General features: G+C 62.0%; 64 protein-coding genes and 1 tRNA gene (2 of these 65 cut by a window edge). 33 read left to right on the plus strand and 32 right to left on the minus strand.

Annotated elements, in window-relative coordinates:
* The 4 genes from argH to C0V73_RS15465 all read left to right on the plus strand — a co-directional run.
* On the plus strand, positions 1-395 hold the 3' end of the coding sequence (gene argH / locus C0V73_RS15450) for an argininosuccinate lyase (protein ID WP_102020907.1). It extends 1,009 nt beyond the left edge of the window; 395 of the gene's 1,404 nt are visible here — the last part of the coding sequence; the start codon falls outside the window, past its left edge; it ends in the stop codon at positions 393-395.
* A gap of 109 nt (positions 396-504) precedes the next feature.
* Positions 505-693 carry a lipoprotein gene (locus C0V73_RS15455; protein ID WP_229575016.1) on the plus strand — a complete coding sequence of 63 codons (189 nt, stop codon included), beginning with the start codon at positions 505-507 and terminating at the stop codon, positions 691-693.
* A gap of 13 nt (positions 694-706) precedes the next feature.
* Complete coding sequence (lysA, locus tag C0V73_RS15460) at positions 707-1,975, plus strand: diaminopimelate decarboxylase (protein WP_102020909.1); 1,269 nt, start codon at positions 707-709, stop codon at positions 1,973-1,975.
* Between the two features lie 134 nt (positions 1,976-2,109).
* On the plus strand, positions 2,110-4,791 hold the full coding sequence (locus tag C0V73_RS15465) for a TIGR02302 family protein (RefSeq protein ID WP_102020910.1): 2,682 nt from the start codon (positions 2,110-2,112) through the stop codon (positions 4,789-4,791).
* 77 nt (positions 4,792-4,868) lie between these two features.
* On the opposite strand, the gene C0V73_RS15470 is transcribed toward C0V73_RS15465, so the two are convergent.
* The 3 genes from C0V73_RS15470 to C0V73_RS15480 all read right to left on the minus strand — a co-directional run bounded on the left by C0V73_RS15470 (position 4,869) and on the right by C0V73_RS15480 (position 6,655).
* Complete coding sequence (locus C0V73_RS15470; RefSeq protein WP_102020911.1) at positions 4,869-5,228, minus strand: response regulator; 360 nt, start codon at positions 5,226-5,228, stop codon at positions 4,869-4,871.
* A 150-nt stretch (positions 5,229-5,378) separates the two neighbouring features.
* Positions 5,379-5,921 carry a hypoxanthine phosphoribosyltransferase gene (gene hpt / locus C0V73_RS15475; RefSeq protein WP_102020912.1) on the minus strand — a complete coding sequence of 181 codons (543 nt, stop codon included), beginning with the start codon at positions 5,919-5,921 and terminating at the stop codon, positions 5,379-5,381.
* Between the two features lie 83 nt (positions 5,922-6,004).
* The gene (locus C0V73_RS15480) at positions 6,005-6,655 is read right to left on the minus strand and encodes a hypothetical protein (RefSeq protein WP_102020913.1); all 651 of its coding nucleotides are present in this window, start codon (positions 6,653-6,655) and stop codon (positions 6,005-6,007) included.
* A gap of 199 nt (positions 6,656-6,854) precedes the next feature.
* On the opposite strand from C0V73_RS15480, the gene ftsE reads away from it, so the two are divergent.
* From ftsE to C0V73_RS15500, 4 genes are all read left to right on the plus strand, one after another.
* Positions 6,855-7,514, plus strand: a complete 660-nt coding sequence (gene ftsE / locus C0V73_RS15485; RefSeq protein ID WP_102020914.1) for a cell division ATP-binding protein FtsE — start codon at positions 6,855-6,857, stop codon at positions 7,512-7,514.
* Positions 7,515-7,578: 64 nt separating this feature from the next.
* Positions 7,579-8,529, plus strand: coding sequence for an ABC transporter permease (locus C0V73_RS15490; RefSeq protein ID WP_102021245.1), 951 nt, complete (start codon positions 7,579-7,581; stop codon positions 8,527-8,529).
* A gap of 76 nt (positions 8,530-8,605) precedes the next feature.
* Positions 8,606-9,331, plus strand: a complete 726-nt coding sequence (locus C0V73_RS15495; protein WP_102021246.1) for a YdcF family protein — start codon at positions 8,606-8,608, stop codon at positions 9,329-9,331.
* An 80-nt stretch (positions 9,332-9,411) separates the two neighbouring features.
* On the plus strand, positions 9,412-10,197 hold the full coding sequence (locus C0V73_RS15500) for a 1-acyl-sn-glycerol-3-phosphate acyltransferase (protein WP_102020915.1): 786 nt from the start codon (positions 9,412-9,414) through the stop codon (positions 10,195-10,197).
* Between the two features lie 20 nt (positions 10,198-10,217).
* Here the strand turns inward: C0V73_RS15500 and C0V73_RS15505 are convergent, their stop codons facing one another.
* Positions 10,218-10,751, minus strand: a complete 534-nt coding sequence (locus C0V73_RS15505; protein WP_102020916.1) for a gamma-glutamylcyclotransferase — start codon at positions 10,749-10,751, stop codon at positions 10,218-10,220.
* Positions 10,752-10,798: 47 nt separating this feature from the next.
* Between C0V73_RS15505 and C0V73_RS15510 the strand changes: the two genes are divergently transcribed.
* On the plus strand, positions 10,799-11,809 hold the full coding sequence (locus C0V73_RS15510) for a DUF2125 domain-containing protein (RefSeq protein WP_102020917.1): 1,011 nt from the start codon (positions 10,799-10,801) through the stop codon (positions 11,807-11,809).
* Positions 11,810-11,824: 15 nt separating this feature from the next.
* Here C0V73_RS15510 and C0V73_RS15515 read toward each other — a convergent pair whose 3' ends face one another.
* From C0V73_RS15515 to C0V73_RS15525, 3 genes are all read right to left on the minus strand, one after another.
* Positions 11,825-12,748: a prephenate/arogenate dehydrogenase family protein gene (locus tag C0V73_RS15515; protein WP_102020918.1), complete on the minus strand. Its 924-nt coding sequence runs from the start codon at positions 12,746-12,748 to the stop codon at positions 11,825-11,827.
* Positions 12,748-13,851, minus strand: a complete 1,104-nt coding sequence (gene hisC / locus C0V73_RS15520; RefSeq protein WP_102021247.1) for a histidinol-phosphate transaminase — start codon at positions 13,849-13,851, stop codon at positions 12,748-12,750. The genes C0V73_RS15515 and hisC overlap by 1 nt, the downstream gene beginning before the upstream one ends.
* 134 nt (positions 13,852-13,985) lie before the next feature.
* The gene (locus C0V73_RS15525) at positions 13,986-14,738 is read right to left on the minus strand and encodes a class I SAM-dependent methyltransferase (RefSeq protein ID WP_102020919.1); all 753 of its coding nucleotides are present in this window, start codon (positions 14,736-14,738) and stop codon (positions 13,986-13,988) included.
* A 91-nt stretch (positions 14,739-14,829) separates the two neighbouring features.
* Here C0V73_RS15525 and gloB point away from each other — a divergent pair, with 91 nt between their 5' ends.
* The gene (gene gloB / locus C0V73_RS15530) at positions 14,830-15,600 is read left to right on the plus strand and encodes a hydroxyacylglutathione hydrolase (protein WP_102020920.1); all 771 of its coding nucleotides are present in this window, start codon (positions 14,830-14,832) and stop codon (positions 15,598-15,600) included.
* Positions 15,600-16,028, plus strand: a complete 429-nt coding sequence (locus C0V73_RS15535; protein WP_102020921.1) for a cupin domain-containing protein — start codon at positions 15,600-15,602, stop codon at positions 16,026-16,028. Before gloB ends, C0V73_RS15535 begins: the two co-directional genes overlap by 1 nt.
* Positions 16,029-16,031: 3 nt before the next feature.
* Here the strand turns inward: C0V73_RS15535 and C0V73_RS15540 are convergent, their stop codons facing one another.
* The 3 genes from C0V73_RS15540 to C0V73_RS15550 are packed head-to-tail and all read right to left on the minus strand — an operon-like array spanning position 16,032 to position 18,357.
* Complete coding sequence (locus C0V73_RS15540; protein ID WP_102020922.1) at positions 16,032-16,673, minus strand: lysoplasmalogenase; 642 nt, start codon at positions 16,671-16,673, stop codon at positions 16,032-16,034.
* Positions 16,674-16,683: 10 nt separating this feature from the next.
* Positions 16,684-17,562 (minus strand): EamA family transporter, encoded by an 879-nt coding sequence (locus tag C0V73_RS15545; protein WP_102020923.1) that lies wholly within the window; start codon positions 17,560-17,562, stop codon positions 16,684-16,686.
* A gap of 33 nt (positions 17,563-17,595) precedes the next feature.
* Positions 17,596-18,357, minus strand: coding sequence for a DUF3108 domain-containing protein (locus tag C0V73_RS15550; protein ID WP_102020924.1), 762 nt, complete (start codon positions 18,355-18,357; stop codon positions 17,596-17,598).
* A 239-nt stretch (positions 18,358-18,596) separates the two neighbouring features.
* Here C0V73_RS15550 and rpmB point away from each other — a divergent pair, with 239 nt between their 5' ends.
* A complete protein-coding gene (gene rpmB, locus C0V73_RS15555) occupies positions 18,597-18,887 on the plus strand; it encodes a 50S ribosomal protein L28 (protein WP_102020925.1) in 291 nt (96 codons plus the stop codon).
* Between the two features lie 153 nt (positions 18,888-19,040).
* The gene (locus tag C0V73_RS15560; protein ID WP_102020926.1) at positions 19,041-19,679 is read left to right on the plus strand and encodes a queuosine precursor transporter; all 639 of its coding nucleotides are present in this window, start codon (positions 19,041-19,043) and stop codon (positions 19,677-19,679) included.
* 28 nt (positions 19,680-19,707) lie between these two features.
* Here C0V73_RS15560 and C0V73_RS15565 read toward each other — a convergent pair whose 3' ends face one another.
* From C0V73_RS15565 to C0V73_RS15585, 5 genes are all read right to left on the minus strand, one after another.
* Positions 19,708-20,253 (minus strand): hypothetical protein, encoded by a 546-nt coding sequence (locus tag C0V73_RS15565; protein WP_102020927.1) that lies wholly within the window; start codon positions 20,251-20,253, stop codon positions 19,708-19,710.
* Between the two features lie 145 nt (positions 20,254-20,398).
* Positions 20,399-21,394: an esterase-like activity of phytase family protein gene (locus tag C0V73_RS15570; RefSeq protein WP_102020928.1), complete on the minus strand. Its 996-nt coding sequence runs from the start codon at positions 21,392-21,394 to the stop codon at positions 20,399-20,401.
* 13 nt (positions 21,395-21,407) lie between these two features.
* Positions 21,408-23,303, minus strand: coding sequence for a cobaltochelatase subunit CobT (gene cobT, locus C0V73_RS15575; RefSeq protein WP_102020929.1), 1,896 nt, complete (start codon positions 23,301-23,303; stop codon positions 21,408-21,410).
* Between the two features lie 12 nt (positions 23,304-23,315).
* Positions 23,316-24,308 carry a cobaltochelatase subunit CobS gene (gene cobS, locus C0V73_RS15580; RefSeq protein WP_102020930.1) on the minus strand — a complete coding sequence of 331 codons (993 nt, stop codon included), beginning with the start codon at positions 24,306-24,308 and terminating at the stop codon, positions 23,316-23,318.
* A 59-nt stretch (positions 24,309-24,367) separates the two neighbouring features.
* Positions 24,368-24,994: a J domain-containing protein gene (locus tag C0V73_RS15585; RefSeq protein ID WP_102020931.1), complete on the minus strand. Its 627-nt coding sequence runs from the start codon at positions 24,992-24,994 to the stop codon at positions 24,368-24,370.
* 102 nt (positions 24,995-25,096) lie between these two features.
* Between C0V73_RS15585 and C0V73_RS15590 the strand changes: the two genes are divergently transcribed.
* Complete coding sequence (locus C0V73_RS15590; RefSeq protein ID WP_102020932.1) at positions 25,097-25,378, plus strand: BolA family transcriptional regulator; 282 nt, start codon at positions 25,097-25,099, stop codon at positions 25,376-25,378.
* A 12-nt stretch (positions 25,379-25,390) separates the two neighbouring features.
* Here C0V73_RS15590 and C0V73_RS15595 read toward each other — a convergent pair whose 3' ends face one another.
* The 3 genes from C0V73_RS15595 to C0V73_RS15605 are packed head-to-tail and all read right to left on the minus strand — an operon-like array spanning position 25,391 to position 28,409.
* Positions 25,391-26,695: an HlyC/CorC family transporter gene (locus tag C0V73_RS15595; RefSeq protein WP_102021248.1), complete on the minus strand. Its 1,305-nt coding sequence runs from the start codon at positions 26,693-26,695 to the stop codon at positions 25,391-25,393.
* 2 nt (positions 26,696-26,697) lie between these two features.
* Positions 26,698-27,822: a 3-dehydroquinate synthase gene (aroB, locus tag C0V73_RS15600; RefSeq protein WP_102020933.1), complete on the minus strand. Its 1,125-nt coding sequence runs from the start codon at positions 27,820-27,822 to the stop codon at positions 26,698-26,700.
* Positions 27,819-28,409 (minus strand): shikimate kinase, encoded by a 591-nt coding sequence (locus tag C0V73_RS15605; protein WP_102020934.1) that lies wholly within the window; start codon positions 28,407-28,409, stop codon positions 27,819-27,821. The genes aroB and C0V73_RS15605 overlap by 4 nt, the downstream gene beginning before the upstream one ends.
* Positions 28,410-28,553: 144 nt before the next feature.
* Here C0V73_RS15605 and C0V73_RS23120 point away from each other — a divergent pair, with 144 nt between their 5' ends.
* The 5 genes from C0V73_RS23120 (at position 28,554) to C0V73_RS15625 (ending at position 32,372) form a co-directional block, all read left to right on the plus strand.
* Positions 28,554-28,706 carry a hypothetical protein gene (locus C0V73_RS23120; RefSeq protein ID WP_172450198.1) on the plus strand — a complete coding sequence of 51 codons (153 nt, stop codon included), beginning with the start codon at positions 28,554-28,556 and terminating at the stop codon, positions 28,704-28,706.
* A gap of 13 nt (positions 28,707-28,719) precedes the next feature.
* Complete coding sequence (gene xerD / locus C0V73_RS15610) at positions 28,720-29,661, plus strand: site-specific tyrosine recombinase XerD (protein WP_102020935.1); 942 nt, start codon at positions 28,720-28,722, stop codon at positions 29,659-29,661.
* A gap of 62 nt (positions 29,662-29,723) precedes the next feature.
* A complete protein-coding gene (locus tag C0V73_RS15615; RefSeq protein ID WP_054149889.1) occupies positions 29,724-30,677 on the plus strand; it encodes an acetyl-CoA carboxylase carboxyltransferase subunit alpha in 954 nt (317 codons plus the stop codon).
* Positions 30,678-30,859: 182 nt separating this feature from the next.
* Positions 30,860-32,107, plus strand: a complete 1,248-nt coding sequence (locus tag C0V73_RS15620) for a murein L,D-transpeptidase family protein (RefSeq protein ID WP_102020936.1) — start codon at positions 30,860-30,862, stop codon at positions 32,105-32,107.
* 4 nt (positions 32,108-32,111) lie between these two features.
* Positions 32,112-32,372 (plus strand): sulfurtransferase TusA family protein, encoded by a 261-nt coding sequence (locus C0V73_RS15625; protein ID WP_102020937.1) that lies wholly within the window; start codon positions 32,112-32,114, stop codon positions 32,370-32,372.
* Here the strand turns inward: C0V73_RS15625 and C0V73_RS15630 are convergent.
* Both C0V73_RS15630 and C0V73_RS15635 read right to left on the minus strand, forming a co-directional pair.
* The gene (locus C0V73_RS15630) at positions 32,369-33,517 is read right to left on the minus strand and encodes a GTP-binding protein (protein WP_102020938.1); all 1,149 of its coding nucleotides are present in this window, start codon (positions 33,515-33,517) and stop codon (positions 32,369-32,371) included. The two genes, C0V73_RS15625 and C0V73_RS15630, sit on opposite strands and share 4 nt — an antisense overlap.
* Positions 33,518-33,525: 8 nt before the next feature.
* A complete protein-coding gene (locus C0V73_RS15635) occupies positions 33,526-34,617 on the minus strand; it encodes a serine hydrolase (protein ID WP_102021249.1) in 1,092 nt (363 codons plus the stop codon).
* 189 nt (positions 34,618-34,806) lie between these two features.
* Between C0V73_RS15635 and C0V73_RS15640 the strand changes: the two genes are divergently transcribed.
* Both C0V73_RS15640 and C0V73_RS15645 read left to right on the plus strand, forming a co-directional pair.
* A complete protein-coding gene (locus C0V73_RS15640; RefSeq protein WP_102020939.1) occupies positions 34,807-35,970 on the plus strand; it encodes a M20 aminoacylase family protein in 1,164 nt (387 codons plus the stop codon).
* 66 nt (positions 35,971-36,036) lie between these two features.
* A tRNA-Arg gene (locus C0V73_RS15645) sits at positions 36,037-36,113 on the plus strand.
* A 70-nt stretch (positions 36,114-36,183) separates the two neighbouring features.
* Here the strand turns inward: C0V73_RS15645 and C0V73_RS15650 are convergent.
* Positions 36,184-37,395, minus strand: a complete 1,212-nt coding sequence (locus C0V73_RS15650) for an integrase (RefSeq protein WP_102020940.1) — start codon at positions 37,393-37,395, stop codon at positions 36,184-36,186.
* Between the two features lie 382 nt (positions 37,396-37,777).
* Between C0V73_RS15650 and C0V73_RS15660 the strand changes: the two genes are divergently transcribed.
* Positions 37,778-38,293, plus strand: a complete 516-nt coding sequence (locus C0V73_RS15660) for a hypothetical protein (RefSeq protein WP_102020942.1) — start codon at positions 37,778-37,780, stop codon at positions 38,291-38,293.
* Between the two features lie 244 nt (positions 38,294-38,537).
* On the opposite strand, the gene C0V73_RS23315 is transcribed toward C0V73_RS15660, so the two are convergent.
* The 6 genes from C0V73_RS23315 to C0V73_RS15680 form a co-directional block, all read right to left on the minus strand.
* Positions 38,538-38,720: a hypothetical protein gene (locus tag C0V73_RS23315; protein ID WP_245407994.1), complete on the minus strand. Its 183-nt coding sequence runs from the start codon at positions 38,718-38,720 to the stop codon at positions 38,538-38,540.
* Positions 38,687-39,301: a hypothetical protein gene (locus C0V73_RS23320; RefSeq protein ID WP_245407995.1), complete on the minus strand. Its 615-nt coding sequence runs from the start codon at positions 39,299-39,301 to the stop codon at positions 38,687-38,689. The genes C0V73_RS23315 and C0V73_RS23320 overlap by 34 nt, the downstream gene beginning before the upstream one ends.
* A gap of 72 nt (positions 39,302-39,373) precedes the next feature.
* Positions 39,374-39,625: an AAA family ATPase gene (locus tag C0V73_RS23325; protein WP_245407996.1), complete on the minus strand. Its 252-nt coding sequence runs from the start codon at positions 39,623-39,625 to the stop codon at positions 39,374-39,376.
* Entirely contained in the window at positions 39,625-40,122 is a 498-nt protein-coding gene (locus C0V73_RS15675; RefSeq protein WP_245407997.1) for a PD-(D/E)XK nuclease-like domain-containing protein, read from the minus strand. Before C0V73_RS15675 ends, C0V73_RS23325 begins: the two co-directional genes overlap by 1 nt.
* A 57-nt stretch (positions 40,123-40,179) precedes the next feature.
* A complete protein-coding gene (locus C0V73_RS23400) occupies positions 40,180-40,302 on the minus strand; it encodes a hypothetical protein (RefSeq protein WP_280951010.1) in 123 nt (40 codons plus the stop codon).
* Positions 40,303-40,385: 83 nt separating this feature from the next.
* Positions 40,386-42,392, minus strand: coding sequence for an acyltransferase family protein (locus C0V73_RS15680; RefSeq protein ID WP_102020944.1), 2,007 nt, complete (start codon positions 42,390-42,392; stop codon positions 40,386-40,388).
* 137 nt (positions 42,393-42,529) lie between these two features.
* Between C0V73_RS15680 and C0V73_RS15685 the strand changes: the two genes are divergently transcribed.
* The 6 genes from C0V73_RS15685 to C0V73_RS15710 all read left to right on the plus strand — a co-directional run bounded on the left by C0V73_RS15685 (position 42,530) and on the right by C0V73_RS15710 (position 45,111).
* Entirely contained in the window at positions 42,530-43,285 is a 756-nt protein-coding gene (locus tag C0V73_RS15685; RefSeq protein WP_102020945.1) for a glycosyl hydrolase 108 family protein, read from the plus strand.
* Positions 43,282-43,473: a hypothetical protein gene (locus tag C0V73_RS15690; protein WP_102020946.1), complete on the plus strand. Its 192-nt coding sequence runs from the start codon at positions 43,282-43,284 to the stop codon at positions 43,471-43,473. Before C0V73_RS15685 ends, C0V73_RS15690 begins: the two co-directional genes overlap by 4 nt.
* Positions 43,474-43,603: 130 nt before the next feature.
* The gene (locus C0V73_RS15695; RefSeq protein ID WP_143708349.1) at positions 43,604-43,792 is read left to right on the plus strand and encodes a hypothetical protein; all 189 of its coding nucleotides are present in this window, start codon (positions 43,604-43,606) and stop codon (positions 43,790-43,792) included.
* Positions 43,793-43,882: 90 nt separating this feature from the next.
* A complete protein-coding gene (locus tag C0V73_RS15700; protein ID WP_102020948.1) occupies positions 43,883-44,128 on the plus strand; it encodes a hypothetical protein in 246 nt (81 codons plus the stop codon).
* Positions 44,129-44,241: 113 nt separating this feature from the next.
* Complete coding sequence (locus C0V73_RS15705; RefSeq protein ID WP_102020949.1) at positions 44,242-44,640, plus strand: hypothetical protein; 399 nt, start codon at positions 44,242-44,244, stop codon at positions 44,638-44,640.
* 243 nt (positions 44,641-44,883) lie between these two features.
* On the plus strand, positions 44,884-45,111 hold the full coding sequence (locus C0V73_RS15710; protein WP_102020950.1) for a hypothetical protein: 228 nt from the start codon (positions 44,884-44,886) through the stop codon (positions 45,109-45,111).
* Positions 45,112-45,191: 80 nt separating this feature from the next.
* On the opposite strand, the gene C0V73_RS15715 is transcribed toward C0V73_RS15710, so the two are convergent.
* Positions 45,192-45,380 carry a hypothetical protein gene (locus C0V73_RS15715; RefSeq protein ID WP_102020951.1) on the minus strand — a complete coding sequence of 63 codons (189 nt, stop codon included), beginning with the start codon at positions 45,378-45,380 and terminating at the stop codon, positions 45,192-45,194.
* 117 nt (positions 45,381-45,497) lie between these two features.
* Positions 45,498-45,830, minus strand: coding sequence for a hypothetical protein (locus C0V73_RS15720; RefSeq protein WP_102020952.1), 333 nt, complete (start codon positions 45,828-45,830; stop codon positions 45,498-45,500).
* A 156-nt stretch (positions 45,831-45,986) separates the two neighbouring features.
* Between C0V73_RS15720 and C0V73_RS15725 the strand changes: the two genes are divergently transcribed.
* From C0V73_RS15725 to C0V73_RS15735, 3 genes are all read left to right on the plus strand, one after another.
* The gene (locus C0V73_RS15725; protein WP_102020953.1) at positions 45,987-46,250 is read left to right on the plus strand and encodes a hypothetical protein; all 264 of its coding nucleotides are present in this window, start codon (positions 45,987-45,989) and stop codon (positions 46,248-46,250) included.
* Positions 46,251-46,350: 100 nt separating this feature from the next.
* Positions 46,351-46,878 carry a sigma-70 family RNA polymerase sigma factor gene (locus C0V73_RS15730; RefSeq protein WP_102020954.1) on the plus strand — a complete coding sequence of 176 codons (528 nt, stop codon included), beginning with the start codon at positions 46,351-46,353 and terminating at the stop codon, positions 46,876-46,878.
* Positions 46,875-47,960 carry a DNA topoisomerase IB gene (locus C0V73_RS15735; protein ID WP_245407998.1) on the plus strand — a complete coding sequence of 362 codons (1,086 nt, stop codon included), beginning with the start codon at positions 46,875-46,877 and terminating at the stop codon, positions 47,958-47,960. The genes C0V73_RS15730 and C0V73_RS15735 overlap by 4 nt, the downstream gene beginning before the upstream one ends.
* Before the next feature lie 70 nt (positions 47,961-48,030).
* On the opposite strand, the gene C0V73_RS15740 is transcribed toward C0V73_RS15735, so the two are convergent.
* Positions 48,031-48,531, minus strand: a complete 501-nt coding sequence (locus tag C0V73_RS15740; protein ID WP_102020955.1) for a ferritin-like domain-containing protein — start codon at positions 48,529-48,531, stop codon at positions 48,031-48,033.
* Between the two features lie 163 nt (positions 48,532-48,694).
* Between C0V73_RS15740 and C0V73_RS15745 the strand changes: the two genes are divergently transcribed.
* Entirely contained in the window at positions 48,695-49,438 is a 744-nt protein-coding gene (locus C0V73_RS15745; protein ID WP_245407999.1) for a BON domain-containing protein, read from the plus strand.
* Positions 49,439-49,446: 8 nt separating this feature from the next.
* Here the strand turns inward: C0V73_RS15745 and C0V73_RS15750 are convergent, their stop codons facing one another.
* Positions 49,447-51,294: a heavy metal translocating P-type ATPase gene (locus C0V73_RS15750; RefSeq protein ID WP_102020956.1), complete on the minus strand. Its 1,848-nt coding sequence runs from the start codon at positions 51,292-51,294 to the stop codon at positions 49,447-49,449.
* 107 nt (positions 51,295-51,401) lie between these two features.
* Between C0V73_RS15750 and dxr the strand changes: the two genes are divergently transcribed.
* Positions 51,402-52,601 (plus strand): 1-deoxy-D-xylulose-5-phosphate reductoisomerase, encoded by a 1,200-nt coding sequence (gene dxr, locus C0V73_RS15755; protein WP_102020957.1) that lies wholly within the window; start codon positions 51,402-51,404, stop codon positions 52,599-52,601.
* On the opposite strand, the gene C0V73_RS15760 is transcribed toward dxr, so the two are convergent.
* Positions 52,589-53,521 carry the 3' portion of a serine hydrolase domain-containing protein gene (locus tag C0V73_RS15760; RefSeq protein ID WP_102021252.1) on the minus strand. 186 nt of this gene lie beyond the right edge of the window, so the window shows 933 of its 1,119 coding nt (coding positions 187-1,119); its start codon lies beyond the right edge, outside the window — the gene reads right to left on this strand; its stop codon occupies positions 52,589-52,591. The two genes, dxr and C0V73_RS15760, sit on opposite strands and share 13 nt — an antisense overlap.

Here is a 53,521-nt window from a genome sequence, read left to right on the forward strand (position 1 = left end):
AGGTCTTCGACGCCGCCGAAAGCCTGGAACTGGCAATTGCCGCGATGACCGGCATGGTCACCGACATGACCATCCGCACCGACAAGATGAAGGCAGCTGCCGGTTCGGGTTACTCGACCGCGACGGACCTGGCCGACTGGCTGGTCCGCGAAGCCGGCCTGCCCTTCCGCGACGCGCACCATGTGACCGGCAATGCGGTGGCCATGGCCGAGAAGAAGGGCTGCGATCTCGCCGAGCTTTCGCTGGAAGAGCTGCAGAGCATCAATTCAGCGATTACGGCCGACGTTTTCAATGTTTTGACCGTGGAAGCCTCGGTTGCCAGCCGCAAGAGCTTTGGCGGCACGGCACCGTCGGAAGTCAGGAAGCAGATCGCCTGGTGGCGTGCGCGCAACTGACAGGGCAATCGATCACGCGCACATGCGGGACACATCACGAGATCAGGGGTGCACAAGCGCCCCTTTTTTCTGTACAGGCTAGCACAACAATATCTTCATGGACCGGGTCATGGTGAATTCGCTGAAACGCACGACGCTGACGCTCTCTCTCGTACTGGCCGCCTCGCTGGCTCTGTCCGCTTGCGGCCGCAAGGGCGATCTCGACCCGCCGAGCACGCCGGTCGACCAGCAGAACAAGCGCGGCGTCGAGGCCGAAAAGACCCCCGACACCCCCTTCCTCCTCGATCCGCTTCTTTGACAGGGCTTAACCCGTGAACCACTTCGAGTATCGCGACGGCGTTCTCTACGCCGAGGGCGTGGCAATTCCTGAGATTGGGCGCAGCGTCGGCACACCCTTCTACTGCTATTCGACCGCAACGCTGGAGCGTCACTACAAGGTCTTCTCCAAGGCCTTCGACGGCGTCGATGCCCTCGTCTGCTATGCGATGAAAGCCAATTCCAACCAGGCCGTCCTGAAGACGCTGGGTCGTCTCGGCGCCGGCGTCGACGTGGTCTCGGAAGGCGAACTCCGCCGTGCACTCGCCGCCGGCATCCCCGCAGAGCGCATCATGTTCTCCGGCGTCGGCAAGACGCCGAGCGAGATGGATTTAGCACTTGAAGCCGGCATCTATTGCTTCAACGTCGAGAGCGAGCCGGAACTGGAAGTCCTGAACCAGCGCGCGATCAAGGCCGGCAAAAAGGCCCACGTCTCCTTCCGCGTCAATCCTGACGTCGATGCCAAGACCCATGCCAAGATCTCGACGGGCAAGAAGGAAAACAAGTTCGGCATCTCCTTCGACCGGGCCCGCGCCGTCTATGCCCGTGCGGCTAGCCTAGAAGGCATCCAGGTGACCGGCATCGACATGCATATCGGCAGCCAGATCACCGATCTGCAGCCCTTCGAGGACGCCTTCGGCCTGCTGCGCGAACTCGTCGAGACGCTGCGCGGCGACGGCCACAGCATCGATCACGTCGACGTCGGCGGTGGCCTCGGCATTCCCTACAAGGACGACAACAACCCGCCGCCGGAACCAGACGCCTATGCCCGGATCGTCAAGGATCAGCTGTCGAGCCTCAACTGCCGCATCGTCACTGAGCCCGGCCGCCTGATCGTCGGCAATGCGGGCATCCTGGTGACCGAGGTCATCTATGTGAAGGACGGCGGCGACAAGACCTTCGTCATCGTCGACGGCGCGATGAACGACCTCATTCGCCCAACGCTCTATGAGGCCTATCACGAGATCAAGCCCGTGGTGATTTCGGCGGCGAACGCGCCGCGCATCAAGGCCGATGTGGTGGGTCCCGTCTGCGAGACCGGCGACTATCTGGCGCTCGACCGCGAGATGGCGATGCCGAAGCCCGGCGATCTGATCGCCGTCGGCTCCGCCGGTGCCTATGGCGCCGTGCAGGCGGGCACCTACAACACCCGCCGGCTGGTGCCGGAGGTGCTGGTGAACGGCGACGAGTTCCACGTGATTCGCCCGCGTCCGACCTATGAGGACCTGATCGCGCTCGACAGCGTGCCCGACTGGCTGGCCTGATCCATTCACAATTCGGCGATGAGGCGGGAAAAACCCTCGCCTCATCCTTGCCGCCCTCGTCTTCGCCACAAAGACTGCTATCTTCGAGAACAATCAGCCGTGTCTGACGCGCGGCGCTCTCGGAGACCAGACGGATGAGCTATTCCCGCCCGGCCAGCCACAGGAAAGGCGCCTTCAAGGACGACCCTGCGCTCGCGCGTCGCGTTGGCGTGAAACGTGTGCTTGCCCGTTCCGTGCTGTTTGCCGAGCGCCTGCTGCCGCTCTTCCTGCCGGTCGCCGGCATTGCCGCCCTCTTCGTCTCGCTTGCCTGGTTCGGCGTCTACCGCGAAGTGCCGGATCTCCTCCGCCTCGCGATCGTCTTCATCCTCGTCTTTGCGTTTGTCGCCTCCTTCCTGCCCTTCCTCAAAGTGCGTCTGCCGAGCATTCCGGAAGCCGACCGGCTGCTGGAGGAGCGCAATGGCCTCGCCCACCAGCCGGTGGCGGTCCAGGACGACCAGCTCTCCGCCGAGACGCCCTTTGCCCGGGCACTCTGGCAGGAGCACCAGCGGCGCATGGCAGAGCGCATCGCAGCGCTCGATGCCGGCCTGCCACAGCCCGACATCGCCCGCTATGACCGCTATGCCCTGCGCGCCGTGCCGGCCCTGCTCTTCGTCACGGCCCTCGCCTATTCCGGCTCCAATGGCGCCGGGCAGATTGCCGATGCCTTCCGCCAGCATGTGCCGGAGAGCGAGGCGCCGACGATCCGCATCGATGCCTGGATCACGCCGCCGGGCTATACCGGCCAGCCGCCGGTCTTCCTGTCCGGCCTCGGCACACAGGATGCGGCCGGCGTGACCGTGCCGCAGAAGTCGAAGATCACCGTGCGCATCAGCGGCGGGGTTTCCGACGAGAAGGTTCTCTTCGTCAAACAGTCTGATGGCGCAGTCCTCGACGTGGCGGAGAAGGACGATGCGGCCCGCAGGCCCACGGCCGGCTCCGAGACAGACGCAATCAGTCAGACGGTCGTCCCGACCCCGCCGCCGGCGCCCGCGCCAAACGCCCCGATGGTCGCACGCACGCACGAGCTGGAACTGGCGGAAGCCGGCGAACTGCGCGTTGCCGACCGCACCTGGACCATCGGCGTGACGCCGGACAAGGCACCGGAAATCGCCTTCGACGGCGTGCCGCGCCGCGCAATCAACGGCGCTTTGGAGATCGCCTTCCTCGCCAAGGACGACTACGGCCTGCGTGAGGCCCATGCCGAGATCATGCCGATCGAGCAGCAGCCGGGCGCGACCCCGCTCTATCCGCTGCCAGACTACAAGCTCGACCTGCCGCGCCACAATGCCCGCGACACCAAGGGTGTTGCGAGCCGCAACATCACCGAACACCCGCTCGCCGGCCAGATGGTGACGATCACGCTGGTCGCGACCGACGGCGCCGGCCAGACGGGGCGCAGCGAACCGGTCGAGATGCAGCTGCCCGCGCGCAATTTCAACGAACCGCTGGCGGCTTCCGTGGCCGAGCAGCGGCAGATCTTTGCGCTCGACACCCGCCAGATGCCCCAGGCGATCGCCTTCAACGAGGCCATCGTGCTGCGCGCCGACGAGACCATCCCTGATCTTGGCAACTTCATCGCGCTGGAAAGCGCCCGTGCTCGTATGTCCATGGCGCGCGGCGAGGAACTGCTTAAGGATACCGCAGACTATCTCTGGGAAATCGCGCTTGGCATGGAGGACGGCGATCTGTCGCTGGCCGAACGCCGTCTGCGCGACGCCCAGCAGGCACTGTCCGATGCGCTGGAGAACGGTGCATCCGACGAGGAAATCCAGCGGCTGATGGCCGAGCTGCGCTCCGCGATGCAGGAGTTCCTCCAGGCGCTGGCCGAGCGCATGCCCAATCAGCAGGGCGAGCCGCAGCAGAATGCCGAGAACATGCTACGCCAACAGGATCTCGACAACATGCTCGACCAGCTGGAGAACCTGGCGCGCTCCGGCAATCGCGACCAGGCGCAGCAGCTTCTGTCGGAACTGCAGCGCATGATGAACAACCTGCAGGCAGGCCGTCCGCAGCAGGGCCAGCAGCAACAGAACAGCGAGGCTCGCCGCCAGATCGACAAGCTCGGCGAGATCATGCAGGAGCAGCAGCGGCTGATGGACGAGACATTCCGCCTCGACCAGGCCCTGCGCGACCGCATGCAGCGCGGAGACCCGCAGCAGGGCGAGGAAGGTGCCCAGGGCCAGCAGCAGCAGGGTCAGCAACAGCAAGGCCAGCAGGGTCAACAGGGACAGCAAGGCGAGCAGGGCCAGCAGAACCTCGATGGCATGACCGCAGAGCAGCTGCGTGAGGCGCTGAGGCAGTTGCGCGAACAGCAGGAGCAGCTCGGCCAGCAGCTAGGCGAATTGCAGGAGGGCCTGAAGGGTCTCGGCATGGAACCGGGTCCCGGCTTCGGTGAGGCGCAGCAGGAAATGCAGGGCGCCGGCGAAGCTCTCGGCCAGGGTCAGGGCGGTCCGGCCGTAGAAGGCCAGGGACGCGCCATGGAGGCGCTGCGCCAGGGCGCCCGTGACATGATGAACCAGATGATGCAGGCGCAGCAGGGCCAGGGCGGTCAGGGTCCGCAGATGGGCCAGGGTCAGGGCAACCAGGATGGCCGCGACCCGCTGGGTCGCCCGCGTGCCACCAGCGGCCCTGATTTCGGCGAACAGGTCAAGGTTCCCGACGAGATCGACGTCCAGCGCGCCCGGGAGATCCTGGAAGCCATCCGCGAGAAGCTCGGCGAGAACTCCAGCCCCGAGATCGAACGGCGCTATCTTGAGCGGCTACTGGACATCCAGTGAGGCCGTAGCGATTTTGCAGAAATGACAACGCCCGCATCAGCGGGCGTTTGTTTGTTCATCGATATGTTCGGTGGTTTTTAGCCCGCAAGCGCCAAAGCCACGGCCTTGCGGATATCCGGAAGCGCGAAGGGCTTGGAGACGACATCGACGATCTTCGAGGAAAGATCGTCGGCGCGCTCGCGCTGTTCGGCATAGCCGGTCATCAGCAGGATCTTCATCTCGGGAAATTCGGAATGGGCGCGATGCGCAAGCTCGATGCCGTCCATGACGGGCATGCGGATATCGGAGAGCAAGAGGTCGAAGGCGCTTTCGGAAAGCTTTTCGAGACCTTCGGCACCATCAGCAGCCTCGTGTGTCTCATGGCCATCGAGGCGAAGCGCACGCGCCACGAAAGAGCGGAGGGAGTCTTCGTCTTCGGTGATGAGGATTCTCGCCATGGTTGAAGTCTTCTCCCGCGTCCTTTGAGCCTTGCGAGAGGCAAATCACCAGACTTTCCTTGTCGAGTGGTAAACGCGGGACGCCTCGTCCCGCGCGATGGTTAACAGCTCACTGCCGTCGAATGGTCAGATGTTCCCTTCTGGAACAGCTTAAGCGTCGCCGGTGACCACGCCGACGAAGGGCAATTCGCGGAACGCATAGGCCACGTCCATGCCGTAACCGACAACGAAATAATCGGGGCATTCAAAGCCGACATAATCAGCCTCAAACACTTCTTTTCGCTTCACTTTCTTGTCGAGGAGGACGGCGATCGTGACGTTGGCGGCACCCCGCTCGAACATCAGTTCCTTGGCGAAAAGCAGGGTACGGCCGGACTCGAGAATGTCGTCGATGAGGAGGATGTTGCGCCCCTTCACGTCACTGTCGATGTCCTTGATGATCTTCACGCCCTGGGACACGGTGCCTGTGCCATAGCTGGACAGGGTGATGAACTCGACCTCGGGAGCGAGACCGACATCATGCAACGCACGAATGAGGTCCGCGGCGAAGATGAAGGAGCCCTTGAGCACCGAGATGACCAGAAGGTCGTCGCAGGGACCCTTGATGATATCCTGGGCGAGTTCGAGATTACGCTGCCGGATCTGCTCGGCGGTAAAGAGCGGTTCGATGTTCTTTCCGCGAACAACGGGCATGGGAAACTCCTAGCGTGTCGACCTGAGGTCCTTGAGCCGGCGATCTGCCGGAAAGGCACGGGCCTTAGCACACTGGCGGCGCCTTAGGCACCCGCCTCTTCGAAGGAAAGCCGGACTTCCGGCATTTTTCCACCAGGATGCTGGAGCCGGGTGACAATCCCGCGGCTCTCGCCACCATCAAGACTGTCCACCGGCGGCTCGATATAGGTGCTGGCAATGACCTGACCGTCGATGAGCAGATCGGCGCGGAGCTTGGGAAGCGTCACCTCGCGGCCGGTACGGTTTTCGACGATCGCGTTCAGCAGCAGTACGCGCATGCCGTTGCGGTCCTGTGGTGTCAGGTTCACATGGGTGAAGTCGAGCGGCTTGGCGGCGATTTCCGGATGTTCGCCACTGCCGAAGACAAGCTGGCCGGCCAGCGAGAACATCGACACGAAGGCGATCGCGACAAGAAGCGAGAAGGCGACATCAGAAAGCCGCTGAAGGCGGGTTTCCACGCGTTCGATGACTGTGCGCAGCAGAGCGCTGATATCAGAGGGAGTGGCCGCGACTGTGGGCGCTACGGCCGGACGCGGCGACGGCTTGGGCGTCTCGCGCACCGTGACGAACTGCGCGTCAACAACGTCGGGACGACCCATGCGCTGCTGCGGCTCGATCCGGCGGCGGGCACGATCCGGCGGCAGGAGGTCGAGGTCCGCGGCTGCGGCCTGCTTCTGATGACGGAAAGCGCTCATGCGTGCGGACCTTTCGCACAGCCAAATCGGATACCCCGAAAGTCGGCGGTTGAAACGAATCCTCTCCAGACGTAAATTCAAATGGTTAATGCTTCGGAAAGACGGGCGGAAAAGCCTGGGATCCGGGAGCATGTTTACCGGCCGTTGACGATCTTCGTTTACGTGCCCCAGACCTCGGACACGTCAGACTGGGCCCCCTTTGATCCATTTCGAAAATGTCGGCCTGCGCTATGGAATGGGACCGGAGATCCTCCGCGACCTGACCTTCGACCTGCCGAAAGGGTCCTTCCAGTTTCTGACTGGTCCGTCCGGCGCCGGCAAGACAACACTCCTGCGCCTGTTGTTCATGTCGCTGCAGCCGACGCGCGGCCTGATCCGCAGCTTCGGGCGTGATATCACCAGCATTCCGCGGAGCGAGCTGCCGATGCTGCGTCGCCGGGTGGGCATCGTCTTCCAGGATTTCCGCCTGCTCGATCACCTGACGACCTATGAGAACGTGGCGCTGCCACTGCGCGTGCGTGGCAAGGCCGAGCAGACCTACCGGCAGGACGTCATCGAACTCTTGAAATGGGTAGGCCTTGGCGAGCGCATCAACGTGCTGCCGCCGGTGCTCTCGGGCGGGGAGAAGCAGCGTGTAGCGATTGCCCGTGCGCTGATCGACCGGCCGGAAATCCTGCTCGCCGACGAGCCGACGGGCAATGTCGATCCGCCCATGGCACGGCGCCTGCTCAGCCTCTTCCTGGAACTGAACCGCCTCGGCACGGCCGTGGTCATCGCGACCCACGATCTCGCGCTGATGGACCAGGTGGATGCGCGCCGCATGATCCTCACCGACGGGCGGCTCGACATCTATGAATGAGATCGCCCAGAACACGAACCCGAGCACAAACCAGAACTCTGGCCAGAAGAAGCGCCGCGTCGAGATGACGGTGAGGCCGACTGGCCCGATCCTGCCGCCTTCCAACATTCAGGGCAATGCGCTGCTGGTGGTGATCGCCATCATGGCCTTCCTCGCCTGCCTGACGCTGGGCGGCGTCTCGATGGTGCGGGCGACTGCATCGAGCTGGCAAAGCCAGATTTCCCGCGAAATCACCATTCAGATCACGCCCGAGGACGGGCTCGACATGGGAGCAGCACTGGTCAAGGCCCGCGACCTGGCGATGACCTTTGTCGGCACGCGCGACGGCCAGATCATGGACGACAGCGCCACGGCCCGCCTGCTCGAACCCTGGCTCGGCACCGGCCTCAATCTCGAAGACCTGCCGGTACCGCGCCTGATCGTCATCACCATCGACGAGACCAATCCGCCGGATTTCGAGGCGATGCGCGCACTGCTCAAAGTGGAGGTCCCACAGGCTTTCCTCGACGACCACCGCACCTGGGTCGACCGACTGGTGCAGATGGCAAACACGACCGTGCTGATCGGCTCCGGTATCCTGATCCTGGTCTTCACCGCCATGGTGCTGACGGTCATCTTTGCGACCCGCGGCGCCCTGTCGGGCAATCGTCATATCATCGAGGTGCTGCATTTTGTCGGCGCTGAGGGAAGCTTCGTCGCCCAGGAGTTTCAGAAGCACTTCCTCAAGATCAGCCTCAAGGGAGCGGCCGCCGGCGGTTTGCTCGCCGCTGCCTTCTTTGCGCTGGCCAGTTTCTGGCAGAGCCGGTCGCTGGCGACCCCGGAAAGCGACCAGGCGACGGCACTTTTCGGCACCTTCACCATCGGCTGGGGCGGCTATATCGGCATCTTCGCAACCATGATCGTCATCGCACTTCTGACCACGATCACGGCACGGCTGACGGTCATGCGCACGATCTATGAAATCGACCTCATTCGCTCCGATCCGGCCCGCACAGACGGCCTGCTGGACGATTGACGAAAACTCGCATGTTGACTTGCCTTAAAGCCGCCTGTTCGCTGTGGGAAATCCCGGCTATTCACGGGCAATGAGCATGGACCGCATGACGCCAAATCAACCGCTGCATGACGGCGACCGGCCCCGTTCGGGTGCCGGCCTGTTTGCGCGAAAAGGGTTGATCCGCAGGGCATTGCGCTATGGCGGCATGATCGTGATCCTGTGCGCAGCGATCCTTGTCGCAGGTTTCCTCGTCTTTGCTGATTCGGTCACCGGCATGCGTCCGCCAGAGACCGTGAAGGCCGATGCGATCGTGGTGCTGACCGGCGGCTACCAGCGGATCGAACAGGCGATCGATCTTTTGAAGCGCGGTTATGGCGAAAGACTGCTGATCTCGGGCGTCAATCCGGCAACCACACCCGGCCAGATCCGCAAGGCGACGCGCACCTCGCCGGATGTCTTCGAATGCTGCGTCGACATCGGCTACGGCGCGATCGACACGATCGGCAACGCCAACGAGACGGCGATCTGGATCCGCGACAAGGGTTATCGTTCGGTTCTGGTGGTGACGAGCAACTATCACCTTGCCCGCAGCCTGATGGAGCTGCGCCGCAGCGACCCGGACACAGATTTCATCGGCTATCCCGTGGTGAATGCCGATCTGAAGACGCGGGCCTGGTACAGCGAGCCGGATGCAATGCGCACCATGCTGTCGGAATATGGCAAGACGGTCGTCGCCTATATCAGGGGCGTGACCGGCTGGAGCCGTGACCAGGGACTGCGCCCGGAAGGCGAAATCACCGAATCTGGCCGCAGCTCCTGACGGATCGGTCGACACGAGCGCTTTTGCTGACCGCAGTTTTCCTCTAAGGACGTCTTCGCCCGCCCTCGAGAGCCCCAGATATGATCCCTCTGCGTTCCATCCTCTTCAACATCGCCTTCTATGCCAACCTCATCATCAGGATGATCGTGCTGTCGCCGATCTATTTCCTGCTGCCGCGCAAGAAGGCCTTCTTCGTGCCGAAGGACTGGGCGCGCGCCAATCACTGGCTGATGGAGAAGATCGTCGGCACGACCTTCACCGTGGAAGGCCTGGAAAACATTCCGAAGAGCGGCGGCTACATTCTGGCGCCGAAGCACCAGTCCTTCTGGGATACCTATGCCCTGCTGCCCTGGCTGGATGACCCGGTCTACATCCTGAAGCGCGAGCTGATGTGGATCCCGGTCTTCGGCTGGTATGTCGCCAAGCAGCGCATGATCCCGGTCAATCGTGGCGCCAAGGGCAAGGTGATGGCGCAGGTGATCGAGCGCACCAAGATGGAAATGGCAAACGGCCGCCAGCTGATCATCTATCCGGAAGGCACACGCCGACCGCCGGGTGCCGCTCCCGACTACAAGTACGGTATCGCGCGCCTTTACCGCGACATCAACGTCCCGGTCGTACCCGTCGCCATGCATCCCGGCTTCTTCTGGCCGCGTCGCAAGTTCCTGCGCTTTCCCGGCCATTTCGTCGTCCGCATTCTGCCGCCGATCGAGCCGGGCCTCGATCCCGATGTTTTCCATGAGACGTTGATCGAGCGGCTGGAGGCAGCAAGCGACGAATTGCTGGTGAAGACGGTCAAGGACAACCCGCATCTCCCCCTGCCTCCGACAGCCGCAAACAGGCTGAGGGAACTCGGAGCGCTCTGAGGGCATTCTTGCCTGCAGGATCAGTCGTCGGCGGGCTCGCTGACGACGGCTGAAGCCACGCTTTCGAGCCAATGATCGCGAATACCGAGCTCGCGCAGATGCGCGACGGTATTCGCGACATAGACCGGGTTGGGGCCTGAGCGGCCGAAGGCGCCCTCGACGATGCGGGCCGCTTCCTCGACGGTGACGGCGCCTGCATATTGCGAATGGGCACGGTCGATGACGTAGGTCAGGGCGCGGACATCGCGACCATCGGCAAGACGGGTCCGGACGGTGCGTTCGAGATAGACACTGGTGACGAGTTCGCGTTCGCGCAGATAGTCCACGGTGGACTGCCAGTCAGCAGGCGCCACGCGAAAGGCGACGCCCTTGCAGGAACCGCCGCGGTCGAGACCGAGCACGAGCCCCGGCCGCTCTTCGGTGCCGCGGTGGACATAGGAGCGGACACAGAGCGAGCGGCGATAGCCTCCGAGCCGGGCAAGCACCCGTTCCTCATAGGGAAAGCCGGGATTCCACATCAGCGAGCCGTAGCCAAAGACCCAAAATTCGTCCATATCGCACGCCAATCAAAGACACGAGAAGTTCGAAACGAGGAGCACCCATGGCAATGTCGACCGCGCCGGAAAGCCCGATCAGCCGAAAGGTTGTCCGGCTCGGGGTTTTGATCGTCCTCGTCATCGCTGTCTATAGCGTCGGGTGGTATTTCGCTGCAGAATTCCTGAAGAATCGCATTTTGACCTTCTTCGGCGGCGGAAATCCGGCAGGCGTCACCGCCTCCTGTGAAGACGCAACGATGGGCGGCTATCCCTTCCGCTTCCGGCTCAACTGCTCCCGCCTCGCCTTCGACGATCATTTCCAGGGGGTCGCTGCCTCCTTCGGCCCGGTTCGGGCTGCAGCCCAGATCTACAATCCGGGCCATGTGGTCTGGGAAATGGATGCACCGGCGGAAATCCGCTCGGCACTCGGCTTCAACACGGCACTCGACTGGACCAACATGCAGTCGAGCTTCCGCATCGGGCTCTCGGGCCTGTCGCGCAGTTCGCTAATGCTGGAGGGCTTGAACGCGACCGTGACTTCGACGGTCTCCAGCCTGGCCCTACAGGTGACCGCACCCAGCGCCCAGTCGCATGTGCGCCAGAACGACGGCAATCTCGACTATGCGACGATCATCCGGGATCTCGGCGTGTCCATCGGCGGCGAGAAGATTGCGCTGCCACCGATCTCCGCCAGCCTCGACGCCACGCTCGCCGACAAGGGTGGCCTGCTCGATCCGAGAGTGGCGCAAGATCAGCGGCTCTACGGCACCAAAGGCGAAATCCGCCGCATGGTCGTCGATCTCGGCGAAGGCCGCGTGCTGACCCTGAGTGGCCCGTTTCAGGTGGGCGATGACGGGATGATTTCGGGACGGATCAAGCTCCAGGTCGAACAGGTCCGCGCCTGGCGGGATGCCGTGAAGACGGCCTATCCGGATCAGGCAGACATGATCGACAATGTCGCCAACGTGCTGCGGGCCCTCGCCTTCGGCCGCGACAACAGCGAGGCCGAAATCAACATCGAAAACGGCGTGGCGATGCTGGGCTTTATCCCGCTGGGACAAATCCCGCCGCTCTGACGCGGCGGAGACGCTTCACTTGTCCAGCGCGTGGCGGCCGAAGTCCGGCACGTCGACGTCCTGGCCGGCCTGAACGATCGAGCGACGGATGGTGCGGGTGCGCGAGAAGAGTTCGAACAGCTTGTCGCCCTCGCCCCAGCGGATCGCCCGCTGCAGATAGGCGAGATCCTCCGAGAAGCGCGCCAGCATTTCCAGGATCGCATCCTTGTTGTGCAGGCACACATCCCGCCACATGGTCGGGTCGGAGGCGGCGAGACGGGTAAAGTCGCGGAAACCCGAGGCCGAATACTTGATGACTTCCGATTCCGTCACCGTTTCCAGATCGTCGGCCGTGCCGACGATGTTGTAGGCGATGATATGCGGCAGGTGCGAGACGATGGCGAGCACCTTGTCGTGGTGCTGCGGATCCATCTCGTCACACATCGATCCCAGCGCCTCCCAGAAGCCGCGCAGACGGGCCATCGCCTGGCTATCCGTGCCCTCGAGCGGCGTGAAGATGCACCAGCGCCCCTTGAAGAGACCCGGGAAACCGGCGTCGGGACCGGACTTTTCCGTCCCCGCAAGCGGGTGGCCGGGAATGAAATGCACGCCGTCAGGCATATGCGGCGCCATCTGCGCGATGACGGAGGCCTTGGTCGAGCCGACATCGGTGACGATGGCACCGGGTTTCAGGTTCGGTGCAATCTGCTGGGCGACAGCTTCCGAGGCGCCGACCGGCACGGAGACGATGACGAGATCGGCATTCTTCACGGCATCGGCTGCGGAGGCGACGTAAGCCGTGCCGAGCTCCAGCTCTTCCGCCCGCTTGAGCGTCTCGAGGCTGCGGGTCGAGATGACAACCTCTTTCGCCAGGCCAAGCTTCTTGACGTCGCGGGCGATCGACGAGCCGATAAGGCCGATACCGATCAGGGCGATGCGGTCGAACAGGATTTCAGACATCACGTGCGTTCCATGAATTCAGTGAGGGCGGCGATGACGCCGGTATTGGCCTCGTCGCTGCCGATCGTCATGCGGAGTGCATTGGGAAAACCATAGGACGAGACGGCGCGCAAGACGAAGCCGCGCGATGTGAGGAAGGCATCGGCATCGGATGCCCGCTTTCCGTCCTGGTCGGGGAAGTGGATCAGGATGAAATTGGTGACCGAAGGTGTGACCTCGAGGCCAAGTGCTGTGAGCGCCTCCGAGACGCGCGCGAGCCAGACCTGATTGTGCTCGACCGCTTTCGCCACATGCGCCTGATCGCGCATGGCAGCAGCTCCGGCGAAAAGCGCCGGCGTGTTGATGTTGAATGGTCCGCGCACCCGGTTCATCGTGTCGATGATCTCGGCGGGGCCATAGATCCAACCGATGCGCAGCGCCGCAAGCCCGTAGACCTTGGCGAAGGTGCGGGTCATCACAACATTGCGGTTGGCGGAGACGAGCTCGATGCCGGCCTCGTAATCGTTGCGGCGGACATATTCGGCATAGGCGGCGTCGAGCACGAGGATGACATGTGCAGGCAGAGCCGCATGCAGACGCTTGATATCGAGATAGGGCACGTAGGTGCCGGTCGGATTGCCGGGATTGGTGAGGAAGACGATCTTCGTGCGCTCGGTGACGGCGGCCAGGATCGCATCGACATCGACGCGCCGATCGGTTTCCTTGACCGTCACGGGGGTTCCGCCTGAAGCCAGGATCTGGATGCGGTAGAGCAGGAAACCATGCTCGGTGATGATGGCTTCGTCGCCGGGGCCGAGATAGATATTGGCAAGCAGCGCCAGCAATTCCCCCGAACCATTGCCGCAGAGGATATTGGCAGGGTTCAGGCCATGCACCTCGGCGATTGCATCACGGAGCATACGGGCCTGTCCGTCGGGATAGATCTCCAGCGTTTTGGCCGCCATGCGGAAGGCGTCCATGGCCTTGGGGCTTGGACCGACAGGCGTTTCATTGGACGATAGCTTGAAGACGCGGGAAACCCCGCCGGCATGGTCCTTGCCAGGAACATAGGCGGCGATCTCCATGACCCCGGGACGGGGTGTCGGCTTCGTCGAGGCGTTCATGAGGCTCATTCCCGGCCGTTGGATGGCAAGAGGCCACCCCTTCACATGGGATTGGGATTACTGCGGAAAACACGCTTTGTCGAGGCGGGCGAGCGCCGCGGCCTGTCCAGAGGACGCCCGGGACGACAAGCGTTTCAGACCTCGGGCGACCGGCTACGGGTCGTCGGCACGCCCTGCGGTGCGAGCACCGGTGCAAAGACACGACGGGAGGCGCGCGAGGCAACAGGCAGGCCCTGGTAGAGCCGCTTCTGGGCTTCAACGACGATGACGCCGGAAAAGGCGGGCCAGAGGATGCGACCGAGACGCTCGAAACCGCGCCGAAGCCTGAGGATCGCCCGGATCTTCGACGGCGGGAAGAACAAGGCCTCGGCGGAGGCGCCAGGCGTGAAATTGGTCTCGCGCAAGAGCGAGGTCAGCTGACCCCGCGAATAAGGCCGGCCGGAACCGAAGGGCGTGTGCTCCATGCGCGCCCAGACGCCACGACGATTGGGCACGACAATGACCAGTCGACCGCCCGGTGCCAGCACCCGCCAGACTTCCTTCAGCGTCTCGCGCGGGTTCTCGGCAAATTCCAGCGAATGGACCATCAGCACCCGGTCGACGGAACTGTCCGGCAGCGGCAGCTCCTCGTCGAAGACGAGTGCGGTGGCAGACGGCTCCCCGACCGGCCAGTTCACAGCGCCCTGCCCGGCCGGCATGAAAGCCATGGTGCGCTCGGTATCGGCGCGGAAGCGTTCGAGGAAGGGAATGCAATAGCCAATGCCGACCAGCCGCTCCTGCGGGAGCCGTGCCCAGACAGAGGAAACGGCCAGCGCGATCGACTGCTCGGCCACGCGGCCGAGCATCGTATAATAAAACTGCCTCAGATCGACGATATCGACATGCATGAACTTATTGTTAGCAGCCCATCATTGGACTTCAAGCCGCGAGAGGGTACATTCGCAGCAACGAGGTGGGACATAAAAAAGCGGGTCGACAATGAAATCACTGCAGATTGAAGTTTTCATCTGCCGAAGTGACAACTTCGGCGTACTTCTTCACTGCCCGGAAACGGGCGAGACGGCGACAATCGATGCGCCGGAACTCGATCCGATCGTCAAGGCGGCGGAGAAGCGCGGATGGACGATCACCCATGTCCTGACCACGCATCACCATGGCGACCACGTCGAGGCCAATCTGGCGCTGAAGGATAAATACGGCTGCGAGATCATCGGCCCGCGCAACGAGGCTGCCGCGATCCCCGGCATCGACCGGACCGTCGGTGACGGTGACGAATTCACTTTCGGCAAACGGCCGGTGCGTGTCATCGAAACGCCGGGGCATACGGCAGGGCATATCTGCTACCACTTCCCCGACGACATGCTGCTCTTTGCCGCCGACACGCTGTTTGCGCTCGGCTGTGGACGGCTGTTCGAACGCTCGGCGCTCGACATGTGGCATTCGCTGCAGAAACTTGCCGCTCTGCCCGACGAAACGATCGTCTATTTCGGCCATGAATACACGCTTTCCAATGCGCGTTTTGCCGTGACCATCGACCCTGACAACATGCGGCTCAGGTCAAGGGCGGAACTGATCGAATCCCAGCGAGCACGCGGCGACTTCACCATTCCGACGACGATCGGGCTGGAGAAGGAAACCAACCCCTTCCTGCGCGCCGGCGACCCGGATGTGCGCCGGACACTCGGCATGGAAGGTGCGACCAATGACGAGGTCTTCGCCGAGATCCGCAAACGCAAGGACACATTTTGATGCAGGCAGCCGACATCATCGAATCCCTCGGCATGCAGCGCCATCCCGAGGGTGGCTGGTATGTGGAGACGTATCGCGACGAACACGGCGGCCCGCGCGGCCATTCGACGGCGATCTACTACCTGTTGGAGAAGGGCGAGAGATCGCACTGGCACAAGGTGAAGGACGCAGCCGAAGCCTGGCACTATTATGCAGGCGCGCCGCTCGCGCTGCATCGGTCGAAAGACGGTGTGCATCAGGAGACGGTGGTGCTGGGTCTCGACCTGGCCGCAGGCGAGCGCCCCCAGGCGATCATCGATGCAGACGAATGGCAGGCAGCTGAAAGCCTCGGTGACTTCACCCTGGTCGGCTGCACCGTCGCCCCCGGCTTCGACTTCGCGGTCTTCGAGATGGCGCCGCCCGGTTGGGCCCCTGGCCAGTCAGCCTGAAGGTCAGGCCTCGGAGAGTGTCAGCATCAGGATCACCTGCGCTGCATAATAGGTGACCCAGACGAAATAGGCAGCGGCACCATCGATCCTGTGGCCAGGCCCTGTCCAGTATTTCCGGATCGTCAGCACGATGTCGGAGAGGATGAATAGGGTCGCGCCGACGAAGACCAGCGGATTGGCAAGGCCGAGCGTCAGCCAGACAAGCACCATGAACAAGAGCACATAAATGCCGATCGGGAGCGCCAGCCTCCCAGCCGGCCTCCAGATGCGCATGAGAACGCCTGTTGTCACGAGTGCCACGAGCAGGCCGGCCACCGCCCGCCACGGTTCGGCAAAGGCGATCTCTGGATCGGTGATGGTGGCGAGTAGCACGACATAGGCGACATGCGCAGACAGGAAGGACGCGACCCCGCCGACAAAGGCACGATCCCCCTCGAAGGCGAGCGACCAGTCACCCAGCGCGCCGAGCGCAAGTGCGGCGACCAGCAGAGGATGGGCATCGATGAGAAAGGCGTAGAGGGCAAGCAGCAGGACAGGCAGCGTCTTCCAGACGGCGCGGAACACGGTCTTGTCCTGCGGCAGGATCCAGAGATAGCTGGTACCGAGCGCGACCGAGAGACAGAGGATGCCGGTCGCAGTCGCCATTCAATCCCCCTCAGGTCGGCCGTTCCGTTTTCCTGAAAACCATATCGCGAGCGGCGAGCACGGCGCCACCGGTGATGAGCAGGCAGGACAGGCCAATTCTGACGCTAATCTCGCCAAAGCCAAAAATGATCAGGATCAGCGTCGAGAGAAGCGGTGCCGCATAGCTGGATGCGCCGAGAATCTGGATGTCGCCGTTCTTCACGCCATAGTCCCAGACATAGAAGGCAAGCCCGACCGGCAGCAGCCCAAGACCAACCACCGCCGCCCATTGCCCTGTCGTATCCGGCCAGACGGTGGTCTCCAGCGCCAGATGGCAGACGAGCGACAGGATTGAGGTGGCAAGGCAGAAGCCGGTGACCACATCGGTCGAGACCTTCTCGAACTTGCGGCTGACAAGCGAATAGGCAGCCCAGGTGAAAGCGCAGAGAAAGGCGGTGAAATAGCCGAGGCTATAGGCCGGATCGAAGGCAAAGCCGTTCTTGCCGACGATCAGCACGGTGCCTGCAAGACCGCAGAGCGCACCGACGATGTGATGCCAGCCGAGCCTCTCGCCCGGCAGAAGGGCAGAGCCGACGACAATTAAGAGCGGCCAAAGATAGGCAATGAGCCCGGCCTCGACGGCTGGCGCATTCCTGAGGGCCGTGAAATACAAAAAGTGGTAGCCGAAGAGGCCACCGACGCCAGCGAGCCAGACCTTCGGTGGCTGGCGCAATTCCTTCAACCGTTCCGGTCGGGCAATGAACAGCGCGATGCCGGGAAGGCTGCCGATCGCAAAGGTGATCGCGGAGAGCTGGAAAGGCGGCATGGTGCCGGAGGCTGCCGTCATAAGGGCGAGGAAGGACCACATCAGGATCGCCGTGAACCCGATGAGCGTTGCCTTGGTCTTCATGAAATCCCCTGATGCGGGGCCCGCCCGCTGAAACTAGCCGTCGAACTTTTCTGCGGTCACATGCACCGTCCCGTAGCGGGTCGGGATCTTCGCATAGACTGGAGCATATAGCTTCAGCGTCGCCGTCTTGGCAAACCAGATCTCCATGCCGGTAACCGACTTCAGATATTCGATGTCCTTGCGTCCCTTGCGATAGCCGGACTTCGGCACGTAGCGCACGGAACAGACGATCGCCTCGCCCCTGGCGCGGCCCGCAGAGAAGCTCTCGGAGCGATTGGGGGAGAGCACCAGATCCATCCGGCTCTCACCGTCATAGACTGGCAGCGTCTGCGCGCAGACATCCGCATCGCCGGGAATGAGCAGGGCGCCGATCGGATCGAAGACCGACCGCAGATCGGCTGGCGGAACCGGCACCCAGCTATCCGGCTTCGGCCGCTCCGGCGTCACCTTGGTTTCCACCACATTGCCCCCGGCAAAAAGCACCTCGTAGACATGATTGCGCTTGCCACTCTTGTAATCGAGCACATAGCGCTCCGGGCTCATGGCTCCGCCGGACATGCGGCCAGACACGGTGCTGTCGGCAGAAACCTCGCGCACGATGTCGACCAGGCTCGATGAATGAAACTGGCCGGAAATCGTGTAGCGTTCGTTTTCGACGGCTGTCTGGAATGTCATGCGGGCAATCGGCAAGACACCGAGAGAAACCTTGTAGGACGTGTCGTAGCGATAGTCGGCAGCCCCGGCATTACCGGCGACAAGGACGAGGAAGGCGGTCAGGAAGCCGGTCGGACGCAAAGGCCATCTCCATCAGGGGAATGCCGGCGAACCGGCTTCGAGAACATGCAGTCTCGCCGTGGACTGTGGCAAGAAAATATCCTACACCCGCCCTGCCGCCCGGAAAATCCAAGGTTTGGCTTGACGCGCCGGTTCTCACTGACTATAGAACCGCAACTTTCCAATCAGACGCTGTTGGATTGCCTCGCCGGCATTTGGCCGGAAGCGATGCGATGGCCTAGAAAAACAATAGGTGTACCATGTCCCGCAGTTGCGAATTGACCGGCAAGGGCGTCCAGTCGGGCAACAACGTGAGCCACGCGAACAACAAGACCAAGCGCCGGTTCCTTCCGAACCTGTGCGACGTCACGCTGATCTCGGACGCTCTGAACCAGCGCTTCCGCCTGCGCGTTTCGGCTGCTGCCCTGCGCACGGTCGAGCATCGCGGTGGTCTCGACGCATTCCTGATCAAGGCTTCTGAAAACGACCTGAGCATGCGCGCTCGTCTGCTGCGTCGCCAGATCGTCAAGAAGACCGCTGAAGCCGCTTAATAGCGTCATTCGGCCAGACTTTCGAAAGGCTTGACCGGTTCGCCGGGCAAGCCTTTTCGTTTGGGATGTTCATGCAGGCCACATGCCTGGCATGCGCGTCCGCCCTTTACAAGTATTGTCCCTCCAACTGGTGGCATCACCCAGGATAAAAAAATGCTGAACAAGCGCTATTTCTTTATCTACAGCCTGCTGATGACGGCCGTCGTGGTCGCATCGAACTTCCTCGTCCAGCACCCGGTCAACGGTGTCCTGGCCGGCATCAATCTCGCCGATCTGCTGACCTTCGGCGCATTCACATATCCGATCGCCTTCCTCGTCACCGACCTGACCAACCGTCAGTTTGGCCCTCAGGTTGCGCGCCGCGTGGTGCTTGTCGGTTTCATTGCCGGCGTTCTCCTGTCGATCCTGCTTGCCACGCCGCGCATCGCGGTCGCCTCGGGCACGGCCTTCCTGATCGGCCAGCTGCTCGACATCTCGGTCTTCAACCGCCTGCGCCAGCAGTCCTGGTGGAAGGCGCCGCTGATGGGCTCTCTGATCGGCTCGGCATTCGACACGGTGATCTTCTTCTCACTGTCCTTCGCACCCGTCTTCGGCTTCATCGGCCCGAATGACGACTTCGCGATCGCCGCCGCCCCGATCCTCGGAGTCATGTCGGCGGAAGCACCGCGCTGGATCTCCTGGGCGATCGCCGACTTCGGCGTGAAGATGCTGATCGGCGTGATCATGCTTCTGCCCTACGGCGCCTTGATGAGCGTTGTACGGCCCATGCCGACGGCCGCCCGCTCGGTCTGAGGCGTCTAAAAGCCTTGGAGAGCCGAGATCACGCAGATCCCGGCTCTCCGCGCTCGCGCAAAAGCACGTCGAGGGCTTGCTGCGCCCTCTCCTCGCAGGAGAAAGCTGGAGAAGACAGCCTCGTTCGGGATCTCCTTCCGAACAGGGTGAGCACCAGACGAAAGAGCGGATCCTCCGGCGCCGGAATAGGCGTATTCAGCTGAATGACGATGTGCCAACTCTCGCCCGAGTCTGATGTGTCTGATTTGATGACCTGACAGTCACCGTCTTCTGATGACACCTGGAAAAGGTGTCGGCGATCGAACAGCCGTTGCTCCACGTCGATGATGCCAGGACGAACGGTCCAGCGCTCATCTGGTCCGGCGACTGAAAAAGCCAGGAAGCTCAGCAAAACACCCGAACCGCCGACAACAATGATGGCGAAGAACGGTGTCAACGTTGAGAAAGGCCACAGGCCTCCTCCCAACTCACCCCACAACACCAACAGCAGCCCAACCGCCAAACAGGCCAGCAACACGCGCAGGGGCGTGGGGATGGACTGACTGACGGTGATCTCCTGATCCTGTGCGCTCAAATTGGCCCTGTCCTTGCCAATATCGGGACCAGCCTGATTGGGATTGGCATAAATGACAACCGCACGGCAGGGTCGCGACAGGGGATCTTAGCTTGTCCGTTAACAGGTGCTTTTCGAAAGCGCGGGAAAATGCGCCCGACATGCGTCACTTGTCCAAGCGGAACTCAAGCATGAGGCTGCGCTGCAGGATCGAATGATTGTCGTCTGACACGACGATAAGGCGGACGGAGCCGTCCGCCTCAGGGATGGCGTCGAGGCCTTCCATATTGTCGATCTGCGAGCGGTAATTCGCTTCGAACAGGATTTCTCCGTCGACCACGGCATCCGGCCTTAGGCTCGCGCCTTCGATACGGCGCAGCCGCATGCCGACACCGGTCGCGATCGAGAAGCGGCGTTCGAGCAGAAGAAGATCGCCATCGGGGAGGAAGGCGGCATCGGTGATCTCGAAGTCGTCACGTGGGCGCACGCGAAACTCGCCGACGAGCGGTCCACCGACGATGGCGGCATACAGATTGCCGTTCTCGTCGAAGCTCTTCTCCGAGATTGCGACCAGCGCACCCTCTACGGGGCTGCCCTTGGGCGCAATCACGAGGGATTCGAAACCGCCATTGCTGTGCAGGATGTCGAGATCGAAGGGGAAGGCGAGCGGAGCGGACGGCAGCGCCTTGCCGAGATCGGAGAGCGGTGCATAGGCGAGAACACGATGGCGCTGCTCGAAGCCGACAAAGCCGCGATCACCATCCAGAGCGAGGCTCTCGGCATCGACCTGGAACTTGCTCCGGCTCTCGCGTCCCGAGGCGTCGAGGAGCGGCGCGAGACGCACAGCCTCGACCCCGGACAGGCGCCCCTCGGCATCGCGCAGGATGCGGCCCTCGATCCAGTAGCCGGTGTCGAAGACGCCGAGGAAGGATTTGTCGTCGCGGAAGCGGATCGACGAAAACGCGCCGAAGAGTGGCTCCGGCGAGGAAAGCTCGATGCCGCCGAGAAAAGTGAGGCCCGGGGCCACCGTCGGATTGCCGCCGAGATCGTCGATCACGCTGCTTTCAACCGCGATCGGCAGCATTTCACCTGGGGGTATCGTAGCCGGCGTGCAGGACGCGAGCGCTACAAGGGCGGAGAGCGCGCAGGCGCTCACCAGCATCCGTGCTGATCGCTCAGGCACGCAGGCGCGCCCGGCCTGTGCCGCCAGAGGGCTTTTCCTCGAAGAGCGAGGCAAGCTGTTCAGTCATTGCACCGGCCAGTTCATCGGCATCAACGATGGTGACGGCGCGGCGATAATAGCGCGTGACGTCGTGGCCAATACCGATGGCGAGCAGCTCTACCGGCGAACGGGTTTCGATCTGCTCGATGACGGCGCGCAGATGGCGCTCCAGATAGTTGCCGGGGTTCACCGACAGCGTCGAATCGTCGACCGGTGCGCCGTCCGAGATCATCATCAGGATCTTGCGCTGCTCACGGCGGCCGATCAGACGGTTATGCGCCCACATCAGCGCTTCACCGTCGATGTTTTCCTTGAGCAGGCCTTCGCGCATCATCAGGCCGAGATTGCGCCGCGACCGGCGCCAGGGGGCGTCCGCCGACTTGTAGATGATGTGGCGCAGGTCGTTGAGGCGACCAGGCGCTGGCGGCTTGCCGCCTGCGAGCCACTTCTCTCTGGACTGTCCGCCCTTCCAGGCCTTGGTGGTGAAGCCGAGGATCTCGACCTTGACGCCGCAACGCTCAAGCGTGCGGGCGAGAATATCGGCGCAGGAGGCGGCAACCGTGATCGGACGGCCGCGCATCGAGCCGGAATTGTCGATGACCAGCGTCACGATGGTATCGCGGAACTTGGTGTCCTTCTCCTTTTTGAAGGAGAGCGGCTGCATGGGATCGATGATCAGGCGCGTCAGGCGCGCCGGATCGAGGTAACCCTCTTCGAGATCGAAGTCCCAGGACCGGTTCTGCTGCGCCATCAGGCGGCGCTGCAGACGGTTGGCCAGACGACCGACGGCGCCCTGCAAGTGGGCAAGCTGCTTGTCGAGGAAGGCGCGCAGGCGGTCGAGTTCGGCCTCGTCGCAGAGTTCTTCCGCGGTGATTTCCTCGTCGAATTCCTGTGTGAAGATCTTGTAGTCGACCTTCTCGTTGAAATCGTCGAAGGGGGTCGCCGGACGGCGCATTTCGCCAGGCGTCTCGCTGTCGTCGTCGCCTTCGTCCGACATCTCTTCTTCGGAGATCTCGGCACCATCCATCTCGCCGTCGTCGAGCTGTTCCTGCGAGGCTTCGCTTTCTTCCGCCGGGGCGGAATCCTGACCGGCCTCGTCTTCCGACGACTCTTGGTCCTGCTCGCCGCTGCGCGGCTGCTCCTCGTCGGTAGACTGCTCGTCCTCGCTCTGCTCCTGATCGTCCCCCATGTCCTCAGCCATTTCCATGGCCGACAGCATGTGGCGGATCACGCGGGAGAAGGCCTGCTGGTCTTCGATGACGGTCGCGAGGTTATCGAGGTCGGCACCGGCCTTATCCTCGATGAACGGGCGCCAGAGGTCGAGCACCTTACCGGCAGACTCAGGGGCCTTCTGGCCGGTGAGCTTTTCGCGCACCAGCATGGCAACAGCTTCGCCGATCGGCGCATCTTCCTGACGGCTGATGGTCGAGAAATTGGCTTTCGCATATTTCTCGGTGTTCATCGACTGGATGTTCGAGGCGACGCCGGGCATGCGCAACGAGCCGAGCGACTCGACGCGTGCCTGTTCGACCGCGTCGAAGATGGCGCGGGCATCGGCACCCTGGGGCGCCATGCTGGCATGCACCTTCTGGTCATGGCAGGCGATCCGAAGCGCCATGCTGTCGCCGAGACCACGGGTCACGGCGAGTTCATGGGCGGTCGGACGCTTGGAGATATCCGGCAGGCGGATCCGCTCGCCGGCAATGCCGGGGCGGTCATTGGCGAAGGCGACCTCGACCTGCGGGTCACCCGCGATCGAGCGCACGCAGCCGGTGATGGCACGGCGCAGCGGCTCGGTATCCACGCCGCCGCCAGCCTTGGCCTTCGAATTGTCGCCGCGCCCTGCCATGCTTCTCAGTCCTTATGCGCCGAGTACGATATTGGCCGCACTTTCCTTGAGTTCCACGCCGAAGGCGCGCTGATACTGCTCGGCGACCAGCGTACGCTCCAGCTCGTCACACTTGTTGAGGAAGGTGACGCGGAAGGCAAAGGCGACATCGCCGAAGATCTCGGCGTTTTCGGCCCAGGTGATGACGGTACGCGGGCTCATGACGGTCGAGAGATCGCCATTGACAAAAGCGGCGCGCGTGAGATCGGCAAGGCGGACCATGCGAGAGACCGTGTCGCGGCCCTCGGCGGTCGAGCCGAAGCTCTTCACCTTGGCGGAGACGATGTCGACTTCCTTGTCATGCGGCAGGTAGTTCAGCGTGGTGACGATGGACCAACGGTCCATCTGCGCCTGGTTGATCTGCTGCGTGCCATGATAGAGGCCCGTCGTGTCGCCGAGGCCAACCGTGTTGGCGGTCGCGAAGATGCGGAAAGCAGGGTGAGGACGAATGACGCGGCTCTGGTCGAGCAGGGTCAGGCGGCCGGCCGATTCCAGAACGCGCTGGATGACGAACATGACATCCGGGCGGCCGGCATCGTATTCGTCGAAGACGAGCGCGACATTGTGCTGGTAGGCCCAGGGCAGGATGCCGTCCTTGAATTCGGTGATCTGCTTGCCGTCCTTGAGGACGATGGCGTCCTTGCCGACGAGATCGATACGGCTGACATGGCTGTCGAGGTTGACGCGGACGCAAGGCCAGTTGAGGCGGGCAGCGACCTGCTCGATATGCGTCGACTTGCCCGTGCCGTGGAAGCCGGAGACCATGACGCGGCGATTGTGCGCAAAGCCGGCGAGAATGGCGAGCGTGGTTTCACGGTCGAAGAGATAGTCCGGATCAAGATCCGGTACATAGGCGTCACCCTTGGAATAGGCAGGCACCCGGATGTCACTGTCGATACCAAACACTTCGCGCACCGACACGGTGGTGTCGGGGAGATTGGTAATATCAAGATCAATTTTGCTCATCGTTTCTCCATGCCGGGCGCCACCGACCGGCCGCATCTCATCGCTGCTGTATGTTTGGACTAACAGAAACCGGCCTGCTTTAACAATTTGTAGGCTTCAATGACAGCGCGAAAACGCTCTTCAGAAGCCCTGTCTCCGCCATTTGCGTCAGGATGGTGTTTTTTTACAAGATCCTTGTAGCGGGTCTTGATGTCGGTCGGCGTGGAGCTGACGTTAAGCCCAAGCGTATCAAGGGCTTTTGCCTCGAGAGTCTTGAGTTTTCGATCCGCCGCCTGATAGCGCGACGCACCGCCGCGTCCCTGCTGGACGAAGCCGAACGGGTCCTTCATGCGCGCCTGTGACGCAGCCGAACCGGAGCGCATGGTGGAGTGAAGCGGGCTTGCTTTCGCCGCCTTGTTGACGCCGACGGTCCAGGTGGGACGATGACCGGTGATCGCCTCCTTCTGGTAGCGCGCGATCTCGGTGTCCGAGAGGCCGGAGAAGTAGTTGTAGCCCTTGTTGTAATCCTTCACGTGCTCGAAGCAGAACAGGAAGAACTGGCCTTCGGCATGGCGGCCCACAGGTGCGCGATGAGCACCCGGCTTGTCGCAGCCGTCCCATTGGCACACTGGATTGGATGGCTCGGGCTCGGCCTCCCGCTTTCGCCGGGTCCGGATCCGATCGAAGTATTTCGAGTCGAGTTTCATGCCGTAATTATGGGGCGTAGGCTGGAGGCGGACAAGAATTGACAAACCGGTTTGTTACGCGCTTTGTGGGGCGTTTTGCGAAGCAGCAGGAAGAGGCAGACCATGTCGGTAAAGAGCCGGATCGAGACCCGTCTCACGGAGGCTTTCAGCCCCGAACGCCTCGTCGTGTTAGACGAGAGCCACCACCATGCCGGCCACCAGCCTGATATCACCGGCACCGGCGAGACCCATATGCGTGTGCGGATCGTCGCGGCTGCCTTTGAGGGCATGACACGGCTCGCCCGCCACAGGGCCGTCACCGATCTGCTGAAGCCCGAGCTGGACGCCGGCCTGCATGCGCTCGCCATCGAGCCCGCCGCCCCGGGCGAGCCCACACGCTGGTAAACTCGGATACGATCATTCCGCCGGTTCGGCGGCGTCGATCGGGCGGATGCGCAGGCGCGTGATACGGTTCTTCTCACGCTTCAACACGATGAAGCGCTTGCCGTAGAAGGTGAAAGCCTGGCGCTCCTCGGGGATCGATTTCGACTCGTGGATGACGAGACCGGCAATCGTGGTCGCCTCTTCGTCCGGCAGCAGCCAGTCCATGGCGCGGTTGAGATCGCGGATCGGCACGCCGCCGTCGACGACGATCGAGCCGTCGCTGTCCTGGCGAACGCCCTGGATCTCCAGATCGTGTTCGTCCGAGATGTCCCCGACGATCTCTTCCAGAATGTCTTCCAGCGTCACCACGCCCTGCACCTCGCCATACTCGTCAACGACGACGGCAAAATGGGTCTTGCGGCGCAGGAAGGCGTTGAGCTGGTCCTTGAGGTTGGTGGTGTCAGGCACGAACCAGGGCTTCTGCGCGATCTTGACGATATCGAGATCCTGCGGCTCGACATTCGGCTCGGCCAGCGCCCGGATCAGATCCTTGGCATGGATGACACCGATGATGTTGTCGGTCGCGCCACGCCAGACCGGCATGCGCGTATAGGGGCTTTCGAGAATATTGCGGATCGCGACCTCCGGCGGCTCGTCGGCATTGACGGCGCGCATGGCGGTGCGGTGGATCATGATATCGGAGACTTCAAGCTCGCCGAGATCGAGAACACCGCCGAGACGGTCGCGGTCGGCCTTCACGACGGACCCTTCACGATGCAGGAGCGCCACAGCACCGCGCAGTTCCTCATGCGCTGAAAGCATCGACGCCTCGCCGGAAATCGAAACACCGAACAGGCCGAGCAACTTGCGCACGATCCAGTTGACCAGGCTGGAGAGCGGACCGACAACCGCCACGTAGGGGCGCACGAGCGGCGCCACAAACAGTGCAAACCGCTCTGGTGTCGAGATCGCCCAGCTCTTCGGCAGAACTTCCGAGAAGATGACGAGCAGGACCGTCATCAAAAGCGTGGCGATGGCAACGCCTGAATCTCCGAACAGGCCAAGGAAGAGGCTGGTCGTCAAGGACGAGGCGAGAATGTTGACCAGGTTATTACCGATCAGCAGGGCACCGATCAGCCTGTCACGCCGCTCGATCAGGAAATTGACCACGCCCGCGCGCAAATCGCCATTCACCTCAAGGCTATGCATGCGCGCACGAGACGTTGCCGTAAGCGCCGTCTCAGACCCGGAGAAGAAGGCAGAGGCACAGATCAAGAGCAGGATGGCGACCAGGGTCAGCCAGTATTCGCCGAGACTGGCAAGGATTTGCTCGATCATCATCATGGACGCATCTCCTCGATAAAACGCTGGACTTCGGAGGCGGGCACGTCGTCGGCGACAAAGGATTGGCCGAGACCGCGGGTGAGGATGAAGGTGAGCTTGCCGCTTTTCACCTTCTTGTCCTGGGCGATGGCATCCATCAGCACTTCCGTCGGCGGCAGTTCGCCGGGGATCTGGTCCATGCGAGTGGGCAGGCCGACGGCCTTCAGATGCGCTTCGACACGATCCGCAAGATCCGGGCTTGCAAGGTTCATGCGGGCAGAGAAGCGATGGGCGAGCACCATGCCGATCGACACGCCCTCACCATGCACCAGACGGCTGCTGTCATACTGGGTTGCGGCTTCGAGCGCGTGTCCGAAGGTGTGGCCGAGATTGAGCAGCGCGCGGCGACCGTTTTCACGCTCGTCGGCAGCCACCACATCGGCCTTGGCCTGACAGGAAACGGCAATCGCCTCGATGCGCGCCGCACCGCCGGCAAACACATCGCGCCAGTTGTTCTCCAGCCATTCGAAGAAATCAGGCTTGTCGATCAGGCCATATTTCGCAACTTCGGCATACCCGGCGCGAAATTCGCGCTCCGACAGCGTGTCGAGCACATCGGTATCGGCGAGCACGAGATCGGGCTGGTTGAAGATACCGACGAGGTTCTTGCCCTGGCGAGCATTGATGCCGGTCTTGCCGCCAACCGAGCTGTCGACCTGGGACAAAAGCGAGGTCGGGATCTGCACGAAGCGCACGCCACGGCGCACGATGCCGGCGGCAAAGCCGGTGAGATCGCCGATGACGCCGCCGCCAAGCGCAATCACCGTATCGTTGCGCTCGATGCGCGCTTCGAGCAGGACGTCGCAGACCTTGGTAAGATAGTCGAAGCTTTTGGTCTTCTCGCCGGCCGGAAGGGTCACTGAGACTGCCTCGATGCCATCGGTCTGCAGGCTGTCCATCAACCCGTCGAGATAACGCGCGCCGACATTTTCGTCCGTGACGATGGCGGCACGGCGACCCTTGATGCGGCTCGTGATCTCGCCGCCGGCACGCGCCATGAGGCCGGGTCCGATCAGGATATCATAGGAGCGCTCGCCCAGCGGCACATGCACCAGGCGTTCCGATGTCTCGAGCTTCGTCATTGCGTCTTGTCCTTGCCGAAATGTTCGATCACCGAGGTCAGGACCTCATTGGCGATGACTTCCTTGCGCACGTCGCGCGATTGGACGGTGATGTCGGCGAGCCCGTAGATGGGATAACGCTTGTCCATCAGGTCCTGAAGTGTCTGCTTCGGGTTCTCTGTCTTCAGAAGCGGCCGATGATCCCGCTTGTTGACACGTTCCCAGAGCACGTCGAGGTCGGCACTGAGCCAGACCGAAACACCGCCCCGCTCGATCTGCTTGCGGGTCTTTTCGTTGATGAAGGCCCCGCCGCCGGTGGAGACGACGCGTGGCCCGGTTCTGAGCAGGCGCTTGATCACGCGGGTTTCGAGCGCCCGGAACTCCTCCTCGCCGTAAGCAGCAAAGAGTTCGGAAATCGACATGCGCGAGACCCGCTCGATCTCGGTATCGGTGTCGATGAAAGGCAGCCCGAGTTGCTGGGCAACGATGCGGCCGATCGCCGACTTGCCAGCGCCCATCAGGCCGACGAGAACGAGATTGCGTTTGCCGAGCGCCGCCTTGGCGCGCTCACCCAGACTGGGAGCAAGGTTGAGGATCGTATCGGTCATCGGCCTGTTCACGACTGTTTCATGACCTATTGACATATAGGAGGCTAGCGTCAAGCCATGGCTGCAATTCCAAGGGACCTGTCCCGGCCTTGGTAAACGCCATGCTTGAACCTATGTGTTGTGACGACAGGTTAAGGACCGACCATGCCCACACTGTTTCGCTTCCTCTTCGTCTGCGGGACCATCGTCGGCCTGGTCTATGTGACCATGTGGTCGTTTGCGGTCTTCGTTGAGCCACGAGAGCGGGACGTCACCGTGCGCATTCCCTCGGAGCGGATCAATCCGGTCGAGCAGTAGCAGGAACCACTTCATGTCGGATCTCAGCAGCGCGCGCGTCGAAGCCTTCCTGGAAATGCTGAGCGCAGAGCGCGGGGCAGCCGAAAACACGCTCATCTCCTATCAGCGCGATCTCGACGATCTCTCGGACTTCCTGTCGGGCCGCAAGGTGAGCCTGGGTGCTGCAACACGCGACGACCTCACAGCCTACCTTTCCGACCTCGCCCGGCGCGGCTTCCAGCCGACCTCCCAGGCAAGGCGCCTGTCGGCCATGCGGCAGTTCTACAAGTTTCTGTATGCGGAGGGCCTGCGCGGCGACGATCCGACATCGATCCTCGATGCGCCGAAGAAATCTAGGCCCCTGCCCAAGGTGCTCTCGGTCGAGGATGTGACGGGGCTGCTGTCGCTTGCCGAAGCGGAGGCGAACCTCGAGGGACCGGATCAGCCCACGAAGATCCGCAGGCAGGCACTGCTCGAACTTCTCTATGCAACCGGCATGCGTGTGAGCGAACTTGTCTCGCTTCCGGTAAAGGTGCTGACCCAGGAAGGCCGGTTCCTTCTGGTGCGCGGCAAGGGCAACAAGGAACGGCTGGTGCCGCTGTCACGCACAGCCATCGAGGCACTCGCCCGATACGGTAAAATCCGGGGGGCTGACCCGGCACAGGCAGACAGTCCCTTCCTCTTTCCCGCAGCGAGCAAGGAGGGCTACGTGCCCCGCCAGGTCTTCGCCCGTGAACTCAAGGATCTGGCGACCCGGGCCGGTTTGTCGGCCAATGCGGTCTCTCCGCACGTGCTCAGACACGCCTTCGCAAGCCACCTTCTCGGCAATGGTGCGGACCTGCGCGCCGTGCAGGAACTGCTCGGCCACAGCGACATTTCAACGACACAAATCTATACGCATGTGCTCGATGAACGCCTGCAGCAACTGGTGCATACGCATCACCCCCTTGCAAAACAGGCCAAAAACCCCGATTAGGACCGGCAAAGCCGGTTCCTGAGGGCAGCGAGCGCCAGGAACGAACGATCGGAACGGAGTTCATGCACAACTATCTCGACTTCGAAAAGCCAATCTCCGACCTCGAGGCCAAGATCCGCGAACTGAAGAAGATCGCGGAAGAGGACGAGAGCATCGACACGTCTGAAGAGATCAGCCGGCTGGAAAGCCGCGTCGACGAGGCGATGGTGGAGATCTATTCGAAGCTCAACGCCTGGCAGAAGACGCAGGTCGCGCGCCATCCGCAGCGTCCGCATTTCGTCGACTATGCCGAAGCGCTGTTCACCGAATTCACGCCGCTGGCCGGCGACCGCAAGTTTGCCGAGGACGCTGCCATCCAGGCCGGCCTCGCCCGCTTCCGCGGCCAGCCGGTCGCCGTGATCGGCCAGGAAAAGGGCAACGACACCAAGTCGCGCATCAAGCACAACTTCGGCAGCCCGCGTCCCGAAGGCTACCGCAAGGCGATCCGCGTTATGGAGATGGCCGACCGCTTCGGCCTGCCAGTCATCACCCTGATCGACACGGCAGGCGCCTACCCGGGCGTTGGCGCGGAAGAGCGCGGCCAGGCGGAAGCGATTGCCCGCTCCACCGAGATGTGCCTCGGCCTCAAGGTTCCGATGGTCTCCGTCGTTATCGGCGAAGGTGGCTCGGGCGGCGCGATTGCTATTGCGACCGGCAACCGCGTCTACATGCTGGAACACGCGATCTATTCGGTCATCTCGCCGGAAGGTGCGGCCTCGATCCTCTGGCGCGACTCGACCCGCGCCAAGGAAGCTGCGACCAACATGAAGATCACGGCGGAAGACCTGAAGGGTCTTGGCATCATCGACGCCATCATTCCGGAGCCTGTCGGCGGCGCGCATCGCGCACCGGACCGGGTGATCGGCATGACCGGTGACGTGATTGCCAGTGCGCTTGCCGAACTGACCCCGCTGCCGGGCGACAAGCTGCGCGCCGACCGCCGCCAGAAATTCCTCGATATCGGCCGCAATCTCTGAGGTTTCGCTTCAGGGCTGCGACCATCCGCCATCACTCCGCCGCTTTGCAGGACTAGCGCCGGAAGACCGATGGCGAAATCGGTGGCGATTGGTTTATAATTTGTGAAGAAAGCAGTTCTAAACTACGCATGAAAAGGCTCGTTTCGAGCCGCAACATGTGTTCCTGGAAAGAGCGTTCGCGCATGCGCTTGACATCGACGGCCCTGGTTCTGTTATTCACCGCCGCCCTGGCTGGCTGCAACGATACGTTGGAGAGCGCGGCCTATGATACGCCGCGGGTCTCCAACAAGGTCGAGCAGCCTCTGCCTGCTCGCCTGATTGCCGAAATCCAGAAGAAGGGCATGGATCGCAACTCGCCGATCATGCTCCGTATCTTCAAGGAAGAGGGCAAGCTCGAGGTCTGGAAGGCAAAGACCAACAACCGCTTCGACAAGGTCGTGGAATACGACATCTGTGCCTGGTCGGGCCGGCTAGGCCCGAAGGTGAAGGAAGGCGACCGCCAGGCGCCGGAAGGCTTCTATCCGCTGACGCCTTACCACCTGAACCCGAATTCCAAGTATTTCCTCGCCATCAATACCGGCTTCCCGAACCAGTTCGACCGCGCAAACGGCCGCACCGGCACGCATCTGATGATCCATGGCGCCTGCTCGTCTTCGGGCTGCTATTCCATGACCGATGCCCAGATGCTGGAAATCTATGCCTTCGCGCGTGACGCCTTCAAGGGCGGCCAGCAGGCAGTTCAGCTGCAGGCCTTCCCGTTCCGCATGACGGCCGAAAACATGGCGCGCCACCGCCACAGTCCACACTATGATTTCTGGAAAACGCTGAAGGTCGGCTACGACCACTTCGAAGTGACCAAGCGTCCCCCGGAGGTCAATGTCTGCGAGAAGAAGTATGTCTTCAACCAGACGGCTCCAGCCGGATCGAGCTTCAATCCGCAGGGCGCCTGCCCGCCGATCAGCACGCCTCCGGCCCTGTCCGTCGCGCTCAACGGCTACAACGAGGCCTATGATGCAGCCTATGCCAAGGCGCTGAAGAAATACGACGGCAAGATCTGGTACGATCCGACCGAAGCCGAGCGCAAGGCGCTGGTGGCGGACCTTCGCAAGTCGCGCTCGCATGATCTTGCTTTCGCACCGACGGGTTCTGCCCTAAAGGCCGGCAAGCTGCTCGACATCGACGATGTCCCTCCTGCCATGTCGACACCCGCCAATGGGACCGCTGCCGTCAACCAGATGGCGACCAACCCGAACGGCGATCCGCAGGCCCAGGCCGCACAGACCGCGCCGACCACCACTGCCGCCGCGGCAGCGGCTCCGGGAACAACCGTCATCCCCGTCCCGCAGCCGAACCCGCTCGCCCCTGCACCGCAGACGGCACAGGCGACTCCCGAAGTAGCACCTAAGAAGCCCTTCTGGAAGCTCTGGTAAGAGCATGCCCGAGGCGCCGACATACGATCTGAGGGGGCTGAAATGCCCCCTTCCCGTTTTGAAGACGCGCCGCCGCATGGCCGACTTGAAGCCCGGTGACGAACTCATCGTGGAGACCAGCGATCCTCTCGCCGGCATCGACATTCCGCATTTCTGCAATGAAGACGGCCACCACTTGCTGGCGCAGGAACGGCTGGAGGGCGGCAACCGCTTTCATATCCGCAAGGGCGAGACCGAGACCGAGACCTCGGCCGAGACTGGCTAGAACTTGAAGCCTGGAATGGACAGCGGATTGTCCATCATCGCGGCGCGGTCCGGCCGGTCGATCGCAAGCTTGCCGGTGAATGCGCCGAACAGGTCGCGCACATAGCTCTCCGACAGATCCCTGGTGATCAGCACCAGCCGCGTCTTGCGGTTCGACCCTTCTGGCCAGGCCGGCAGGCGCACCGGCGGATGGAAGATCGACTGCACGCCATGCAGCACCAGCGGCTTGTCGGGCCGGTCGGTGAGCGCCACGATCGCCTTCATCCGGAGCAGCTTTTCGCCATGCGTGGAGCGCAGGAGATCGATGAACATGTTGATCGCCATCGGATCGATCGGCTCGTCATGCAGGATCGCATAAGAGCGGATCGAGGCACCGTGACGGTTCACGTCGTGCGCATGGTGATGGTGATCGTGGCCATGGCCGTGATGATGGTCGTGACCATGGTGGTGGTCGTGGTGATGATGATCGTCCGCCGCCATCTCGTCCTTCAGCCAGCGATCGACATCGGCGATCTTGCTTGCAGGATCGTAGAGACCGTTGATCAGCATGGCAGCCGAGCCGGCGTCCGCAGCGTCACCATCGGTGATCGGCGCGCGCGGATTGAGCGACCGCAGCCGCTGGGTGAGCGCAGATATCGTCGCCTCGTCGGCGAGCGTCTTCTTGGTGAGGATCAGCCGGTCAGCCACCGCCACCTGCTTATAGGCTTCCGGATAGGCATCGATGGTCGAAAGACCATTGACCGCATCGACGACCGTCACGACGCCATCGAGATCGAAATGCTGGGCGACGGCGGGGTGACCCATGACCGACTGCATGACCGGTGCGGGATCGGCAAGCCCGGTCGTCTCGATGACGATGCGGGACAACGGCTTGATCCTGCCCGTCTGCATGCCATCGATCAGCTCTGCCAACGTGTCGACCAGCTCACCGCGCACCGTGCAGCAGAGGCAGCCATCGGAGAGCTCGACCACGGCATCGTTGGAGGCTTCGACCAGGAGATGATCGATCCCGACTTCACCGAATTCGTTGATGATGACGGCCGCATCCTTCATCGCCGGATCCTTGAGGAGGCGGTTGAGGAGCGTCGATTTGCCCGCACCGAGGAAGCCGGTGAGGATGGAAACGGGGATGCGGGTCTGGGTCATGGATCAGCTCAGAAGGTGGGACGCGGCTTGGGGATCGGCACATTGGCGATCTCGCCCGTGCCCGCCCCCTTCTTGGTCTCGACCGGTTCGCTGCCCGGGATCAGACCGGCGAAGCTCATGGCCGGTGGGCGACCCATCTCGCGGATATAGGGCGAGAGCAGCTTCATCCGCCCGGCCTCGTCGCGGCCTTCGCTGCGCACCTTTCGCGCCTGGGGGTTGCAGATCTGGGCGCTGATGTCGGTCACCTGATCCAGCCCCTCACCATAGGGTGCGAGCTGCTCCAGCCGATTGCCGGCGACCGTTGTCGTCAGCCCCTTCTGCAGGAGTTCGGCGGACAGGTCTGCGCGCGCGCCGAGACTGTCGGCGCCGAGCACGACGGAGATCACCGTGCGGCCGTTGCGGGTGGCAGAAGACACCTGATTGAAGCCGGAAGCGCAGACATAACCCGTCTTCATGCCATCGGCGCCCGGGAAGCGGCCCACCAGCAGATTGAAGTTCGGATAGTCCTTCTTGCCCGTCGTTACCCCTTCGAGCGCGAAGTAGCCGGCATATTCAGGGAATTCGCGCCGGATGGTTGCCGCCAGAAGCGCCATGTCGCGGGCCGTCGTATACTGCCCCTTGCCCGGCAGTCCGTTGGGATTGACGAAACGCGTGGAGGTCATGCCGAGACGCTGCGCCTCCTGGTTCATCCGCTGAACGAAGGCACCCTCGCTACCGCTCACGGTTTCCCCGATCGCCACGGCCACGTCATTGGCAGACTTGATGATCAGGAGCTTCAACGCGCTGTCGAGCGTGAGCTTAGAGCCCGGCTTGAAATACATCTTGCTGGCCGGCTGGTCTGCGGCATGCTTGCTCATGACGACGACTGTTTCGGGCGAAAGCTCGCCAGTCCGCATCGAGCGGAAGGTCGTGTAGGCGGTCATCAGCTTGGTGAGCGACGCCGGATACCATTTACGGAAAGCTTCCTGATGCGCGATTACGCGGCCGCTGCCGACATCGACGACCATCATCGGATTGGCGGCAGCCAAACCCGGCAGAACCATTGCCACCAGCGAGACGGCGACCGCCAGTCGGCGGAAGGATCCGGTTGAAGACAACATGCGGGGACGTTTCGCAAACACGACTTCGATCCTCTTGTTCGGCTGGGCCTTCGTCAACACGTGACGAGATCTTATGTAGGGAAGGAATGGCAAAGCCCATTGAATACGTCAATTGAAAGGCGCACATTCGTGTCCGACAATCGCGTGATGCGAGTTGTGCGTGACCAGGACTGAACCCAGGACGAGAGAATGCCTCTTCTGAACCGAGCCTCCGAACTCCAAACGGAGGCCACTGAATGGCGCCGCCATCTTCATGCCAATCCGGAAATCCTCTACGACGTTGAAAACACGGCAGCCTTCGTGGAAGGAAAGCTGCGCGAATTCGGCGTAGACGAAGTCGTGACCGGCCTTGGCCGCACCGGCGTGGTGGGCATCATCAAGGGATCGGGCGGCGAAGGCCGCACCATCGGGCTGCGCGCCGACATGGATGCGCTGCCGCTCGACGAAATCACCGGTAAGCCCTGGGCTTCGACCATTGCAGGACGCATGCATGCCTGCGGCCATGACGGGCACACCGCCATGTTGCTGGGTGCGGCCAAATACCTCGCAGAGACCCGCAATTTTTCAGGCTCCGTGGCCGTCGTCTTCCAGCCGGCTGAAGAAGGTGGGCGTGGCGCACTGGCCATGGTCGAAGACGGCATGATGGATCGCTTCGGCATCGCGGAGATCTACGGCATGCACAACATGCCTGGAAAGCCCGTGGGGACCTTCGCCATCCGCAAGGGTGGCATCATGGCAGCTCCCGACAAGTTTCAACTCAAGCTGACCGGCCTCGGTGGCCATGCGGCCGAACCGCACAACACCGCCGACACGATCGTCATCGGTGCGCAGATCGTTGGCGCCCTTCAGACGATTGCCGCGCGCAACGCCAATCCGCTGCGCTCGGTCGTGGTCTCCGTCACCCAGTTTCATGCCGGCACGACCCACAACATCATTCCCGAAGAGGCCTTCATCTCCGGCACGGTGCGCTCGCTGGACGAAGGCGTGCGCGATCTGGCCGAGCGCCGGATCGGCGAGATCGCGACCGGCATTGCGGCGGCGCATGGCGCAACCATCGAATACGAATACGAGCGCGCCTGCCCCGTGACTGTCAATCATCCCGCTGAGACCGACTTTGCCGCACGCGCAGCGATCGACGTGGTGGGTGCTGACAATGTCGACACCGAGGTCGATCCGAGCATGGCCGGCGAGGATTTCGCCTTCATGCTCCAGTCGCGACCGGGCGCCTATATCATGATCGGCAATGGCGAGACGGCCGGCCTTCACAATCCGGCTTACGACTTCAACGACGAGGCGATCGCGGCTGGCATTTCCTATTGGGTGCGGCTGGCCGAACAGCGTCTGCCGCGCTGAGCACGGCATTTTCACCACGCGAAACCGCTTGGCTTGAAGCCTGTGCTTTTGTATGGAGGAGGAAGTGGTCCCGTAGCTCAGCAGGATAGAGCATCAGATTCCTAATCTGAGGGTCACGCGTTCGAATCGCGTCGGGATCACCATCAAATTCAATCTGATATCCTGTCATGCTGGATGCCAACGTTCCTACGCGTTCCTACAGGCGTTCCCGGCTCATGTTTCCTGAGTGTTCTTGGCGGTTCGGTGAGCCTGCCGGAACTGGGCGACGGTCCTCGTTTTTTCGAGGGTCTTTCGGTTGTAACGCTGTGTCGTTGCCGAGTTCTGATGGTTCGCGTGATGCCTCAGATGTTCGAGATCAGCACCAGCATCAGAGCCTTCAGTTATGCCACCGGCGCGGCTGTCGCGGTTCCAGACCGACTTCGGAACGCCCGCCTCATCAGCACACATCCGCCACTGGTCAGAGAAGTATCGCTGCCGGTATGGCAGGCCGGTCGCCTCTGACTTGATCATCGGGCCGATGCGCTCCTCCGGTGGGATCATGTCGATGATGCTGCGAAGGAACGGGTACTGCATGGTGTCATGCTCGGCCGTGACGCCTTCCACCTTGCTGGTCGGCTTCGTCAGAATGCCGTCAGCGCTGAGGTGAGCCCACAGCAGACCATCCCGCCACCGCTGGCCGCGATCGACGATCCCGCCGTCTCTTGCGTCATCCATCTTCTCCCACCGTCCGATGACGTCGATCTGTCGGAGCGTGTGCTCGAACTGCAGCGCCTGGGCAAGTGCGATCAAGGTGAGGCCCTTCGAGAGAGCAACCTGACAGACGGCCTGTGCCTGCTCGAACGTGATCTGTTCCGTGCGCCCGCGGGGAACGTGGAAACGCATCTCCTCAAGCACTGTCTTGAGCCTGAAGCAGTCGGTGATATTGGCCACGATTCCGAAGCCGACGACGATGCGCAGGAGCTGCATGCACTGATAGGCGCGGCGGGTACGTTCTTCGCCGTCTTCGGCTGCCGGTTCCTTGAAATGATCGTACCAGGCGCGGATATCGAGGCCGGTGACACGGGAGAGCCGGCGCATGCCGCAATCCTCCTCAAGCAGTGACAGGCTGAAATTGTACATCGCCCGGGTGTTGCTCTTCACCTCGAAATAGCCGGAGCCTTTCGTCTGCTGGTACATGCGGATCAGGCTTCTCGGGGTGCTGTCATACTGCGCCGGGGCGCCGATGCCCTTCTGGGCGAGCCATTGCTTCTGCTCGGATGTGAGGACTTGGCAACGCTGGGTCACCTCCTCGATGTCGCCGTGAACTCTCACAGTCTTCTGCGGGTAGTCCTTGGCGTGGCGGGAAACAGCGGATGCCACCCAGTAATAGGCGGTGCTGCCGTCCTGCTTTGGCCTCTTTTTCAGGCCGATTTTTTCCGTCTCCATGGTTCTTCCTCATCAAGGCCGGGATTGGCCTGCGGCGATGATGATGCGAGTCCGTACCGGCGATCAAGGAAAGCCTGACACGCGGGCCAGTATCGGCGATCGGCGAACAGCGCATCTGGGCGGGGGAAGCCTTCCTTCAGGAGGGCGAGAAGCGCGGTCGCGAACTGGTCCTCATCGAGGCCAAGTCGCTTTGCGATCTCGCCGTCTGTGAGGAACAGCGTGTGTCTCATAAGGAGGCAAGCTCCGAAGTCTGAAATGCTAGCAATGCGTTGGCAGATGAGGCTATGTTGCACTCAACCTGTGGATGCTCGTCGTCCCGAACTATGTCTATAGGGGGGCGCTCGCGAGAGCTTAGGAGGAAGATGTTTTTTGAGGGCGCAGAATGAAAAGCGACAACCCGTTTTTGGTCGCAACCCTTTCGTTTCTCACATTCGGAATGGTCATGTTGCTGGTTTTCAATTGGCAGCACATTCCTGATGAATGGCAGTCCTACATCTGCAAAGCCGAGGACTGCGCGCTGCAGCAGTGGCTCTCTTCGCTTGCTGGCTGGTTCGGCGGATTCCTCGCTGCGATGGGCGCCTTGGTGGTTTACTGGCAGCTCAGGGAGCAACGAAGGCAGACGGAGTTCCTGATCGGCGATGGTGAGCCGAGTATGGACATGGTCTCCGTTGCCACAGACGGGCTTTCCGGGTGTTTCCGTGTAGTGAACTGGAACCGTCCGCTGATCGTGCTGAGCGCCGTTCGATTTACCCCGAACCCTGGCGTTCAGCCGAATTTCCTGTATTCGATCCCTAACGATTTTGATGGGAGAACGGGCGATCCCCCTACCGTCTTCAAACAAAGTTTGCGGATCAGGCCAGACGGGAACATTTTGATAAAGCCGGCGCTCGCAGGATAGGAAGATCGGTCCAAACCGCCCGAAGCTGCAGTTTTGGTATTGGGCTTTCCCAAAGACATTGAGCCTGAAATGTTCGGCACAGACACAAAAGCGATGATCACTGTAAGTTTCGAATGTTTTGCCCCCGGAGACCATGGTCTCAGCGGAACGATTTCTGTCAGAACTATTCGCGGGAATCTCTTCCCCCGCACACAGGCAATGCACGATGATTTTGTCGAGCAGGAGCAGTGATCGACCGACTGCGTCACTCATTGATGAATCCCTCCGCGTACTCAGCGGCGGCGTCGGCATCCAGCTCGCCACGTAGGCGGGCGTTGTGGACGCCGAGGATCTTCTTCGCGGTCTCGATGCTTTCCGCGCCGATGTGAGACTTGAAGCAATTGTGCGCGTCCTTCAGGCCGTCGAGATCAATCTCACCGGCAAGCACCTTGTGATACTCGCACAGCATTTCGCGATCGTGGGCGGGGCCGACTTTTGGGTGGAGGGGTGAGAGTCGGCCCCCTGCTCGTCATGCCCGGGAGGAGGAGTAGCAGGACGAGATTGAGTGGTGGTGGATTCGCCGCGAGCCCACGCGCGCAGCTTCCGGCCGCATTCGGCGGTGACACGCTGACCCGGCGGGAAGAACGGCAGATGCTGGCTCTGGATCTTGCCGTGCACAGCCTGGCCATTCTCGATGAGCGGGACGCCGGGATTATCAGGTGTCACCGTGAAGCTCATCGTCATTTCATACATGAACCTCTTCTCGCAGATCGGCACCCAGCCGGCGGACTCGATCGCCGTCTTCTCGCGGTTCGATCGCTCGTTGAAGACCTTCACGAACTTAATCTTCTCCTCTGCGCGCAGGCAGAAGATGATGTAAGCGCGGACCTGGCGCAGCGGCGACATCAGACGCGTCTTGTGGCGGGTTTTCGGCACCTTCCACGCGGGAGCATTGAACTTGTCGATCTCCCAGCCTTCGAGGCTGGCGTAGGGCTTCCAGGCAAGCCGGGACACCTCGTCATCGTGCATCTCCTGCAGTCCGCCGACGCCCTCGTATTCGTCCGAGGTGCTGTCGATGATGATGACCTTCGCCCCTGCCCGCTACGCCTTCTGGATTGCCTCGATGTAGGCCTCAGGCGTGAACGGTGGCCGCATGTCCATGTGCTTGAACTTGAACTGGTCGGCATAGTGCAGCATGCGCTTCGCCTCGGTATCGATGGCATAGATCGGCTCGCCTTGGGCAAGGCCGGTTGCCATCGTAAGGGCGGAGAACGTCTTGCCTGATCCGGATGCGCCTGCGATGGCGATGAGCAAGCTGGTGTCGTCGCGAGTTGCGTCGGTGAATTCGGTCATCAGCATGGCCCCGCTATCTGGATTGGCTTGTAGGGACGAGTTTCGTAGAGAGGCATCGGATCGTGCCCGAGGCCCTGGAGGCGCGGATCCTCGATCTCGCGCGACGTCCAGCGGGTGTCGACGTAGACGGGCATTTCCGCCTCGACGATGTCGCCGGGGTAACCGGGCCAATCGTTCTCGGCCATGCACTTCCGCCACAGCAGGAAGGCAGCGCTCACCATCTTCTCGGCGATGACGCGGCCGGCGTTGTCGACGCGGGCCACGGTGATCTCGAATGGTGCCTGCTGCTCCTGCAGGATGAAGAGGAAGTCGAGGCGCAGTTCGTGGAGATCGATGCCAGGCAGCAGGTGCCGGACGCCGCGCCGATAGAAGGCATCCTGGAAATGGTAGTTGTTGTTGTAGATCGCGCGGGCCACGGACTGCGGCTCGACGCTCAATTCGGTGGTCTTGTAGTCGAGGATGGTGATCTGCCGTCCGGCGATGTTCAGCCGATCCATGCGCTGGCGGGCCCAACGGTCGCCGCAACGGTCTTTTTAGACAGCTGTCACCTCGTTTTAGGCCACGGCCTCACCCAGTTCGACGATCGAGCGGATGGCGCCATGCTCGCTGGTGGCGAGCTTCCCCCTCGCCTTCTCGATCATTTCCTGAACCGTCTCGCGCAGTGCACGAAGAGGCACACATTTTCGCGGCTCGTACCCTGAAGGACTCTGCGGCTATACCCTCTGACTACTCGGCCGACCAGTATTGGCCTTGAACGGCGTCAGTTCGCTTTAACCAGCAGCGGCGCGAGACTGCGAGCGGCAACATTGGAGCCGTCAGGGGACAAGTGGTCAAGGTCGCGGTATAGACTGCGGCCTTCAATCCGAATGGGGCAAGTAGTCCCTGCACATAGATCTTCAAGCGGATCGTGTAGAGTTAAGCCAGGGTTTGCTTCGGTGAGTGCCTGCATCAGGTCGACTTGTGACTGTCGTGCGGCCGCAGCAGTTGAGCGATCGATCTGGCATTCAGTCGGCGTGTCGATCAATGATAAGGGTCGTATGCACGTCGCCGGATCGATCTTTGGCTCGGGGAAGTCAAGCACGATGACGACCCGCTTCCCACTGGCTTGCAACGCCTTCACCGATTTGTCGAAGGCTTTGAACGCTGAGGCGACATCCTCCGGCGATAGATCGCGGGTAAATCGTCTGCCCGACAGCACCACAGTGTGGATGCGCGGTGTTGCCAGTATCGCTTCATAAGCCTTCGCCATGGTCGCGTTGCAAGTTGCAGTTGGCCGGAAGGCAAGCGCAGTACTGTGGAAGGGCGCCTCCTCTGCTGGCATGCAGGAGGGGCCACCGAGATTCAAAAGAACTTCGTTTTTCGGGCGTAGGGCGTTGGCTAAGCCCTCGAAATAGACCAATGCGTGGCTATCACCAATTAGCGCAACTGTCGGCTCATCATCCGACGAAAGGTTGCAGAATTTGGCTTCAGGGATATCGTATCGTTTGCGGCAGTACTCGTTTTCGAATGCACCATCCCAAGTGAAATTGCGAGCGTTCGCGATGAGCAACTGAGGGCGGAGTGGATCAAGGCCGGAAAACGATCCCGCGATTCCTAGCGCCGCAAGACCTGCCATCGTGGCCGCGAGACCGGGTACGATGACCGCCTTGCGGTGGCCCTCCTTGCCCTTGCGCAATGGCATCTCGATGAGATGATACGTCAGGACGGCAAAGGCGACTGACACGGCAACTGCCGCGATCTGGTAGGAGACCGGCGGCGCAGCGCCCACAGACAACCTTAGAAAAACAAGGGTTGGCCAATGCCACAGGTAGAGGGGAAAGCTGATCAGCCCGATGTAGACCATCGGTCTCCAGCTCAGTATCACCCGGTTCGGCCAGGCATCCGGCCCAGCGATGATCACAGCTACAGCGCCGAGTACCGGCACCAGGGCGATCCAGCCAGGAAACCCATCCGCCTTATCAATGATGAATGCACCAGCAGTGATAGCCAGCAAGCCAAGCCCACCGAGCGTTCCCATGAAGGATGTGGGCAGGTGGTTACGGACTTGAGCCACGGAGAAGCGAACGCGGTCATTGATCAGCGACGGCCAAAGGGCGATCATGCTGCCAATGAGCAATTCCCACGCCCTTAGATGAGGCATGTAGAATGCCTTTTCGGGATTGCGGTCTACCGTCTCGATACCAAGCACGAAAGAGACGATGCAAAGGCTCAGGAGTAGAAATCCGGCCCGCTGTCCTTTCCATTTAGTGACAGCAAGGAGAACCAGTGGCAGGATTATATAGAACTGCTCCTCAACAGCCAGAGACCAGAGGTGCAGTAGCGGCTTCATCTCCGACGCACGATCGAAGTACCCGGCCTCATTGTATAACGCGATGTTCTGCCAGAAGGTCGCTCCAGCGAAAACATGCCACATGAGTTGATTGAATTCCCCCTCTAGGAGGAGAAACCAACCGATTGCAATGGTGGCCAACAACGTAGTGATTAGCGCCGGGAATATCCTACGAACGCGCCGAGCATAGAAATGCGCGAGGCTGAAGCTCCCTTGCTCTAACTCTCGGGCGACGATTGTCGTGATCAGAAAACCAGAGATGACGAAGAACACGTCTACCCCGATAAATCCACCCGGCATTAGCTCAGGGAAAGCGTGAAAGATGACCACGGGGATGATGGCAACAGCCCTCAAGCCGTCAAAGTCCCGCCTGTAGTTCAGGTGTGTTACCTGCGCTTTCGAACTTCCGACAGCTGCCGACGGCATTGAAATATTCATTGCTTCCTCAGATCCCCGACGCGTCGAAACCTTCTGCGGGTTTCGGAGCTCAAAATCAACATGCCGGATGCAGTGTGTCTGTGCTTTGCGCCATCGGCCTCTAACGCCGATGATGGCCTCAACCAGAGAGGCTCGCGATGTCAGACCGTTTCCCCATATGCCATGAGATCACCGCCAAATGGGAGGGCCGCTGGAGCGACCACAAGGCCGGTCCCGGCGGCAAGACCATGTATGGGATCACCGAGGCCGTGTATCAAGCCTGGCTCAAGGGGTGCGGGCTCAAGGTGAAGCCGGTCCGCAATATCAGCCTGTCCGAGGCCAAGCTCATCTATCGCGAGCAGTACTGGCGCCCGACGGCTGAGACGTTCGATCTGTACCCCGGCGTCGATCTCGCCGTCTATGACGTCGCCGTCAACTCGAGCGTCTCGCGCAGCATCAAGTGGCTGAAGCCGTCTGCCGGCTCCAATGACCATAGCGTCATCGTGAAGCCCATCTGCCGCGCCCGCCTCTCCTTCATGCAGTCCCTCAAGATCTGGAAGACCTTCGGCAAGGGCTGGGGCCGCCGTGTCGCCAACATCGAGGCGAAGGGTGTTGTGATGGCTGTCACGGCCATGGGCGCATCCGGTGCGGCGGTGAAGACGATCGTTGAAGACAGCAAGGCGAGGCGAAGAAGTCGGTCGCGACCAGCGACAAGGTCGCGAAAGCAACCGGAACGAGCTCTGCTGCCTCTGGTGGCGCTCCGGCGACCGTCGACGCATCCAACGCTCGACAGCTCGACGATGTGGCTCCTAGGCGCGCTGTGTGCCGCCCTGGTGATCATTGCAGCGGTGGCCATCGCCAAAAAGAAGCAGGCCAAGGCTCGCGAAGAAGCATACGCACAGGTGCTGGCATGACCGGCATCGCTTCAATCCTCGTCGGCGTCGCGGCCAAGGTCGGCGCTCCCATCGTCAAGCGAGGCAGCACCTCGGCGGCGCTGCAAGTCAGGTCGGCGGTGCCGTCATCGACGCTATTGCCGAGCGCGCCGGCGTCCCAGTCGAGAAGCTTCCGGATCTGGCAGAGCACCAGCTCGAAGAAGCGGTGAAGTCCGTCCAGGCTAAAAGCCCACAGCTCATCGACGCCCTTCTGGAGTCGCACCGCGAGGCTAACAAGCTGATGCTTGCCGAGATGCAGAAGGAAACCGCGTTTGGCTGGCTGTGGCGGCCGGCGGGGATGTGCTGATTCTGGTCTGCATCGCCTGGTACATCATCCTGCGCCCAACCGTGAACGCCGTCCTCTGGTCTCTGACGCCCGGCATCCAGATCGTGATGGGCCTCAATGTCGCGACCTTCCTCGGTATCTTCACGATCTACACCGGTTTCCACATGGGCCGGAATACGATCCTGCGCGGACTGAAGAAGTAGCGAGGCAGGATGTCTATTTGGGAATGATTCTGGAGCGGTAAAGCCGAGGTAGCACTTGCAGGCATAGCCGGATCCGCTGTCTCGGTTACAATGGAACGGACCGGCATCAAGTCAGGCATCCGCCGACTCTTTGTTGGCGCCGTCACAGCTTACTTTCTGGCCCTAGTCGGACTTCCGATCTTCCGCTGGGTGCTGGGACAGGTTGACGTTCCGGTTGAACAATCAGCCGGTGTCGGCGGTTTCATCCTTGGTATCGGTGGGGTGATCATCGTTGAGATCATCCTAAAGGCGTTCCGCATCAAGCGGGCCGAACTGAAGGATGGAAAAAATGGCTAGGCTGAAAGCACGGCATGTAGCGAAGGCAGCGAAGCCGCAAGGGCGTGTCGCAGCTGTTGCGCTGCTGATCGTCCTTTTCTGGCTCTTTCTGGCTTCACACTCCTGAGGAACCGATGACAAAGATCGCTGAGCTAAACGAGATCGACGAAATCGCGGACGGCGATTTGATCTATGTGCGTGACGTCAGCGACCCGGCCAAACCGGATAAGAAGGCACCTTCTTCGAAGGTCCGGCCGGCGGGCGCTCGTATCACGAACCACTTCCGCTTCGCCGGGAACGTAGCTATCGCGGCACTGGCGGCCGGCGTCGAAGTTGATGCGACTGTCACAGTCACCGGCGCTGTTATCAGGCATGCCAGCTTCGACATCCAGCCGCCGGCAAGCATCGCTGTCCTGTCCACGAGGGTGTCAGCAAATGACACCCTCTCAATCCGTTTTCGCAACCTGCATGCGTCATCCGCATATGCCGGTGGCAACGTCGCATACGTGGCTCTGGTGTCCCGATCGGTATAACGTTCCACAGCAAACCACCGGGGAACGGATTGCGAGGAACGTTGAGTCAGCAATCCCAATGGCACACATTCCTAATCTGAGGGTCACGCGTTCGAATCGCGTCGGGATCACCACTTCACCCACAGTGAGATTTCGCCCTTGCGAATCTAGGGTTGCGTTCAGGCCCCCATGCGGCATGATGTTCCCATGCCACGCCGACGGGTGTTTACTCTTTTATCGTCGGCCTCGAACGGAGGGAATGCCATGGCATCGAGCCCCCCCGGCAGAATCCAGGATGAACACGCCATCGTTGAGCGCGCTGTAAAGCGCCTTTACGGCCAGAGACCGTCTGACTCCCACTTGCAGGAAAACGCGGCAAATCTGGTGACGTATCTGGTCAAAAATGGCATCCGTGATGAGGATGAACTCGTGGAGCTTGCACGGATCGCCCATGGAAAGCGCTATGACCCAAGCAATGGCAGCTTTCTCTAGTTTTAGAGCATACCGCTAAGACACAGCGAACCTGGCGCTGTTGATCGGTGAATGTTGAATATGACCCGTGTGGATCGAGATCAGGAGCCGGTCTCGGTGCTCGATCGCTTTTCATCGATCGCGGACTGCAACTCTTCCGCCAGCTCGATCAATCGCGGCGGAACCTCCTCTCGCCGCATCTCGTCCATCAGGACATCAAGCTTGTCCCGCACGATGCCGCCCGTGCGGTCACGGCGTGCCTCCATGGATGGGCGTTTGGTGTCTTCCATTGAGGCCTCCGACTTTATGCGTCCTGCAAACATTCGCGATCTGATTTGCGTCTCACTTTCGATACGACGATTGGTGGACACCAGATCAAAACAAACTTGGATGAGCTTATTCGACAGTCAGTCGATGTCCTCACCAAGCTCTGGAAATACGGCGACCAATGCGTCTCGATCACCATAATCGAGCGCCGCCGCCTGCAGCACGACGCTGATGCTGTCCGAAACCTCCACCGGCCCGTCATGTTCCATCTCGATCCTGTCTCCGGAGGCAAGGACAAGGATTGCGCGTGTCTGAAATCCCTGCCGGATCAGCCAGTCGCGCGGCGCTTGCATCTCCACCGTCGCGCGGTAGCGCGGACCCCGCCGCTCGACGGCGACATGGTAAGTCATCGGTGAGAGACGTTCTCCGATCAGCAACTGGCCCTGGCCGTCGACATTCTGCACGTGGGTCATGATGTGTCTTTCTTTACTCGGACTTGGGTCTGCCAAGTAACCCGCCATTCCATCCATGGTTCCATTTGAAAAAGCGGCGGCACAGCGGGAACCTCGGATCGGGGAAGGCGTTCATTCGAAGGGTTCTGAGGGAGGAAACGGGAGCGAGAGGCAACGATGAGCAGCGCAAGCCAGACAACCGACCACGACGAGATACGCCGCTGGATCAAGGACCGGAAGGGCACCCCTTCACGGGTTCGAGACAGCGGTGACGGCGGCATTCTGCGCATCGACTTTGGCGACCCGGAAGAAGCGCTCGAGCCGATCGACTGGGAGGCGTTCTTCCAGATTTTCGAGAAAAGCGACCTTGCCTTCCTTCATCAGGACAAGACCGCAGACGGAGAACTTAGTCGGTTCAGCAAGTTTGTAAGCCGCAGCTGACCATGTCACGCGACATTTGCCAACCGCTCACATTTTCAGGAACCAAGCCGAAGGACAGGCGTTTTCGCGTCATTGTGCCTGGTGCCACAGACATCGGAGGATGGCGACCTTGACGACCCCTACAGCCGAGCTAGCCGCACGATCTGAAGTTGTCGAGTTAATTCCGGCACTGCGTGCATTCGCGCGTACCTTCTGTCAGCGACCGGAGGAAGCGGACGACCTCGTCCAGGAAACGCTGACCAAGGCGCTGGCAAACCTCGACAAATTCGAGCCAGGTACCCGGCTGAAATCCTGGCTCTTCACCATCATGCGCAACACGTTTTGCACCCGCTTCAAGAAAAGCAGCCGCGAGACGGTGGGCCTGCCTGAGGCCGTGACGGCCAAGTTGACCACCGAGGCCAGCCAGGAATGGTCAGTGCAGGCGGAAGAGGTGCGCCGTGCCTTGAACCGTCTGCCGGAACATCACCGGGAAATGCTGGTGCTGATCGTCATGCTGGGCGAACGCTATGAGGACGCAGCCGAGATCTGCGGCTGCGCCGTGGGCACGGTGAAAAGCCGGCTCAGCCGCGCTCGCCAGCAATTGCGCCGGGAGCTTGGCGAGATGGGAACGGACAGCCCCGTCGGATGAAAACAGCCGATGAAGAGAATATGGCGACCGACGGACCGGCGCCATCCACGGACGATGCCGCGGAGCTCTCCGAGATCGGCCTCGTTTACGGCACGGATGCCGAGCCAGGCCTGACCCGGCGCCGCAGAGGCAAGGGTTTTTCCTACCATTTGAGCGACGGCACCTCGATCGCAGCACCCGAGGTGCTTGCCCGTATCCGCAAGCTCGGCCTTCCGCCGGCCTATGAACGGGTCTGGATCAGCCTCGATCCTCGCAGCCATCTGCAAGCGACGGGTTACGATGCAAGGGGACGCAAGCAATACCGCTACCATGCAGATTGGGCCGCCTGGCGCAGCGAGAGGAAGTTCGACGACCTCATCGCCTTCGGTGAAGCGCTGCCCTCCATCCGCCGACGGGTGGCGCGCGATCTCGCCGAACACCAGGAAGAGAGCTACTTCCTCCTCTCGGCGCTCATCAGCCTGCTGGACGTCACCTATATGCGCGTCGGTAACCGCGCCTATGCCGAAGAGAACCGCACCTATGGTGCAACGACCCTGCAGAAGCGCCACCTGACATTCGAGCCGGACGGTATTCGCCTGAGTTTCATTGCAAAGGGTGGCAAGCGCGTGCGCCGAAAGCTGCGTCACCCGCGGCTTCAGAAGATCCTCGAAGAAATTGCCGACTTGCCCGGCCGCGACCTGTTTTCCTGGCGTGACGAGCAGGGACAGCTCCACAGGGTGGATTCAGGCCGGCTGAACACTTACCTAGCCGAGATCACCCGATTGAAGCTGTCTGCCAAGACCTTCCGCACCTGGGGCGGCAGCGTCGCAGCCTTTGGCGAGGCCTGGCGCAGGATGGAAGGCGGGGAGCGTCCGACCATTCGCCAGATGTGCGAGGTCGCCTCGGACAGACTGCACAACACGCCGACCATCTGCCGCACCAGCTACGTGCACCCCGCCATTCTGGCGCTGGCCGACAAGGAGACAGACCTGGAAATGGCGCGTGAAAGGGTGCTCACCGCCCCTGCACGTTCGCTGTTGCGCGCCGACGAAAACCGGTTGATGGCATTTTTGAAGGATGCACCGGCTGCGGACAAGCCTTAAGGCTCGACACCGAGCGCACACGAAAAAGGGCCGGCGAGACCGGCCCTTTCAACGCAACCGCTGATGGATGTCAGGCGGCTTTCTTCTGGCCCGCAGCGTTGACAGCCTTTTCCGCGAGCTTCGTCAGCGCTTCATCGGTCTTGGATTCCTCTGCAAGCGTCTCCTCGAGCAGCTTCACGGCATCGGTATAGCCCAGTTGCAGAGCCCAGGCGCGCAGCGTGCCGTAGCGGCTGATCTCGTAATGTTCGACGGCCTGCGCGGCCGCCAGGAGACCGGCATCGAGAGCGGGCGAGCCCTTGAATTCTTCCATGATCTCCTCGCCTTCCTCGACGATGCCGTCGATTGCAGGACAGGTCTTGGCGCGCGGCCGCTTGCCGATGATCTCGAACACCTGCTGCAGGCGCTCGACCTGGCCTTCGGTCTCTTCCTTGTGCTGCAGGAAGGCGGCCTTCAGCTTCTCGTCCTGTGCACCGCGCGCCATTTTCGGCAGCGCCTTCAGGATCTTCCGTTCGGCGTAGTAGATGTCCTTGAGTGTCTCGTGGAACAGGTCTTCGAGTGTCTTGGTAGCCATTGTCGATATCTCCTCGGTTTCGGTTCTGGCGACAGCAAAACCGGCCCGATGGCGCTTTGTTCCGGAGGGCTTTTCCCGGGACCGTTGGAACGATCCCGGCATCCGGAGGGTTAGTTTTGCAGGTGGCGCAAGGCGTCGCTTCCCCAATCCGAAGGAGGACACAATGGTCAATCGCAACGACAATTGGGATGCCGAGAACGGCCGAAACCGCAACGCCCGACGTGGCCCATCCGGGAATTATGGCCCCGGCGACAGCGGATATGTGCGCGGCTATGGCGAGAACCGGCCGGATGCCGATCGCTATGACGGAGCGCGCTCGCGAGAACTCGGCATGGATGGCGGTTATGGTGCTAGCGGCTCTCACTATCCCCGCATGGGACAGGCAGACTGGAGCAACGAGGACCGTGGGTATCAAGGCGGGCCGAGCGACCGGGGCTACGGTGACGACAGCCGTCGCCAGGTCCGTGGCAGCGGGCGGGGCAATTACCCTTCCGACAACCCGTCCTATCGCGGAGGCTACGGCTCGGCGAACCGGGAACCCGAGGACGATCGTGGCTTTATGGAACGCGCCGGCGACGAGGTCGCATCCTGGTTCGGCGACAAAGACGCAAGCCGCCGCCGCGAGATGGACAATCATCGAGGCAAGGGGCCGCGCGGCTATCGCAGAACTGATGCGCGCATTCTGGAAGACGTCAACGACCGTCTGGCCGACGATCCCTCGGTGGATGCCTCCGATATTGAGGTGACGGTGAAGGACGCGGAGGTGACCTTGTCGGGTCACGTTACCGATCGCTTTGAGAAGCGCCGGGCAGAGGACTGCGTCGAAAATGCCAGTGGCGTCACCCATGTGCAGAACAACTTGCGCATCCGCATATCAGGCGAAGGCAGCGTTCTGACGCAGGCCTGACGCTGGCCTCAGCCGCGAAGGGCGCGCAAGGCATTGAGGATGACGGCAACGTCGATCACCTCCTGCAACAGCGCACCCTGCACCGGCGCGAGATAGCCCAGCGCTGCAAGCACCATGGCACCGCCCGACAACACCAGCCCGGCAACCGCACTTTGCCGGGCAATTTTGCGCGAACGCCTCGCGATCCCGCAGGCGAGCGGCAGGCGCGACAGATCGTCGGCGAGCAGCACCACATCGGCGGCTTCGGAAGAAGCCGCAGACCCCCGCGCACCGATCGCCACACCGACATCGGCAAGAGCCAGGGCCGGAGCGTCATTGACGCCGTCGCCTACCATCATCACCACGCCCCCCAATTTCTCCTGACGGATCAGGTCAACCTTACCCTCGGGCGTGAGGTCACCGGCGACAGCGTCGAGCGCAAGCGTTGACGAGGCTTTCTCCGCAACATCAGTCCGATCGCCGGACGCCATCACGATCCGGCGGACACCTCCTGCCCGAAAGGCGGCAATCGTGGCGCCTGCATCGGTGCGGATGGGATCGGAGAGCAGGATAAGGCCGGCCGCATGCCCGTCGATCCCGACGGCGACGACGGCAGTGCCGCTGTCGACGCCAGCGCGGGTAAAAGCTGAGCCATCCGAAAGCTTGGTCAGCACATATCCGCTGCCGCCGAGCACAATCTGGCGATCACCGACACGGCCGGACAATCCACGACCGGGATCCTCGACCACGCTTTGCGGGAGGGTCAAAGTCAGCCCACGCGCTGTTGCGGCCCGCACCAGCGCTTCTGCCGCCACATGGCTGGAGGCCTGGTCGAGCGAGGCGGCGAGTGCAAGGACGTCATCCGCGGTGAAGCCGGCTTCGGCTCGGACATCGCTCACTTCCGGCCTTGCCGAGGTGACCGTGCCAGTCTTGTCGACCACGACGGTGGTCACGGCTGCCAGAGCCTCCAGCGCACCGGCTGTCTTGACGAGGACACCGTGGGAGGCTGCCCGCGACATGCCGGCGATGACGGCAACGGGAACAGCGAGGATCAGCGGACAGGGCGTGGCAACGACGAGCACGGCCAAAGCGCGCGTCGCCTCGCCGCTCCACCACCATGCGCCACCGGCAAGCAGCAGCGTGATGCCGAGGAAGACCAGCGCATACCGGTCTGCAAGTCGCGCCATGGGCGCGCGGCTGGCCTGCGCCTGTTCGACGAGGCGCACGATGCCGGCATAGGTGCTCTCTTTGGATTCGCGCAAGACCAGCAGATCAAAGGCGTCGCCCAGTACGGTCGCACCGCTTGGCACCTCGGCACCGATTGCGATGGGAACGGGAAGCGATTCGCCCGTCAGCGCCGAGAGGTCGAGCACGGCGGTGGCGGCAAGCAGCCGGCCATCGACCGGCACGACCTCACCCTTGCGCACCAGGATGCGGTCCTGCGGCTTCAGCGCCTCGATGGATACACTTTCCAGAGACGTGCCGCGATAGAGCATGGCCGTGCGCGAGACACGACCGAGCAGTGCCGTCATGTCCCGCCGGGCGCGGCCCTCGGCAAAGCTCTCGAGCAGTTGTCCGCCGGCATACATGACCGCAACAATCGCGGCCGCCAGGTTTTCGTCGAGCGCGAGACCCACCCCGATCGACAGAGCGGCAATCGCGTCGACGCCCATGCGACCATTGAGCAGGGCGCGCAGGATATCGATGACAAGCACCACAAGCACGGCGGCACCACCAATGAACCAGGCCTTGGCGGCGAGCTGAGGATACTCGGCAATGTAGAGAAGTCCGCCACCGACGAGACAGAGAAGGGCGAGCCCGGCAAGCAGGACGGGCAGGCTCTCACGCAATCGTGTCGGCTGCAGAAAGTCCGGCATGGTCAGAATCCCGAGGCGCTGGTGCGAGGTCGAAATCGGCCTCTCTTGCTGCTCTTCCCTTTCCCTTGTAGAGCCTTCTGAGCATGAAGCAATCGGACGTAAGCAGCATGATCGACAACGCCCGGCCCCGCCGCCTCTCAGTCCTCGGCTCGACCGGCTCGATCGGCGTCAACACGCTCGATGTCATCGAGCAGCTTGGTGGCCGCGACGCCTTCGAGGTCATGGCGCTCACCGGCAATGGCAATCTTGATCTGCTCGCCGAACAGGCGCGCCGCACCGGTGCCAAACTCGCCGTCACCGCCGACGAGAGCCAGTACATGGCGCTGAAGGACCTTCTGTCAGGATCAGGCATCGACGTTGCCGCCGGCACAAGCGGACTGGATGAGGCAGCCGATATGGATGCCGGCTGGGTCATGGCCGCGATCGTCGGCACGGCAGGCTTACCCCCGACCCTCAAGGCTGCCGCACGCGGGGCCGATATCGCGCTTGCCAACAAGGAATGCCTCGTCTCCGCCGGCCACCTGTTCGTAGATGCGGTCAAGAACGGTGGCGGACGCCTGATCCCTGTCGACAGCGAACATTCGGCCATCTTCCAGTGCCTGGAGCAGGACCAGCGTCACGCGCTGGAGCGCATCGTGCTGACGGCCTCCGGTGGCCCCTTTCGCACCCATAGCCGCGTGCAGATGGCGAATGTCACCGTGCAGACGGCGCGCACCCATCCCAACTGGTCGATGGGGTTGAAGATCTCCGTCGGCAGCGCATCGATGTTCAACAAGGCGCTGGAGATGATCGAGGCCAAGCACCTCTTCGATGTGCGCCCCGACCAGATCGAGGTCGTCGTTCATCCCCAGTCGATCATTCATTCGATGGTCGGGTACACCGACGGCTCCGTCATCGCCCAGCTCGGCGTGCCGGACATGCGCACGGCGATCGGCTACGCGCTGACCTATCCCAAGCGCCCGGCACTCAATGTCGACCGGCTCGATTTTGCCAAGCTCGCAAGGCTCGATTTCGAAGCCCCGGACGAGACTAGGTTCCCGGCCATACGGCTCGCCCGCACCGCACTCGAACGTGGTGGCCTGCAGGGCGCCATCCTGAACGCCGCCGAAGAAACCGCCTTCAACGCCTTCGTCGAGGACAAGATCCGCTTCCTCGACATGGCCGACGTGGTGGAGACGGTGATGGACGCGATGATCGAAGGCGTGCCGGCAGACACGATCGACGACGTCTTCACCGCCGATCGCGAGGCGAGGCGCAAGGCGGCAGAGGTTATTGCCGCCAGAGAAGCAGTGGCTCACCGATCGTAGACGGCGGCACGGAGCATCTCCGGATATGCGCCGTTGCAGCCTTCGAGCGCATTGTTGGTGAGACTGACGACGGTGAGCTTCTCCGCCGGATCGATGAACCATGTATTGCCGTAGACGCCACCCCACTGGATGACACCTTTCGGCAAGGCGGTTCCCGCTGCGACCGGGTCTGTAACCAGCCCGCCGACAAAGGTGAAGCGATAGCCTCGCTCGCCCTCGAGGTCTGCGATCTGGTTGGAGAGTGCGGCATGCGCGATTTCGGGCGAGAGCAGACTGCCGCCACCGGTCCGCAACATTTCCAGCAGACGCATCACGTCCTGCCCCGTGCCCGCCATCCCCGCCCCGCCCGACTGGAAGGCTCTAGGATTGAAGATGCGGCCCGGTGAAAAGACAGTCCGCCAGTTATCCTCGTCGCCGCTCACCCAGGGGTCCGGCATACGAACGGGTCGACCCGGATGGTCGGCATAGGCAACCGCGAGGCGCGCGGGATCCGTCACATGAAAGCGCGCATCGGCCATGCCAAGCGGGCCGGTGACATAATGGATGACGGCATCTTCAAGCGTCCCTGCATGCAGGGCAGCAAGGACACCGCCGAGAATGTCCGTGGCAAAGGAGTAGGCCCAGCGACTGCCAGGCTCGAAGGCGAGCGGGATGGCGTTGTGGCGGCTGAAATTGTCTTCGAGGCTGAGATCCGTATTGCCGAGGCCGAGCGTCATGCGCTGCCCCTCGGGCAGAAGCTCCAGGGCCGGATCGTAGAGCAGACCGGATGTGTGGGTGAGGAGATGGCGGATGGTGATCGCGCCTTCGCGCCCATTAGGCGCCTTCGGTCTGAACCAGGGCAGGTATTGCGAGACGCGATCGTCGAGCTTGAGCAGCCCCTTCTCGATCATCGCAAGGGCCGTGACCGCAACGATCGGCTT

Origin of the sequence: Rhizobium sp. TH135, from assembly GCF_002855515.1 — a bacterium.
Classification (GTDB): Bacteria; Pseudomonadota; Alphaproteobacteria; order Rhizobiales; family Rhizobiaceae; genus Allorhizobium.

Bases quoted from the DNA above. Each gene is read 5' to 3' on its own strand.
- C0V73_RS15630 (WP_102020938.1), bottom strand. From the start codon at position 33,517: ATGACCCAGACCCGCATCCCCGTTTCCATCCTCACCGGCTTCCTCGGT.
- C0V73_RS23120 (WP_172450198.1), top strand. From the start codon at position 28,554: ATGCCCACACTGTTTCGCTTCCTCTTCGTCTGCGGGACCATCGTCGGC.
- C0V73_RS15715 (WP_102020951.1), bottom strand. From the start codon at position 45,380: ATGGAAGACACCAAACGCCCATCCATGGAGGCACGCCGTGACCGCACG.
- hisC (WP_102021247.1), bottom strand. From the start codon at position 13,851: ATGAACGCCTCGACGAAGCCGACACCCCGTCCCGGGGTCATGGAGATC.
- C0V73_RS15735 (WP_245407998.1), top strand. From the start codon at position 46,875: ATGAAAACAGCCGATGAAGAGAATATGGCGACCGACGGACCGGCGCCA.
- xerD (WP_102020935.1), top strand. From the start codon at position 28,720: ATGTCGGATCTCAGCAGCGCGCGCGTCGAAGCCTTCCTGGAAATGCTG.
- C0V73_RS15640 (WP_102020939.1), top strand. From the start codon at position 34,807: ATGCCTCTTCTGAACCGAGCCTCCGAACTCCAAACGGAGGCCACTGAA.
- C0V73_RS15650 (WP_102020940.1), bottom strand. From the start codon at position 37,395: ATGGAGACGGAAAAAATCGGCCTGAAAAAGAGGCCAAAGCAGGACGGC.
- C0V73_RS23325 (WP_245407996.1), bottom strand. From the start codon at position 39,625: ATGACCGAATTCACCGACGCAACTCGCGACGACACCAGCTTGCTCATC.
- C0V73_RS15480 (WP_102020913.1), bottom strand. From the start codon at position 6,655: ATGAGCGCTTTCCGTCATCAGAAGCAGGCCGCAGCCGCGGACCTCGAC.
- C0V73_RS15615 (WP_054149889.1), top strand. From the start codon at position 29,724: ATGCACAACTATCTCGACTTCGAAAAGCCAATCTCCGACCTCGAGGCC.
- C0V73_RS15730 (WP_102020954.1), top strand. From the start codon at position 46,351: ATGGCGACCTTGACGACCCCTACAGCCGAGCTAGCCGCACGATCTGAA.
- C0V73_RS15495 (WP_102021246.1), top strand. From the start codon at position 8,606: ATGGACCGCATGACGCCAAATCAACCGCTGCATGACGGCGACCGGCCC.
- C0V73_RS15490 (WP_102021245.1), top strand. From the start codon at position 7,579: ATGACGGTGAGGCCGACTGGCCCGATCCTGCCGCCTTCCAACATTCAG.
- dxr (WP_102020957.1), top strand. From the start codon at position 51,402: ATGATCGACAACGCCCGGCCCCGCCGCCTCTCAGTCCTCGGCTCGACC.
- cobS (WP_102020930.1), bottom strand. From the start codon at position 24,308: ATGAGCAAAATTGATCTTGATATTACCAATCTCCCCGACACCACCGTG.
- C0V73_RS15680 (WP_102020944.1), bottom strand. From the start codon at position 42,392: ATGAATATTTCAATGCCGTCGGCAGCTGTCGGAAGTTCGAAAGCGCAG.
- C0V73_RS15470 (WP_102020911.1), bottom strand. From the start codon at position 5,228: ATGGCGAGAATCCTCATCACCGAAGACGAAGACTCCCTCCGCTCTTTC.
- C0V73_RS15685 (WP_102020945.1), top strand. From the start codon at position 42,530: ATGTCAGACCGTTTCCCCATATGCCATGAGATCACCGCCAAATGGGAG.
- C0V73_RS15590 (WP_102020932.1), top strand. From the start codon at position 25,097: ATGTCGGTAAAGAGCCGGATCGAGACCCGTCTCACGGAGGCTTTCAGC.
- C0V73_RS15660 (WP_102020942.1), top strand. From the start codon at position 37,778: ATGAAAAGCGACAACCCGTTTTTGGTCGCAACCCTTTCGTTTCTCACA.
- C0V73_RS15515 (WP_102020918.1), bottom strand. From the start codon at position 12,748: ATGTCTGAAATCCTGTTCGACCGCATCGCCCTGATCGGTATCGGCCTT.
- C0V73_RS15560 (WP_102020926.1), top strand. From the start codon at position 19,041: ATGCTGAACAAGCGCTATTTCTTTATCTACAGCCTGCTGATGACGGCC.
- C0V73_RS15595 (WP_102021248.1), bottom strand. From the start codon at position 26,695: ATGATCGAGCAAATCCTTGCCAGTCTCGGCGAATACTGGCTGACCCTG.
- C0V73_RS15465 (WP_102020910.1), top strand. From the start codon at position 2,110: ATGAGCTATTCCCGCCCGGCCAGCCACAGGAAAGGCGCCTTCAAGGAC.
- C0V73_RS23320 (WP_245407995.1), bottom strand. From the start codon at position 39,301: ATGCACGATGACGAGGTGTCCCGGCTTGCCTGGAAGCCCTACGCCAGC.
- C0V73_RS15605 (WP_102020934.1), bottom strand. From the start codon at position 28,409: ATGACCGATACGATCCTCAACCTTGCTCCCAGTCTGGGTGAGCGCGCC.
- C0V73_RS15635 (WP_102021249.1), bottom strand. From the start codon at position 34,617: ATGTTGTCTTCAACCGGATCCTTCCGCCGACTGGCGGTCGCCGTCTCG.
- C0V73_RS15675 (WP_245407997.1), bottom strand. From the start codon at position 40,122: ATGGATCGGCTGAACATCGCCGGACGGCAGATCACCATCCTCGACTAC.
- C0V73_RS15570 (WP_102020928.1), bottom strand. From the start codon at position 21,394: ATGCTGGTGAGCGCCTGCGCGCTCTCCGCCCTTGTAGCGCTCGCGTCC.
- C0V73_RS15545 (WP_102020923.1), bottom strand. From the start codon at position 17,562: ATGAAGACCAAGGCAACGCTCATCGGGTTCACGGCGATCCTGATGTGG.
- C0V73_RS15625 (WP_102020937.1), top strand. From the start codon at position 32,112: ATGCCCGAGGCGCCGACATACGATCTGAGGGGGCTGAAATGCCCCCTT.
- C0V73_RS15705 (WP_102020949.1), top strand. From the start codon at position 44,242: ATGACAAAGATCGCTGAGCTAAACGAGATCGACGAAATCGCGGACGGC.
- aroB (WP_102020933.1), bottom strand. From the start codon at position 27,822: ATGACGAAGCTCGAGACATCGGAACGCCTGGTGCATGTGCCGCTGGGC.
- C0V73_RS15725 (WP_102020953.1), top strand. From the start codon at position 45,987: ATGAGCAGCGCAAGCCAGACAACCGACCACGACGAGATACGCCGCTGG.
- gloB (WP_102020920.1), top strand. From the start codon at position 14,830: ATGAAATCACTGCAGATTGAAGTTTTCATCTGCCGAAGTGACAACTTC.
- rpmB (WP_102020925.1), top strand. From the start codon at position 18,597: ATGTCCCGCAGTTGCGAATTGACCGGCAAGGGCGTCCAGTCGGGCAAC.
- C0V73_RS15720 (WP_102020952.1), bottom strand. From the start codon at position 45,830: ATGACCCACGTGCAGAATGTCGACGGCCAGGGCCAGTTGCTGATCGGA.
- C0V73_RS15700 (WP_102020948.1), top strand. From the start codon at position 43,883: ATGGAACGGACCGGCATCAAGTCAGGCATCCGCCGACTCTTTGTTGGC.
- C0V73_RS15535 (WP_102020921.1), top strand. From the start codon at position 15,600: ATGCAGGCAGCCGACATCATCGAATCCCTCGGCATGCAGCGCCATCCC.
- cobT (WP_102020929.1), bottom strand. From the start codon at position 23,303: ATGGCAGGGCGCGGCGACAATTCGAAGGCCAAGGCTGGCGGCGGCGTG.
- C0V73_RS15525 (WP_102020919.1), bottom strand. From the start codon at position 14,738: ATGCATGTCGATATCGTCGATCTGAGGCAGTTTTATTATACGATGCTC.
- C0V73_RS15500 (WP_102020915.1), top strand. From the start codon at position 9,412: ATGATCCCTCTGCGTTCCATCCTCTTCAACATCGCCTTCTATGCCAAC.
- C0V73_RS15620 (WP_102020936.1), top strand. From the start codon at position 30,860: ATGCGCTTGACATCGACGGCCCTGGTTCTGTTATTCACCGCCGCCCTG.
- C0V73_RS15540 (WP_102020922.1), bottom strand. From the start codon at position 16,673: ATGGCGACTGCGACCGGCATCCTCTGTCTCTCGGTCGCGCTCGGTACC.
- C0V73_RS15740 (WP_102020955.1), bottom strand. From the start codon at position 48,531: ATGGCTACCAAGACACTCGAAGACCTGTTCCACGAGACACTCAAGGAC.
- C0V73_RS15505 (WP_102020916.1), bottom strand. From the start codon at position 10,751: ATGGACGAATTTTGGGTCTTTGGCTACGGCTCGCTGATGTGGAATCCC.
- C0V73_RS15745 (WP_245407999.1), top strand. From the start codon at position 48,695: ATGGTCAATCGCAACGACAATTGGGATGCCGAGAACGGCCGAAACCGC.
- C0V73_RS15710 (WP_102020950.1), top strand. From the start codon at position 44,884: ATGGCATCGAGCCCCCCCGGCAGAATCCAGGATGAACACGCCATCGTT.
- hpt (WP_102020912.1), bottom strand. From the start codon at position 5,921: ATGCCCGTTGTTCGCGGAAAGAACATCGAACCGCTCTTTACCGCCGAG.
- C0V73_RS15750 (WP_102020956.1), bottom strand. From the start codon at position 51,294: ATGCCGGACTTTCTGCAGCCGACACGATTGCGTGAGAGCCTGCCCGTC.
- C0V73_RS15690 (WP_102020946.1), top strand. From the start codon at position 43,282: ATGACCGGCATCGCTTCAATCCTCGTCGGCGTCGCGGCCAAGGTCGGC.
- C0V73_RS15455 (WP_229575016.1), top strand. From the start codon at position 505: ATGGTGAATTCGCTGAAACGCACGACGCTGACGCTCTCTCTCGTACTG.
- C0V73_RS15585 (WP_102020931.1), bottom strand. From the start codon at position 24,994: ATGAAACTCGACTCGAAATACTTCGATCGGATCCGGACCCGGCGAAAG.
- C0V73_RS15510 (WP_102020917.1), top strand. From the start codon at position 10,799: ATGGCAATGTCGACCGCGCCGGAAAGCCCGATCAGCCGAAAGGTTGTC.